The sequence below is a fragment of the Sphingobium psychrophilum genome (genome assembly GCF_012927105.1).
Classification (GTDB): Bacteria; Pseudomonadota; Alphaproteobacteria; order Sphingomonadales; family Sphingomonadaceae; genus Sphingobium; species Sphingobium psychrophilum.
In genome coordinates, this window is record NZ_JABBFV010000003.1 from 1 (window position 1) to 56,761 (window position 56,761).

General features: G+C 65.2%; 49 protein-coding genes and 2 tRNA genes (1 of these 51 cut by a window edge). 25 read left to right on the forward strand and 26 right to left on the reverse strand.

Annotated features, from left to right (window positions below):
• Positions 1-91: 91 nt before the first annotated feature.
• Positions 92-622 (reverse strand): hypothetical protein, encoded by a 531-nt coding sequence (locus HHL08_RS05040; protein ID WP_235954960.1) that lies wholly within the window; start codon positions 620-622, stop codon positions 92-94.
• A 220-nt stretch (positions 623-842) separates the two neighbouring features.
• On the opposite strand from HHL08_RS05040, the gene HHL08_RS05045 reads away from it, so the two are divergent.
• Entirely contained in the window at positions 843-1,811 is a 969-nt protein-coding gene (locus tag HHL08_RS05045) for a magnesium and cobalt transport protein CorA (RefSeq protein ID WP_169571403.1), read from the forward strand.
• Here HHL08_RS05045 and HHL08_RS05050 read toward each other — a convergent pair.
• Positions 1,789-2,844 (reverse strand): LacI family DNA-binding transcriptional regulator, encoded by a 1,056-nt coding sequence (locus tag HHL08_RS05050; protein ID WP_169571404.1) that lies wholly within the window; start codon positions 2,842-2,844, stop codon positions 1,789-1,791. The genes HHL08_RS05045 and HHL08_RS05050 overlap by 23 nt on opposite strands.
• A 260-nt stretch (positions 2,845-3,104) precedes the next feature.
• Between HHL08_RS05050 and HHL08_RS05055 the strand changes: the two genes are divergently transcribed.
• From HHL08_RS05055 to HHL08_RS05080, 6 genes are all read left to right on the forward strand, one after another.
• Positions 3,105-5,483 carry a TonB-dependent receptor gene (locus HHL08_RS05055; protein WP_169571405.1) on the forward strand — a complete coding sequence of 793 codons (2,379 nt, stop codon included), beginning with the start codon at positions 3,105-3,107 and terminating at the stop codon, positions 5,481-5,483.
• 138 nt (positions 5,484-5,621) lie between these two features.
• The gene (locus tag HHL08_RS05060) at positions 5,622-7,256 is read left to right on the forward strand and encodes a glycoside hydrolase family 3 protein (protein ID WP_235954942.1); all 1,635 of its coding nucleotides are present in this window, start codon (positions 5,622-5,624) and stop codon (positions 7,254-7,256) included.
• Positions 7,250-9,184 (forward strand): glycoside hydrolase family 3 protein, encoded by a 1,935-nt coding sequence (locus tag HHL08_RS05065; protein ID WP_169571407.1) that lies wholly within the window; start codon positions 7,250-7,252, stop codon positions 9,182-9,184. The genes HHL08_RS05060 and HHL08_RS05065 overlap by 7 nt, the downstream gene beginning before the upstream one ends.
• 4 nt (positions 9,185-9,188) lie before the next feature.
• Positions 9,189-10,121, forward strand: a complete 933-nt coding sequence (locus HHL08_RS05070) for a formylglycine-generating enzyme family protein (protein ID WP_169571408.1) — start codon at positions 9,189-9,191, stop codon at positions 10,119-10,121.
• Entirely contained in the window at positions 10,118-11,761 is a 1,644-nt protein-coding gene (locus HHL08_RS05075; RefSeq protein ID WP_169571409.1) for a sulfatase family protein, read from the forward strand. The genes HHL08_RS05070 and HHL08_RS05075 overlap by 4 nt, the downstream gene beginning before the upstream one ends.
• 35 nt (positions 11,762-11,796) lie before the next feature.
• Positions 11,797-13,071 (forward strand): MFS transporter, encoded by a 1,275-nt coding sequence (locus HHL08_RS05080; protein ID WP_169571410.1) that lies wholly within the window; start codon positions 11,797-11,799, stop codon positions 13,069-13,071.
• A 9-nt stretch (positions 13,072-13,080) separates the two neighbouring features.
• Here the strand turns inward: HHL08_RS05080 and HHL08_RS05085 are convergent.
• From HHL08_RS05085 to HHL08_RS05105, 5 genes are all read right to left on the reverse strand, one after another.
• Positions 13,081-13,157, reverse strand: a tRNA-Arg gene (locus HHL08_RS05085).
• Positions 13,158-13,218: 61 nt separating this feature from the next.
• Positions 13,219-13,704, reverse strand: coding sequence for a DUF1178 family protein (locus HHL08_RS05090; RefSeq protein WP_169571411.1), 486 nt, complete (start codon positions 13,702-13,704; stop codon positions 13,219-13,221).
• Positions 13,701-14,531: a carbon-nitrogen hydrolase family protein gene (locus HHL08_RS05095; protein ID WP_169571684.1), complete on the reverse strand. Its 831-nt coding sequence runs from the start codon at positions 14,529-14,531 to the stop codon at positions 13,701-13,703. The genes HHL08_RS05090 and HHL08_RS05095 overlap by 4 nt, the downstream gene beginning before the upstream one ends.
• A gap of 8 nt (positions 14,532-14,539) precedes the next feature.
• Complete coding sequence (grxC, locus tag HHL08_RS05100) at positions 14,540-14,797, reverse strand: glutaredoxin 3 (RefSeq protein WP_169571412.1); 258 nt, start codon at positions 14,795-14,797, stop codon at positions 14,540-14,542.
• A 116-nt stretch (positions 14,798-14,913) separates the two neighbouring features.
• Positions 14,914-15,654 carry a ComF family protein gene (locus tag HHL08_RS05105; protein WP_169571413.1) on the reverse strand — a complete coding sequence of 247 codons (741 nt, stop codon included), beginning with the start codon at positions 15,652-15,654 and terminating at the stop codon, positions 14,914-14,916.
• A gap of 41 nt (positions 15,655-15,695) precedes the next feature.
• Here HHL08_RS05105 and HHL08_RS05110 point away from each other — a divergent pair, with 41 nt between their 5' ends.
• On the forward strand, positions 15,696-16,547 hold the full coding sequence (locus tag HHL08_RS05110; protein ID WP_169571414.1) for a class I SAM-dependent methyltransferase: 852 nt from the start codon (positions 15,696-15,698) through the stop codon (positions 16,545-16,547).
• A 19-nt stretch (positions 16,548-16,566) separates the two neighbouring features.
• On the opposite strand, the gene HHL08_RS05115 is transcribed toward HHL08_RS05110, so the two are convergent.
• Complete coding sequence (locus HHL08_RS05115; RefSeq protein WP_169571415.1) at positions 16,567-17,631, reverse strand: SDR family oxidoreductase; 1,065 nt, start codon at positions 17,629-17,631, stop codon at positions 16,567-16,569.
• 70 nt (positions 17,632-17,701) lie between these two features.
• Positions 17,702-18,577 (reverse strand): metallophosphoesterase family protein, encoded by an 876-nt coding sequence (locus HHL08_RS05120; RefSeq protein WP_169571416.1) that lies wholly within the window; start codon positions 18,575-18,577, stop codon positions 17,702-17,704.
• 81 nt (positions 18,578-18,658) lie between these two features.
• On the opposite strand from HHL08_RS05120, the gene HHL08_RS05125 reads away from it, so the two are divergent.
• Positions 18,659-19,555, forward strand: coding sequence for a diacylglycerol/lipid kinase family protein (locus tag HHL08_RS05125; protein ID WP_169571417.1), 897 nt, complete (start codon positions 18,659-18,661; stop codon positions 19,553-19,555).
• Between the two features lie 77 nt (positions 19,556-19,632).
• On the opposite strand, the gene rpsI is transcribed toward HHL08_RS05125, so the two are convergent.
• From rpsI to HHL08_RS05145, 4 genes are all read right to left on the reverse strand, one after another.
• Entirely contained in the window at positions 19,633-20,205 is a 573-nt protein-coding gene (gene rpsI, locus HHL08_RS05130) for a 30S ribosomal protein S9 (protein ID WP_169571418.1), read from the reverse strand.
• Complete coding sequence (gene rplM / locus HHL08_RS05135) at positions 20,205-20,684, reverse strand: 50S ribosomal protein L13 (RefSeq protein ID WP_169571419.1); 480 nt, start codon at positions 20,682-20,684, stop codon at positions 20,205-20,207. Before rplM ends, rpsI begins: the two co-directional genes overlap by 1 nt.
• A gap of 133 nt (positions 20,685-20,817) precedes the next feature.
• Positions 20,818-21,606: a hypothetical protein gene (locus HHL08_RS05140; RefSeq protein ID WP_169571420.1), complete on the reverse strand. Its 789-nt coding sequence runs from the start codon at positions 21,604-21,606 to the stop codon at positions 20,818-20,820.
• On the reverse strand, positions 21,603-22,661 hold the full coding sequence (locus tag HHL08_RS05145; protein WP_169571421.1) for a COX15/CtaA family protein: 1,059 nt from the start codon (positions 22,659-22,661) through the stop codon (positions 21,603-21,605). Before HHL08_RS05145 ends, HHL08_RS05140 begins: the two co-directional genes overlap by 4 nt.
• A 149-nt stretch (positions 22,662-22,810) precedes the next feature.
• Between HHL08_RS05145 and HHL08_RS05150 the strand changes: the two genes are divergently transcribed.
• Positions 22,811-24,853, forward strand: a complete 2,043-nt coding sequence (locus HHL08_RS05150) for a hybrid sensor histidine kinase/response regulator (protein ID WP_169571422.1) — start codon at positions 22,811-22,813, stop codon at positions 24,851-24,853.
• An 84-nt stretch (positions 24,854-24,937) separates the two neighbouring features.
• On the opposite strand, the gene HHL08_RS05155 is transcribed toward HHL08_RS05150, so the two are convergent.
• Positions 24,938-25,570: a 2-dehydro-3-deoxy-6-phosphogalactonate aldolase gene (locus HHL08_RS05155; RefSeq protein WP_169571423.1), complete on the reverse strand. Its 633-nt coding sequence runs from the start codon at positions 25,568-25,570 to the stop codon at positions 24,938-24,940.
• Positions 25,571-25,574: 4 nt separating this feature from the next.
• The gene (locus tag HHL08_RS05160) at positions 25,575-26,471 is read right to left on the reverse strand and encodes a 2-dehydro-3-deoxygalactonokinase (protein WP_169571424.1); all 897 of its coding nucleotides are present in this window, start codon (positions 26,469-26,471) and stop codon (positions 25,575-25,577) included.
• Positions 26,472-26,625: 154 nt separating this feature from the next.
• Here HHL08_RS05160 and HHL08_RS05165 point away from each other — a divergent pair, with 154 nt between their 5' ends.
• The 4 genes from HHL08_RS05165 (at position 26,626) to HHL08_RS05180 (ending at position 31,823) form a co-directional block, all read left to right on the forward strand.
• Complete coding sequence (locus HHL08_RS05165; protein WP_169571425.1) at positions 26,626-28,428, forward strand: IlvD/Edd family dehydratase; 1,803 nt, start codon at positions 26,626-26,628, stop codon at positions 28,426-28,428.
• A 143-nt stretch (positions 28,429-28,571) separates the two neighbouring features.
• Positions 28,572-30,149 carry an aldehyde dehydrogenase (NADP(+)) gene (locus tag HHL08_RS05170; protein ID WP_169571426.1) on the forward strand — a complete coding sequence of 526 codons (1,578 nt, stop codon included), beginning with the start codon at positions 28,572-28,574 and terminating at the stop codon, positions 30,147-30,149.
• Positions 30,146-31,069 carry a Gfo/Idh/MocA family protein gene (locus HHL08_RS05175; RefSeq protein WP_169571427.1) on the forward strand — a complete coding sequence of 308 codons (924 nt, stop codon included), beginning with the start codon at positions 30,146-30,148 and terminating at the stop codon, positions 31,067-31,069. The genes HHL08_RS05170 and HHL08_RS05175 overlap by 4 nt, the downstream gene beginning before the upstream one ends.
• A 19-nt stretch (positions 31,070-31,088) precedes the next feature.
• Positions 31,089-31,823: a FadR/GntR family transcriptional regulator gene (locus tag HHL08_RS05180; protein ID WP_169571428.1), complete on the forward strand. Its 735-nt coding sequence runs from the start codon at positions 31,089-31,091 to the stop codon at positions 31,821-31,823.
• 122 nt (positions 31,824-31,945) lie between these two features.
• On the opposite strand, the gene HHL08_RS05185 is transcribed toward HHL08_RS05180, so the two are convergent.
• Genes HHL08_RS05185 through HHL08_RS05200 form a run of 4 tightly spaced genes read right to left on the reverse strand, consistent with a single transcriptional unit; the run spans position 31,946 to position 33,778 of the window.
• On the reverse strand, positions 31,946-32,635 hold the full coding sequence (locus HHL08_RS05185) for an aspartate/glutamate racemase family protein (RefSeq protein WP_169571429.1): 690 nt from the start codon (positions 32,633-32,635) through the stop codon (positions 31,946-31,948).
• A gap of 36 nt (positions 32,636-32,671) precedes the next feature.
• Positions 32,672-33,325 carry an NAD(P)(+) transhydrogenase (Re/Si-specific) subunit beta gene (locus HHL08_RS05190; protein ID WP_169571430.1) on the reverse strand — a complete coding sequence of 218 codons (654 nt, stop codon included), beginning with the start codon at positions 33,323-33,325 and terminating at the stop codon, positions 32,672-32,674.
• Complete coding sequence (locus HHL08_RS05195; RefSeq protein WP_169571431.1) at positions 33,322-33,618, reverse strand: hypothetical protein; 297 nt, start codon at positions 33,616-33,618, stop codon at positions 33,322-33,324. The genes HHL08_RS05190 and HHL08_RS05195 overlap by 4 nt, the downstream gene beginning before the upstream one ends.
• 37 nt (positions 33,619-33,655) lie before the next feature.
• The gene (locus HHL08_RS05200) at positions 33,656-33,778 is read right to left on the reverse strand and encodes an aa3-type cytochrome c oxidase subunit IV (protein WP_169571432.1); all 123 of its coding nucleotides are present in this window, start codon (positions 33,776-33,778) and stop codon (positions 33,656-33,658) included.
• A gap of 153 nt (positions 33,779-33,931) precedes the next feature.
• Between HHL08_RS05200 and HHL08_RS05205 the strand changes: the two genes are divergently transcribed.
• Together HHL08_RS05205 and HHL08_RS05210 are read left to right on the forward strand one after the other, a co-directional pair.
• The gene (locus tag HHL08_RS05205; protein ID WP_066605617.1) at positions 33,932-35,374 is read left to right on the forward strand and encodes a sigma-54-dependent transcriptional regulator; all 1,443 of its coding nucleotides are present in this window, start codon (positions 33,932-33,934) and stop codon (positions 35,372-35,374) included.
• 79 nt (positions 35,375-35,453) lie between these two features.
• Complete coding sequence (locus HHL08_RS05210; protein ID WP_169571433.1) at positions 35,454-36,077, forward strand: hypothetical protein; 624 nt, start codon at positions 35,454-35,456, stop codon at positions 36,075-36,077.
• Between the two features lie 67 nt (positions 36,078-36,144).
• On the opposite strand, the gene folP is transcribed toward HHL08_RS05210, so the two are convergent.
• Positions 36,145-37,269 (reverse strand): dihydropteroate synthase, encoded by a 1,125-nt coding sequence (gene folP, locus HHL08_RS05215; RefSeq protein WP_169571434.1) that lies wholly within the window; start codon positions 37,267-37,269, stop codon positions 36,145-36,147.
• Between the two features lie 125 nt (positions 37,270-37,394).
• Positions 37,395-38,537, reverse strand: coding sequence for a site-specific DNA-methyltransferase (locus HHL08_RS05220; protein ID WP_169571435.1), 1,143 nt, complete (start codon positions 38,535-38,537; stop codon positions 37,395-37,397).
• 294 nt (positions 38,538-38,831) lie between these two features.
• On the opposite strand from HHL08_RS05220, the gene HHL08_RS05225 reads away from it, so the two are divergent.
• Positions 38,832-39,167: an ArsR/SmtB family transcription factor gene (locus tag HHL08_RS05225; protein WP_408021758.1), complete on the forward strand. Its 336-nt coding sequence runs from the start codon at positions 38,832-38,834 to the stop codon at positions 39,165-39,167.
• A gap of 267 nt (positions 39,168-39,434) precedes the next feature.
• Here the strand turns inward: HHL08_RS05225 and HHL08_RS05230 are convergent, their stop codons facing one another.
• On the reverse strand, positions 39,435-39,890 hold the full coding sequence (locus HHL08_RS05230) for a hypothetical protein (RefSeq protein ID WP_408021759.1): 456 nt from the start codon (positions 39,888-39,890) through the stop codon (positions 39,435-39,437).
• A 149-nt stretch (positions 39,891-40,039) separates the two neighbouring features.
• On the opposite strand from HHL08_RS05230, the gene betI reads away from it, so the two are divergent.
• The 3 genes from betI to ahpF all read left to right on the forward strand — a co-directional run bounded on the left by betI (position 40,040) and on the right by ahpF (position 43,155).
• Positions 40,040-40,657, forward strand: a complete 618-nt coding sequence (betI, locus tag HHL08_RS05235) for a transcriptional regulator BetI (RefSeq protein WP_169571685.1) — start codon at positions 40,040-40,042, stop codon at positions 40,655-40,657.
• 142 nt (positions 40,658-40,799) lie between these two features.
• Positions 40,800-41,363 (forward strand): alkyl hydroperoxide reductase subunit C, encoded by a 564-nt coding sequence (gene ahpC, locus HHL08_RS05240; RefSeq protein ID WP_169571438.1) that lies wholly within the window; start codon positions 40,800-40,802, stop codon positions 41,361-41,363.
• A 211-nt stretch (positions 41,364-41,574) separates the two neighbouring features.
• Positions 41,575-43,155 carry an alkyl hydroperoxide reductase subunit F gene (gene ahpF / locus HHL08_RS05245; RefSeq protein ID WP_169571439.1) on the forward strand — a complete coding sequence of 527 codons (1,581 nt, stop codon included), beginning with the start codon at positions 41,575-41,577 and terminating at the stop codon, positions 43,153-43,155.
• 20 nt (positions 43,156-43,175) lie between these two features.
• Here ahpF and HHL08_RS05250 read toward each other — a convergent pair whose 3' ends face one another.
• Positions 43,176-44,486: an MFS transporter gene (locus HHL08_RS05250; protein ID WP_169571440.1), complete on the reverse strand. Its 1,311-nt coding sequence runs from the start codon at positions 44,484-44,486 to the stop codon at positions 43,176-43,178.
• 457 nt (positions 44,487-44,943) lie between these two features.
• The gene (locus HHL08_RS05255) at positions 44,944-45,624 is read right to left on the reverse strand and encodes a L,D-transpeptidase family protein (RefSeq protein ID WP_268932677.1); all 681 of its coding nucleotides are present in this window, start codon (positions 45,622-45,624) and stop codon (positions 44,944-44,946) included.
• Positions 45,625-45,880: 256 nt separating this feature from the next.
• On the opposite strand from HHL08_RS05255, the gene ilvD reads away from it, so the two are divergent.
• Entirely contained in the window at positions 45,881-47,731 is a 1,851-nt protein-coding gene (gene ilvD / locus HHL08_RS05260; RefSeq protein ID WP_169571441.1) for a dihydroxy-acid dehydratase, read from the forward strand.
• 85 nt (positions 47,732-47,816) lie between these two features.
• On the opposite strand, the gene HHL08_RS05265 is transcribed toward ilvD, so the two are convergent.
• Positions 47,817-47,892 (reverse strand) — tRNA-Thr (locus HHL08_RS05265).
• A gap of 191 nt (positions 47,893-48,083) precedes the next feature.
• Between HHL08_RS05265 and HHL08_RS05270 the strand changes: the two genes are divergently transcribed.
• Positions 48,084-49,394 (forward strand): PAS domain-containing protein, encoded by a 1,311-nt coding sequence (locus HHL08_RS05270; RefSeq protein ID WP_169571442.1) that lies wholly within the window; start codon positions 48,084-48,086, stop codon positions 49,392-49,394.
• A 312-nt stretch (positions 49,395-49,706) separates the two neighbouring features.
• Entirely contained in the window at positions 49,707-54,371 is a 4,665-nt protein-coding gene (locus HHL08_RS05275) for an NAD-glutamate dehydrogenase (protein ID WP_169571443.1), read from the forward strand.
• 156 nt (positions 54,372-54,527) lie between these two features.
• On the opposite strand, the gene HHL08_RS05280 is transcribed toward HHL08_RS05275, so the two are convergent.
• Positions 54,528-55,505 (reverse strand): MlaA family lipoprotein, encoded by a 978-nt coding sequence (locus HHL08_RS05280; RefSeq protein WP_169571444.1) that lies wholly within the window; start codon positions 55,503-55,505, stop codon positions 54,528-54,530.
• Between the two features lie 286 nt (positions 55,506-55,791).
• Between HHL08_RS05280 and HHL08_RS05285 the strand changes: the two genes are divergently transcribed.
• On the forward strand, positions 55,792-56,436 hold the full coding sequence (locus tag HHL08_RS05285; RefSeq protein ID WP_169571445.1) for a PepSY-associated TM helix domain-containing protein: 645 nt from the start codon (positions 55,792-55,794) through the stop codon (positions 56,434-56,436).
• Between the two features lie 13 nt (positions 56,437-56,449).
• A protein-coding gene (locus HHL08_RS05290) for a DUF2271 domain-containing protein (protein ID WP_169571446.1) crosses the window boundary here: on the forward strand, positions 56,450-56,761 show its 5' portion. It continues 222 nt past the right edge of the window; only the first 312 of its 534 coding nucleotides appear in the window; its start codon is at positions 56,450-56,452; the stop codon falls past the right edge of the window.

Consider the following 56,761-nt stretch of genomic DNA (forward strand, 5'->3'; position numbering starts at 1 on the left):
TCGATCAATTCTTTCCGCGTTGCCATGCTCATCTTCCTCATCGTTCCCTCCCGACCGTTGCCGGGAGCATTCTAGATGAGGCAACGGCCTGTCACTCAGGAGCAAAAAGGGTGAGGCAATGCGGCGTGGGCGACAGGGTCGCAACGCCGCGCATATGTGCGATCAACGCCGACAGCCACAGCGCATCCCCGGCCGCGTGATGGCGCGTCGCCCCCTGCCCGTCGGCAAAGGCCATGGCGGCGGCGACCCGCCGCGCATCCGCACCCTGCTCATCGAACAGGGTCACGACATGCTGGATTTTGAAGGGCGTCGGTGCCCCGGCCGCGGCGGCCAGCGTATCGAGCCAATATTGATCGATCAGGCTGTCGGCGACCACCCGGCACCCCTGCGTCGCGGCGGCCAGTTCAGCGAGCACGACCGCCGCGGGCTGCCCCTCGCGCACGATCCGGTCGCGGGTCAGGCCATGCAGCGCCTCAGCCTCCGCGGTCCAGTCCCAGCCGGACCAGTCGTCATGCGGCCGGATCAGCCAGCTGCGCGACCTGTCGCCATCGGCTATGCCCACTTCGATCGGGAAGGACCGGCCATGGCGCGGCAGACAGGACGCCTCGAAATCGATCGTCATGATGTGCAAGGCACAACTCCAAAATTTCGCGCGGCCTGCCCCCTCCAAGCCGGTGCCGCGCGTTCTTCCATGCGCCCCTTTCGGCCCCAACTATGTCATGCCAAAGTCAATCGCCACCCCCTTTGGCAAAAATCATATGCGGTGAAGCACGCGCGCGTCGAAACGCGGGACGTGCGCATTATCTTCTGCTAGGCGGCGGAAACCAAAGGGAAACACGCGCATGACCGTTGTCGCCGCCTATCTCTATCGCAACGGCCAGCGGGTGCGCCCTGTGGCGATCGACGAGCGGGTCGATTGCGCGCCCGACAAGTCGGAATTTATCTGGATCGGCGTTGCCGAGCCGACCGAGGCGGAGATGGGGACGCTGGCCCGCACCCACGGCTTGCATCCGCTGGCGGTGGAGGATGCGATCAAGGCGAATCAGCTGCCCAAGGTCGATATCTATGGCGACCAGCTGTTCGTCGTCGCGCGCACCGCCCATGTCGAGGGTGACGCCATCTGCTACGGCGAAACCGCCCTTTTCGTCGGCCCCAGCCATCTCATCAGCGTCCGCCACGGGTCGGCGCGCGCCCATCTGGCGCTGCGCGAAGAGTTGGAGGCGGTGCCGTCCCGCCTGGCCCAGGGGGTGGATTATGTGCTGCACGCCATCCTCGACTTCATCGTCGACGGCTATCTGCCGATCATCGAGGGGATCGAGGAGGAAGTGCTGGAAATGGAGCAGCAGATGATCGACCATTTCCTGCGCCGCGAGGATATCACCCGCATTTTCAGCCTGCGCCGCCAGCTCATCCGCTTCCAGCGCATCCTGCTGCCCATGCAGGAGGTCGCGACCAAATTCGTGAAGATGGACCTGCCCAGCATCGATCCCGAAGCCCGCCCCTATTTCAGCGACGTGCGCGACCATGTCCGCCGGGTGCAGACGATGGTCGACGATCTGCGCGAAATCCTGAACAGCGTGTTCGAATCGAGCAACCTATTGGAGCAGCAGCGCACCGGCGAGATTACCCGCCAGCTTGCCGCCTGGGCCGCAATCCTGGCCGTGCCGACCGCGATCGCGGGGATTTACGGCATGAATTTCGAATATATGCCCGAACTCAAGACGCGCTACGGCTATTTCGTGGTGCTGGGTGTGATCGGCGTGGTCTGTTCGCTGCTCTATGCGCGGTTCAAGAAGCTGAAGTGGCTGTAACCGCTGCCACCGATTCGCGGATCACCAGTTCATGCGCCAGATAGTCGTTCACGCGTGCGGTGGCGTCCCCGCCCCGCGCCAGAGCGACGGCCAGGGTGGCGGCCTGCGCTGAAATCTGCTTGCCCGGATGCTTGACGGTCGTCAGCGACGGCCAGATTTTTACCGCGATCGGCGTGTCGTCAAACCCCGCCACGGACAGGTCGCGCGGCACATCCAGCCCGCGCCGATGCGCCAGTGAGACGATTGCGGCGGCCATGTCGTCATTGCTGGCAAAGATGGCAGTCGGTCGGTCGGACAGGTCCAGCAGCATCGCGCCAGCCGCCAGCCCCGATTCGAAACTCATGTCGCCGCTGACGATCAGGTCGGGCCGGATGGGCAGCCCCGCATCGCGCAGCGCCGCCTGATAGCCCTCGCACCGGGTCCGGTGGATAAGGTGGCCGGTGCCGCCGCGGATGAATCCGATGTCCCGATGCCCCAAGCCGATCAGATAGGCGGTCATGTCCCGCGCCGCGCCAAAATCGTCGATCCGCACGCAATGATCGCCCGGCAGGTCGTCGCCTGGCGACATCGCCACGACCGGCACCGGGAAATCGGTGGTCAGGCCATGGCGGTTGGCGACTTCGCAATAGGGCGGGACGATCAAGATCGCATGCGCGCCATTTTCCACCAGCCCCTGCATCTGCTGCGCGATTTCTTTCGGGTCGCCGCTTTCCAGCGGGCGCAGCAATAATTGCGCGCCCAGCCGACTGGTCGCGTCCAGCGCCCCCACCAGGATAGAGCTGAGAAAGGCGTTTTCGATATTGCGATAGAGCAGCCCGATCCGCGTCGCGCTGGCGCTGGCGAGCGAGCGTGCCGCCATATTGGGGACGTAGTTGAGGGCGCGCACGGCCGTCATAACCGCCTCGCGCGTGCTGTCACGCACCCGCGGACTGTTGTTGAGGACATTCGACACGGTCATGGCCGATACGCCGGCCCGCTCCGCCACGGTCTGGATAGTGATGGCCTGGCTGGCGCGGCGACCCGAACGGGCCATGCGAAAACTCCTTGCGAACGGACGGACACGGTTGCGCCGCAGCCGCATGTTTAACGCTATATTCCGGGCGGTTGCAAATGCCTCTACGATGCCCTGTGACACAAAATCCGCATCAGCGCCAAAAAATGTAGCGCTAAAATTTCTATATTGACTTCGCCGCCGCCGAGGAAGATTTAACGCTACAACCGAGCGGCCAACCGCTGGTGAGATTAACTTTGTACGACCGCGCGCCGATACAGGTGCCGGACAGGGGAGGATATATGCGCTTTTCCAAGACCATGATGATGCGCCGCGCCGCGGTGTCTGCTTTCAGCCTGGGCGTCGCCCTGGTCCCTGCCGCCGCGATGGCGCAGGACGCCGCGCCGCAATCGCCGCCGATGGACGGCTCCGACATCGTGGTGACCGCGCAAAAGCGCGCCGAGCGTTTGCAGGACGTGCCGCTGGCCGTGACCGCCGTGGGCGCCGACACGCTGGCCAATCGCCAGATCAACGACAGCAACTCGCTGGTCCAGGCCGTGCCGTCGCTGACCTTCCAGCAGGGCGCCACCCCGACCAACAGCAGCTTCCGCATCCGCGGCATCGGCACCGCCCTGTTCGGCCAGGGTGTCGAATCCTCCGTTTCGACCGTGGTCGACGGCGTCGTCGCCGTCCGCCAGACCCAGGGCTTCACCGACCTGGCCGACATCGAGCGGGTCGAAGTGCTGCGCGGGCCGCAGGGTACATTGTTCGGCAAGAATGCGACCGCCGGCGTCATCAGCGTCACCACCGCCCGCCCGTCGCGCGATTTCGAAGGCCGCGCCGAAGCGACGATCGCCGAAAATGGCGAATATCGCGCCCGCGGCACCGTGTCCGGCCCGATCAGCGACACGCTGCGCGCCCGCGTCACCGGCTTTTACAACGATGTGCGCGGCGTCGCCCGCAACATCGCCACCGACAGCTGGGACAATGGCTCCAAAAGCTGGGGCGTGCGCGGCAAGCTGGAATGGGATGCGACCGAGAATCTGAACCTGCTGTTCGCGGCGGAATATCGCAAGACCGATGCGGATTGCTGCGCATCGACCTGGATCGCGATCACCAACCCCAATCTGCAAACGCTCGTCGGCCCGATCGACGCCACCCGGAACAACCGGACGCTGAATGACGAGACGGTCACCCGGTCCAACAGCGATCAGCAAACCTATTCCTTGCAGGCCGACTGGGATCTGGGCGCTGCGACCATCACGTCCATTTCCGCTTATCAGAAATATCATCTGGACGTGAACCAGCCGATCGAGCGCATCAACAGCGATGTGCCTTTGTTCGTCGGCGCGGGCGCCACTTACGCCTATTTCAGCCAGAACCATGGCATTGTGGACCTGTCCGCCTTCAGCCAGGAACTGCGCATCGCCAACAACGGCAATAGCGATCTGAATTATGTCGCCGGCGTCTTCTACATGCATTCGGACATCGAACGGCCGTTCGATCGCCGCCGCGCCCGCTGCACCGCCGGCACCTTCGGCGAAGCCTGCGCGCCCGCCAACATCGTGTGGCAGTCGGCCAGCAGCGACGTCCGCCTGAAGCAGGAGAGCATCGCCGCCTTCGGCCAATTCGACTATCGCATTACCGGCGGCCTGAAGCTGATCGGCGGTCTGCGCGTCCAGCATGAAAAGGGCACCAACAGCGGCACTCGCACCGCGCCTATCGTGGTGGGCGATGTGATCTTCCCCGGCAATGCATCGACCAGCGGTTCGATCAGCGCCAGCGACACCGCCGTCACTGGCAAGGCGGGCCTGCAATATGAATTCAGCCGCAATGCGCAACTTTATGGCAGCTATACCCGCGGCTATAAGGGGTTGGGCTATGACATGGAAATCTCCACCAACCTGGCCGATCAGACCGTGCTGGAGCCTGAACATGTCAACGCCTATGAAATCGGCTTCAAGGGTCGCACCGCCGATGGCGTATTGAGCTTCAGCACCGCGCTCTTCCTGGCCGATTATACCAATTTGCAGGTGCAGGCTAACCGGTCCGACCTTTCGTCGGGCGTGGTCCAGTTCGTGTCCACCAATGCCGGCAAGTCGCGCACCAAGGGCTTCGAGGTCGAGGCGACCGTGCGTCCCGACGATCATTTCAGCCTGACTGGCGCGGTCACCTATTCGGATGCGACGATCGACATCGACGGCCTGAACTGCCCACAGCAGATCGCCGCCACCGCGCCGATCATGTCGGGTACGCCGATCAATGTCTGCTACCGCACGGCGGCGGGCGTCACCCCGACGCAGAATCTGCGCGGCGCCACCCTGCCGGTCAGCCCGAAATGGAAGATCAGCATCGCCCCCCGCTATGAGGCGCAGATCCCGGGCACCGACTATGCCGGTTTCGCGCAGGTGGGCGTCAACTTCCAGAGCGCGATGAATTTCTCGGTCGAGCAGGACCCGCTGCTGGAACAACCCGCCTACACGCTGGTCGACGCCAGTATCGGCGTGAAGCAGATTGACGGCCGTTACAGCCTGACCCTGTTCGTCAAGAATCTGTTCGACGAAAATTATCTGACCAGCATCGGCCACACGTCCTTCCTGGGCGGCAATTACGATCTGGTCGGCACTTTCAACAAGGATGCGGATCGCTATTTCGGCGCTACGCTGGGCGTGAAGTTCTGATCCTTTCGGGCGCGGCGGTTCTGGTCGCCGCGTCTGCTACGACGACGCCTTCAGCGATCCGAAATGAGCAACGTCATTCCTAATCCGACTTCTCCGCTTTCACCCAGCGCCGGTCCTCCCGCCCTCTCCCGCGAGGACATGGCCTGGGTGGAAAACACCCGCGACGCGATGAGCGTCGAGGCGCAGATCGCGCAACTGTTCGTCCTGTCAGCGCGCCATGACAGCGCAGAAGAGAATGAAGGGCTGCTGGCCCATGCGCCTGGCGGCATCCATCGTTTCCCGACTCATGATCTGGACGCGGCTTGGGCTGCGACCCGTCATGCGATCGAACGGTCAGACGTCCCGCTGATCCTGTCCGGCGATATCGAGGGCGGCACCGTCAGCTATCCCTTCACCACCGCCATCCCCAACCAGATGGGCATCGCGGCGTGCGACGACCTGGACCTGAGCGCCGATCTGGCGGCCATCGTCGGGCGCGAAAGCCGGGCGCTGGGCTATAACTGGTCCTTCACCCCCGTCGTCGATATCAATCGCGCCTTTCGCAATGCGGTGGTCGGCACCCGCTCCTATGGGTCCGACCCCGACCGCATCCTGGCCCAGGCGCGCGCCTATGTCCGCGCGTTGCAGGCGCAGGGCGTGGCCGCTTGCGCCAAGCATTGGCCGGGCGACGGGATGGACGATCGCGACCAGCATCTCGTCACCAGCGTCAACGACATGGACATGGCCGAGTGGCGGGCGACCTTTGGCCGCATCTTCGGCACATTGGTCGATGATGGCGTGATGACGATCATGTCGGCGCATATTGCGCTTCCCGCCTATATCCGCGAAAAACTGCCGCAGTCCGGTGCGCAGGCATTCGCGCCCGCCTCCGTCTCCCGCCTGCTCAACGAAGAGTTGCTACGCGGCGAGCTGGGCTTTCAGGGGCTGATCGTGTCCGACGCCACCGTCATGGGCGGCCTCACCAGTTGGATGGACCGCGCCGAGGCGGTGCCAGCGGTGATCGAAAATGGCTGCGACGTCTTCCTGTTCAGCCGCGACCCGGCCGAAGATATGGCGTTGATGCTTAAAGGCCTGCGCGAAGGCCGGCTGTCCGAGCGCCGCCTGAACGAAGCCGTCACCCGTTTCCTGTCGCTGAAGGCGAAGCTGGGGTTGCACCGCATGACACTGGACGAGCGCATCGCCCCGCTGGACCGGGTGCGCGACGGGTTGCGCCAGCCCGACCATCTTGAAACCGCAACACGCGCCGCCGCGGGCAGCCTGACCCTGGTCAAGGATCGCGCCGCCCTGCTGCCGATCGATCCGCAACAGCATCGCCGCGTCGTCGTCATCTCGGACGAGGGCACGAGTTTCTTTTCCGGCGCGCCCGACCGCGACTTCACGCCATTGCGCAGCGCACTGGAGGGCCGGGGTTTCCACGTCCGCAGCTTCGATGCCGACGCCATGCCGACGCCGGACGACACCGACCTCATCCTCTATCTGATCGGGCAGGAAGCGACGCCTTCGCTCAGCCATATCTTCCTCGATTTCACCAAGCTGCATGCCGGGCCGCGCAACGCGATGATCCAGTTCAACAGGGAAATCCCGACCCTGCTCGTCTCCTTCGGCCAGCCCTATTATCTGTATGACGCGCCGAATTTCGCGACCTATATCAACGCCTATGCCTCCCTGCCCGCCGTGCAGGCGGCACTGGTGGAGCGGCTGGTCGGCGATGCGCCCTTTACCGGGGTCAGCCCGGTCGACGCCTTTTGCGGGAAGGAGCAATTGACATGGTAAGCCCGCGCAGGATCGCAGCGGCGTCGCTTTTCGTGCTGGCGCTGGGGGGCGCGGCGGCACCGCACAAGGACTGGCGCGACCTCAATCATAATGGCCGGCTCGACCGCTATGAAGATGTGCGTGCGCCGATCGACACGCGGGTCGAGGATCTGCTGGGTCAGATGACGCTGGCGGAAAAGGCCGGGATGCTGCTGCATGGCACCCTACCCACGCCCGGTTCCTCGATCGGCTTCGCCGGTAAAGTTTATGATGCGGATGCGACGGCAAAGCTGCTGAACGAGCGCCATATCAGCAGCTTCATCACCCGCCTCGTCGTGTCCCCTTCAGAACTGGCCGCGCAGAATAACGCCGTGCAGAAGCTGGCGGAGGCGAGCCGTCTGGGTATTCCCGCCACGATCAGCACCGATCCGCGCCATCATTTTCAGGCGACCTTGGGTGCCAGCACCACCGGCGGCGGCTTCTCGCTCTGGCCCGATACGCTGGGCTTTGCCGCCTTGGGCGATGCCGACACGGTCCGCCGCTTTGGCGACATCGCACGGCAGGAATATCGCGCGGTCGGCATCCATATGGCGCTCTCACCGCAGGCCGACCTTGCCACCGAACCACGCTGGCCGCGCTTCGCCGCCACCTTCGGGTCCGATCCGGCCGAGGTGTCGCGTTTGGCCGGCGCTTATGTCGAGGGGTTCCAGCATGGCCGCACCGGCGTCCGCCCTGATGGCGTCGCCACGGTGGTCAAACATTGGGTTGGATACGGGGCGGAACCGGAAGGCTTTGACGGCCATAATTATTACGGCCGCAACGCCAAGCTGAGCGACGCCGCCTTCGCCCAACATGTCCGCGCCTTCGACGACAGCCTGGCCGTCCGCAGCGCCGGGGTCATGCCGACCTATGTCATCGTCCACGGTCCGAAGATTGCAGGCAAGCCGATCGAACCGGTGGCCGCTGGTTTCAACAAACAGTTGCTTACCGGCCTGCTGCGCGGCGAGAAAGCCTATAGCGGTCTGATCGTCTCCGACTGGTCGATCACCCGCGATTGCCCGCAGGCCTGCGTCGCGCCCGACGCCGCCAACCCACAGACGCCCGCGTCGATCGGCACGCCCTGGGGCATGGAAACGGCCGACAAGACGGCTCGCTTCGCGAAGGGTATTGAGGCCGGGATCGACCAGTTTGGTGGCGCGGACGATCCTGCGCCGATACTGGACGCCGTCGCCAGGGGGTTGGTCAGCGAGACGCGGATAGACGAATCCGTCCGCCGCGTGCTGCGCCTGAAATTCGAACAGGGCCTGTTCGACAATCCCTATGTCAATGAAGCCGCCGCGGCGCGGATCGTCGGCAATCCGCAGGCGCAGCAGCAAGCCGACGCCGTTCAGCGCGCCAGCCAGGTGTTGTTGCGCAACGATCGCGCCACGCTGCCGGTCGCTCCGGGCAAGCGTATCTGGCTGCACAATGTCGATGCCGCCGCCGCGCGGGCGGCGGGTTTCGTGGTAGTGGACGATCCGGCGCAGGCCGACATCGCGCTGGTCCGCACCGCCACCCCGTTCGAAACGCTGCATCCGCATCATTTCTTTGGCGCGCGCCAGCATGAAGGGCGGCTGGATTTCCGCGCCGACGACAAGAATGTGCAGGCGATTGCCCGCGCCTCCGCCCATGTCCCCACGATCGTCGCGGTAGAGATGGACCGCCCTGCGATCCTGACCGCGATCGAGCCGATGGTCCGCGCCCTTATCGTCACCTTCGGCGCCAGCGACGCGGCGGTGCTGGATGTCGTGACCGGCCGCGCCGTGGCGAAGGGCCGCCTGCCCTTCTCGCTCCCCCGATCCATGGCCGATGTCGAGGCGCAAAGCCCCGACCTGCCCGATGACGGCCCGCCGCCCGCCTATCCGCGCGGCGCGGGCCTATTGCTCAAGGCGGCTGCCAGCCGTGAATGACGGCATGATCCACTTGCCCGGCGGCGCTTTCCTGATGGGGTCGGATCGATTCTATCCCGAAGAAGCGCCAGCGCGCCGCGTGCAGGTGGACGGCTTCCGGATCGACGAAACACCGGTCACCAACCGCGACTTCGCCCGCTTCGTGGAGGCAACCGGCCATGTCACGCTGGCCGAGATCGCGCCCGACCCCAAAGACTATCCGGGCATGGACCCGGCGATGGCGCAGGCGGGATCGCTCCTCTTCCAGCGCACTGGTGGGCCGGTGTCGCTCGACGACTATAGCCAGTGGTGGCAGTTCAGCGTCGGCACGGACTGGCGCCATCCCCATGGCCCGGACAGCCGGATCGATGGGCTGGAGGATCATCCGGTCGTCCATGTCGCCTATCAAGATGCGGAGGCCTATGCCCGATGGGCGGGCAAGGCGCTGCCGACCGAGGCGGAATGGGAATATGCCGCGCGCGGCGGCCTGGACGATGCGGACTATGCCTGGGGCGATGAACTGGCGCCCGGTGGGGCGATGTTGGCCAATTACTGGCAGGGCGCCTTCCCCTATGGCAACACGCTGGCGGACGGATATGAGCGCACGTCGCCGGTGCGCACCTATCCCGCCAACGGCCATGGCCTGTTCGACATGATCGGCAATGTCTGGGAATGGACGACCGACTGGTTCGCCCAGCCCCGGATCGAACGCAAGGCCAAAGGCAGCTGCTGCGTCCCCGCCAATCCGCGCGGCGGCACGAAGCGTGAGAGCCTGGACCCGGCCACGCCCGACATCCCCATCCCGCGCAAAGTCTTGAAAGGCGGGTCGCATCTATGCGCCGCCAATTATTGCCAGCGCTACCGCCCCGCCGCCCGCCATGCGCAGGCGGTGGACAGTGCGACCAGCCATATCGGCTTTCGCTGCATCATTCGGGACAAGAAGGGAACCCGTCCATGAAAAACGCCCGCCGCGCGCTGAACGCCGCCATGATCGCCGCCTGCACCTTGTTGGGTCCAGCCGCGCTGGCCAAGCCGGCGAACGCGCCTCAGCCAAAGCCGACCAACATGATCTTCGTGCTGGTGGACGATCTGCGTTATGATGCGATGGGTTTCCTGACGCCCGGCCTTCAGACGCCCAATATCGACCGGCTCGCCAAGGATGGCGTCTATTTCCCCAATGCCGTCGTCACCTCCTCGCTCTGCTCGCCCAGCCGCGCCACCATCCTGACCGGCCAGACCGCGCGCAATCATGGCGTCGTGGATAATAATAACAGCTCGGAGGAAGGGCTGACCTTCTTCCCCAAATATCTGCAACAGGCGGGTTACCAGACCGGCTTCTTCGGCAAATGGCATATGGGTTTCGATACTGACGCCCCCCGTCCCGGCTTCGACAAATGGGTCAGCTTCAAAGGGCAAGGCGCCTATTTCCCGACCGAACAGCTATCGCCCGAAAAGATCGCCGCCGGTGATCGCCAGATGCTCAACGTCGATGGCGCGGCGGTTAAACGCACCGGCTATATCACCGACGAACTGACCGATTATGCGATGAACTGGCTGGAGAAAGGGCGTGACAAGTCCAAGCCCTTCTTCCTCTATTTGAGCCACAAGGCGGTCCATAGCGACCCGCTGCCGCCGGACCGGTTTAAGACGCAATATAGCGACCTGCCCATCAAGCTGCCCGCCAGCATGGCGAACACGCCGGAAAACAACGCGGGCAAGCCGATGTGGGTACGCAACCAGCGCAACAGCTGGCATGGTGCGGACTTCCCCTATCACACCAACAATCCCATGACGCAGCAGGTCCGCGACTATTATCGCACCCTGTCGCCCGTGGATGAGAGCCTGGGTCGCATCCTGGCTTATCTCAAGACGAACCATCTCGACAAGAATACGATGGTCGTCTTCTATTCCGACAATGGCTTCATGATCGGCGAACATGGGCTGATCGACAAGCGCAACGCCTATGAACCGTCCGTGCGCGTGCCGATGATCGTATGGGCGCCAGGCATGGTGCCCAAGGGCGTGACCAACCCGGCCGTCGTGCGCAATCTCGACCTCGCGCCGACCTTCCTCGACATCGCCCATGTCGCCAAACCGGCACAGATGGAGGGCAAGAGTTTCCTGCCTGTGGCCGAGGGCAAGATCGATGAAAAGGCGTGGAATCCAGGCGATTTCGTCTATGAATATTATTGGGAATGGAGCTTCCCCCAGACCCCCACCACCTTCGCGATCGAGCGCGACCGGGTGAAATATATCCAATATCATGGCGTCTGGGATCTGGAGGAACTGTACGACCTCAAGAGTGATCCCGATGAGATGCACAATCTGATCGAAGATCCAAAATGGCTGGATACCAAGATCACCTTGCGCAAGGCGCTGTTCGACCAGTTGGGCAACAGCAAGGGCGCGCATGTCGTTCCCTATACCCGCAAGACCAGTTCGGGTCTGGTGAACCGCAATATCGATGGTCCCCACGCTGCCGACTTCCCGGCCGACTGGTATGTGCAACCCAACCTGCCGACCAAGATGAACGACCTGTTCGCCGACAGCCCCGCGAAGGCGAAGGCCGAGGCCGAAGGTAAGACCTACCACCCCTGATACTGGCCCGCCGGCCCTTCTGAAAGTTCGCGTCGATGACAGCATCCCCTTTGCCAGAAGCCACCCGCCCCACCGTGTCGATTGGCTTTATCGCCATCTATGTGCTGGCACAGTTCGGCATCTGGGTCGCGCTGCTGACGCCGGTGGTGATGACGCTGGCGCTGCGCGTCGGCGACATTGCGAGCGAGGCGGAAAAGGGCCGCTGGCTGGGCATCATCCTGGCGATCGGCGGTTTTGTCGCGCTGGTCGCCACGCCCGTTTGTGGCGCGTTGTCCGACCGGACGCGCAGCCGCTTCGGGCGTCGGCGGCCATGGCTGGTGGGCGGACTGGTGGTCGCGGGCGCTGGCCTGTTGCTGCTGGGTCTTGCCCCCAATCTGCTACTGCTGGGCTTGGGCTGGATCATTTGTCAGGCCGGCTTCAACGCGATGCAGGCGGGCTGCCTGCCGATACTGCCGGACGTCATACCGGTGCGCTGGCAGGGTCGGGTCGCAGGCATGTTGGGCATGACATCGACCATGGGGACGTTCGCGGGCAGCTGGATCACCCAATATACGCAGGGATCGTCCCTGCTGATGTTCCTCGCCCCCTTCGCCATCACCGTCGCCGCGATCGGCGCATTGTGCCTGATCCTGCCCGATCGCCCGGCCCAAATCCGTTTGGAAGATGGGGGCGACGATCACCGCCGCCTTGGCCCGCTCGCCCTGCTCCGCGCGATCGGCGCGCCGTTTCGCGACTGGGACTTCAGCTGGGCCTTTACCAGCCGCTTCCTCATCATGATGGCCTGGTCGTTCCTGCTGACCTACCAGCTCTTCTTCCTGACCGACCAGTTGTCGCTCCCCCGCGGGGAAGCCATGCGGGTCATGGTCAAGTCGATGGCGATCATTGCGACGGCGACCATCGCGATCTCGCTGATCGGCGGTTTCATCACCGACTGGACCGGCCGGCGCAAGCCGCTGGTCTTCCTCGCCGCGACGCTGGAGGCAGCGGGCTTCCTGACGATCGCCTTTGCCCCCTCCGTGCCGCAATTCCTGGTCGGCGTCGCAATGGCCGGGATTGGCAAAGGCCTCTATTTCGCGGTCGACCTCGCTCTGCTCGCCGCCATCCTGCCCCGGCCGGAGGACAGCGCCAAGGATATGGGCGTGTTCCAGATCGCCAACAGCCTGCCCCAGTCGCTCGCCCCCGCCATCGCGCCGATCATCCTGGCGATCGGCAGCGCAAGCGGCGACGATTATGCGGTGCTTTACGTGGTCGGATGCGGCTTTGCGCTGCTGGGCGCGATCACCATCTGCCCGGTGCGGCGTTCGCGATAAGGGGGAAGGTGGTGCACCCGACGGGATTCGAACCCATGGCCCTTAGATTAGGAATCTAATGCTCTATCCTGCTGAGCTACGGGTGCCCGGCGATGGCTCTATTGCGCGCGAAGAGCCCGGTCAATTCTCGGCCGTCAATTTAATGGCTCAATTCTTGGACTGCGGCGGGATAACAGGGAAGGGCAGCGGCGCCACCTCCACTCCTTCCGCGATCAGCGCCTTGGCTTCGGCGGGGGCGACCTCGCCATGGATGCTGATGCGGTCCTTTTCGCCATAATGCATCGCGCGGGCCTGCTCGGCGAAACCGCGGCCGACCCAGGTGCTGTCCTCCAGCGCCTTGCTTTGGGCGGTGGCCAGCGCCTCGACCAGCGCCTTCATCTTCGCCTGATCCGCGCCGCTCATCGCTGGCGCCGCGGGTTCCTCGCGCCCAGCTTTCTCGCGAATCGCGACCGCGCGGCTATTGCCCTTCGCGCCCACTGCCGGGGCCATCACAGCCTTGGTCACATCGCCGTCGCCACATAGCGGGCAGGCGAGCAGGCCGCGCGCCTTTTGATCCTCATAATCGGCGCTGGACCCGAACCAGGCTTCGAACACATGGCCCTGGCCTGCGCATTTGAGGTCGAACACGATCACGAAACAGTCACATCCTTCGGCATCACACGGCGGTTAGCGATCGCCGGCACGCGCCCGCGCACATCCCCTATGCGCGTCAGGTCAAGGTCCGCAAGCCCCAGCCCGGCCGTTTCGCCCATATCGAGCAACACCTCGCCCCAGGGATCGATCACTACGCTATGACCATAGGTGATCCGGCCATCGGCATGTGTCCCCACCTGCGCCGTCGCAATGACGTAGCAACCCGCCTCGATCGCGCGCGCGCGCAGCAGCACATGCCAATGTGCCTGCCCCGTCGGCACAGTGAAAGCGGCGGGCGCCAGCAGGATCGTCGCGCCAGCATTGGTCAACGCGCGATAGAGATCGGGGAAGCGCATGTCGTAGCAGATCGAAAAGCCCATCCGGCCCCAAGGCGTATCGGCCGCCACCACCTGCTCGCCCGGCCCATAGACCGACGATTCCCGCCAGCTTTCGCCGGTAGCCAGATCGACGTCGAACAGATGGATCTTGTCGTAGCGCGCCCGGATGGCGCCACTGTCGTCGATCAGGAAACTGCGATTGGCCCAGCGCCCGTCCGCCCGCTCATCCTTTAGCGGCAGCGAGCCGATATGCACCCACAACCCCTCGCGCGCTGCGGCCTCGCGCACGGCGGCCAGCACCACATCATCCGCCTCGCTCCGCAGCGTATCCGCGGCGCGCTTGCGGTCGCGGTCCAGATATCCGGCCATTTCAGGCGTGAACAACATGTCCGCGCCCTCACCCTTGGCCCGCTTCACCATGTCCACGATGGCGGCGGCGTTGGCGGCGGGATCGATCCCGCTGGTCATCTGGAACAGGGCGGCGCGCATATTGTCGCTCACAGGCCCAGCAATGCGTCCAGCTTGCCGTCACGGTTCAGCGCGCCAAGATCGTCGCTGCCGCCGATATGCTGGCTGTCGATGAAGATTTGCGGCACGGTAGATCGGCCGGGCGCGCGCTCCAGCATCTCGTCGCGCTTGGGGCCGCCCATCGTAATGTCATATTCCTCGAACGCGACGCCCTTGTCGGTCAGCAGCGCCTTTGCGCGGGCGCAATAGCCGCACCAGGCCTTCGTATAGATTTCGACTTTCGCCATGATAGCTCCTCAGAGCGATTTCGAGGCGGATGGCACATCCGCCGGCCCGGAAATCGCGACACACATAAGATCGCCCTGAAATTGGGGGAACGCGCGGCTTTGTCAATCGCCGTGCCTCATTCTACATCCGCGTCCGGCAGCACGCGCGCCCAACAGAGCAGCCGCACCTCACCTGCGCCGCCGCGCTTGAGCGCCCGCGTGCAGGCCGCCGCCGTCGCCCCGCTGGTATGGACATCGTCGATCAGTAGCACGCGCCGCCCCCTGATCGCAGGCGCTTCCGCCAGCGCAAACGCACCGCGCACCGCCTTCGCCCGCTGCGCCGGATTCATCCCCCGCAGTGGCGCGGTCCGTTTCACCCGGCGCAGGGCATGCTTCTCCACCGGCCAGCCGGTCAGCCGCCCCAGATGGTCCGCGATCAACGCCGACTGATTGAAGCCCCGATGCCACAGCCGCCAGCGATGCAAGGGCACCGGCACGATCAGCGCCTCCTCGCGCCCGACATGGCGCAGCATCTGCCGCGCGATCAACCGCGCCAAGCCGATGCGCCGCCCATATTTCAGCCGCAACGCCACCGTCTTCGCCACATCGCCATAGGCCAGCACCGCCCGCGCGCTATCCCAGGGCGGCGGGTCGGCCATGCACGCGCCGCACTCCGCCCCCGCGCCCATGTCATGCGGGAAAGGTGCGCCGCATCGGGCGCAGCAAGGGTCGCCCAGCAGTTCCATCCCGCTCCAGCAGGACAGGCAGAAGGCGAAATCCTCGCCTACGATGGCACCGCAACCGGGGCAGCGCGGCGGCAGCGCATAATCGACCGCGGGCTGCAAAACGCCCTTGAGAAGCGGGAGAAGCGACATCATCTGCCTTGTCCGCACTTCGCGCCCGATGCACAAGGCCCGCCATGGAATCCCGTCCCGACATTTTCGACCGAGCCCGCCGCGCGCGCCAGCGCGACCGGATGCTGCCTGCTTTCGCCGATCACGACTTTCTCTATCGCGCGATGCTGGACGAACTGCTCGATCGCCTGACAGACGTGCAGCGCGATTTGCCCGAAGCGCTGGTGATCGGTTGCCCGGACGGCAGCGCGAAGGCGGCGCTGGAAGCGATGGGCAAGCGCGTCGCCTGCACCGATCCCGGCTTCCTGGCGGCCAAAGCCACGGGCGGCGTGCAGGCGGATGAGGACGCCCTGCCCTTCGCCGACGACAGTTTCGATCTGGTGATCGCCTGCGGCACGCTGGACAGCGTCAACGACTTGCCCGGCGCGCTGATCCTGATGCGGCGGGTGCTGCGCCCCGACGGATTGATGCTCGCGGCCTTTGCCGGCGCAGGCAGCCTGACGCGCCTCAAATCCGCGCTGCTCGCGGCCGAGGGCGACCGGCCCGGCCAGCATGTTCATCCACAGGTCGATGTGCGATCGGCCGGCGACCTTTTGAGCCGCGCGGGCTTCGCCATGCCGGTAGCGGACGGCGAGATGCTGGCCATCCGTTATGGCGATGTGGTGCGGCTGATGCACGACCTGCGCTTCATGGGCGCGGGCAATGCGCTGGCGACCCGATCACCGACGCTGACGCGCGACATCTTGATGCGCGCGGCGGGGCATTTCGCCGACGCCGCCGACCCGGACGGGCGCACCGCGGAACAGATGGCGCTGGTCTATCTGTCAGGCTGGAAACCCGATCCGAGCCAGGCGGGACCGGCCCGACGCGGCAGCGCAACCATGTCGCTGGCGGCGGCGCTGAAAGGGAAGGCGTGACCCTTCCCTTCGCACGCGCTCAAGGAATGAGGCGGTCGGCACGGAGGCGTTCGAACAGGGCGAAGAACGCATCATCTGTGGGCTGATAGGTTGTGAAACCCATTCGGCGGCTTTTCGACATGTCGGTCACCACTTCGATCGGACGACCCAGATCGGCGTCGGTATGCCAGGGGGACGCCAGGCGGGTGATGTCGGTTTCGACCAGACCGTCGCGTTCGGCGATCCGGCGCCATATCGCCGCGTCGTGTGCCATCTGCCGTTCCAGCGGCAGGACTTCGCCATCGAACGGCGCGGCCTCCAGCCCAAACCACGTGGCGATGCGGCCCCACAGCCATTGCCAACGAAACACGTCGCCATTGACGATGTTGAAGGCTTCATTGCGCGCCGACGCCGTTTGCGTGGCCCATAGCAGATGCTTCGCCAGCACAATGGCGTCGGTCATGTCGGTCAACCCATGCCACTGCGCCGCAGAGCCGGGAAAGCGGAAGGGACGCCCCGTTTCGCGGCACAGGGTCGCATAGACGGCCAGCGTCGTGCCCATGTTCATCGCATTGCCGACCGCCTTGCCGATGACCGTATGTGGACGATGCACGCTCCAGCCGAAGCCGTCGCGTTCGGCGGCGGCAAACAGTTCGTCCTCCTGAGCATAATAGAAATTCTCGACATCCAGCCGCCCTTGTTCTTCGCGAAACGGGGTCTGCGGCAGCACGCCTTTTCCATAGGCTTCGAAAGGACCGAGATAATGTTTGAGGCCCGTCACCAGCGCGACATGGCGCGTGCTGCCGCCGGGGCGAAGGCCGTCGAGCAGGTTGCGCACCATGGCGGCATTCACCCGGATGTTTTCCGCCTCGCTATCCTGCCGCAGCCAGGTGGTGATGAACACCGCATCAGGGCGGATATCAGCGAGCGCGGTCGCCGTCGCCTCGGCATCCTGAAGGTCGGCGACAACAGGCAGGACGCCCGCCTGGCTTGTCGGTCGCCGCGACAGACCATGCACCGTCCATCCTTCGGCGGCCAAAAGCGCAGCGGTAGCACCGCCCACGATCCCGCTTGCGCCGACGACGAGGGCTATTTTTTCCGTCATGATATTCCGATCAGTATGTTGGATTTGAGATGTCAGACCGTTGCAGTCGCATATAGTCCGTTGGCGGGCATCAGGTCGCAGAACCCAGCGCCAGTTCGCCGATCACCGGTGCTTCATCGACAGCGCGCGATGTCCATTCTTCATCCTGACGACGATATTCCACATGGCTCGCACGCCGGAATGCCGCGCCGTCCCACACGATTACCTGCAACTCCATCTCGTTGTTGCGCCGCACATGCAGCCAGTTGAAGCTTTGCGGTTCGGCATTGCGTAGCCGGGTCGATGTCGCGGTGCCGGCCTGGATCACCAGCGCGCCGCCGCTATTTTCCACCATCTTGCGCGCCGCCTGTGCATAGGTGCGATGGAAATGGCCGGCCAGCGCCAGATGCACGCCGGCCTCACACGCGGCCTTGACCGCATCATCATGCTGGCCGACCGCTTCGCTCAACTCTCCGCCCCGACCGATCGGCATGGAAAAGAGCGGATGATGGGTGACGAGGATACGGGTCTTGTCGGGCGCGACCTTGGCGAAGCGGTCGCGCAGCATGTCCATCTGCGCGTGGTTGATCCGTCCGTCCTTGATCGTCAGCGACCGGGCGGTGTTGAGGCCCAGCATCGCCACCTCCGCATCCTCGTAAAAGGGGCACAGGTCGTTGCTGATATAGCGTTTGTAGCGCGCGAGCGGCCGGGTGAAGCGACGCACCACATCGTAAAGCGGCACGTCATGATTGCCCGGAATGACCAGCGTCTTCAGCCCCGCGGCCTTTAGCCGCCCCAACCAGGCTGCGGCCTGTTTGAACTGGTCGACCCGCGCGCGCTGGGTGAAGTCCCCGCTGATGACCACAAGGTCGGGGCGGCGTTCCTCCAGCCAGGCGGTCGCCGCATCTACGATCTTGGGATCGTTGGCGCCGAAATGAATGTCGGAGAGATGTGCGATGCGAGCCATGTCAGGGTAACGAATCCATGGCCTATGGTTTCCCTAAGCATTTCGATGCACCCGAAATCGATTTGGCGGAGTTATTGCGGCATGGAAACGAAACCACTCCCCAAGGACGCCATATTGGTCGTCAACGCCCATAGCCGCCGCGGGCAGGATAATTTTGCGCAGGCGAAAGAGAAGCTGGAGGCCGCGGGCGTCCGCCTGATCGCCGCCCATGCGGTCGAAGAACCGGAAAAGATGGCGCAGATGGTGCGAGAGGCGGTGGCAAGTGGCGCACCGATGGTGATCGTGGGCGGCGGCGATGGCTCGATGTCCGGCACGGTGGACGAACTAGTGGGCAAGGATTGCGTGTTCGGCGTGCTGCCATTGGGCACCGCAAACAGCTTCGCCCGCACGCTGGGCCTGCCACTCGACCTGGAGGGCGCGGTACAGGCGATCGCAACGGGCCAGCGCCGCCGCGTCGACCTGGGCATGATCGAGCGCGATTATTTCGTCAACGCGGCCGCACTCGGCCTATCGCCGCAGATCGGCCAAACGGTGCCGCACAAGCTCAAACGCTATCTCGGGCGGATCGGTTATCTGATGTGGGCGGTCAAATGCTCCGTCGGATTCCGCGCCTTCCGCCTGACCATTGATGACGGCGAAAATCAGCGCCGCATGTGGTCGACCGAGGTGCGCATCCTTAACGGTCCCTATCATGGCGGGGTCGAACTGTCCGACCATGCCGATGTCGATACCGGCGAAATCGTGATCCAGGCGGTGGTCGGGCGCAGCAAGCCGCGCCTTGCCTGGGACTGGTACGCTAAATTCTTCAAGCTGCGCGATCGCAACGCCCATACCGAGGAATTTCATGGGAAATCGTTCAGGATCGAAACCCATCCGCGCCAGCGCATATCGATCGACGGCGAAGTGCTGGCGAAAACGCCGGTGACCGTGAAGATCGCGCCGGGCGCGGTCGAGGTGGCGGTGCCGCGCGCGGAATAGCCCGCCCCTTTGTCATCCGAGCAACAAAAAAGGGACCGTAAACCGGTCCCTTTCCTGTTTTCGGCTGTTCGAAAAGCTTAGCGCTTCGAGAACTGGAAGCTCTTGCGCGCCTTCGCCTTGCCGTACTTCTTACGCTCGACGACGCGGCTGTCGCGGGTCAGGAAGCCTTCGGCCTTGACGGCGCTGCGCAGCGCCGGTTCGTACTTGGTCAGCGCCTGGGCGATGCCATGCTTGACCGCGCCGGCCTGGCCCGACAGACCGCCGCCCTTGACGGTGGCGATGACGTCATACTGACCGCTACGGTCGGTCACGCCGAACGGCTGGTTGATCACCAGACGCAGGGTGGGACGCGCGAAGTAGATTTCCTGATCGCGGCCATTGACCGTGATCTTGCCGGTGCCGGGCTTCACCCACACGCGGGCGACGGCATCCTTACGACGCCCGGTCGCATAGGCGCGACCGAGATTGTCGATTTCCTGTTCGCGCAGCGGCATGGTCGAAACCGGCGGCGCGATCGGCGCAGCAACGACGTCTTCACCTTCGGCGGCGGCGGGCGCTGCCGCAGCAGCGGCAGGTGCGGCGACCGGCGCGGCAGCGGCGTCGGCCGCGATCTGCGCGAGGTCGGACAGGGACTGGCGGTTATCGGACATTATGCACCCACCTTGTTCTTGCGGTTGCGCGATGCGAAATCGAGCACTTCAGGGTTCTGGGCTTCGTGGGGATGCTCGGTGCCGGCGAAAACGCGCAGGTTGCGCATCTGCTGGCGGCCCAGCGGACCACGGGGGATCATGCGCTCGATAGCCTTTTCAAGCACGCGCTCTGGGAAACGGCCTTCCAAAATCTTGGCAGGCGTGGTTTCCTTGATGCCGCCGGCATAGCCGGTGTGCTTGTAATAGATCTTGTCCGTCAGCTTCTTGCCGGTGAACTTGACCTTGCCCGCGTTGATGATGATGACATTGTCACCGCAATCGACGTGGGGCGTGAAGCTGGTCTTGTGCTTGCCACGCAGGATATTCGCGACGGTCGAAGCGAGACGGCCCACAACGGCGCCTTCGGCGTCGATCAGGATCCACTTCTTTTCGACCGTTGCCGGGGTCGCCGGCTTGGTGGTCTTCATCAGCGCCTTCATGGTGCCAATACTCCAGAATAAAATGAAACCGGGTGCCGTCACCGACACCCGGAAGTGGGGCGCTAATGACGGGTGAGGCCCGACAAGTCAAGAGATTCGGCCGCTTTGCTGACGGGTAAAATAATACCGTCTCTCATTTGGCCGGGGTCAGCGTCCGGCTTTCGGTCAGGGCGAGCGATCCCACGGCCAGGCTGCGCTGCTGCGTTTCCACCAGCCCGCTGGTGCGCGACAGGCGATAATGGATGCCGACTTGCACGCCCTCCCCGGCCAGCTTCTCCTCCAGGTCCAGCGCATCGGCCGGTTGCCCGACGACTCGCAGCGTGCCTTCGACCGGCACCGGCCGGCCCAGCGGCGATCCCGCCACGGTGCGCAGCCCGCGCCCCTCGCCACCCTCTACGCTACTGCCTGCGAACAGGAAGAGCGGCTGGACTTCGCCCGCCAGCAGCGCGAGCCGGCCCTCGGGCGACAAGCTGGCGAACAGCGCCTTTACATTCGCAGCCGCCTTGTGCCGAGGGCTATCGGGCGCGAACTTGGCCAGCATCGCGTCGATCCCGGCCTGCACCGCGCTCCAGACTGCATCGATATCGTCGACGCCAACAATCCGCCCCTGCCCGTCCAGCCGGAAGCGCAGCTCGACGCCGACCAGCGGGGTCAGCGCGGCGCGATAGGGTTCGGCCCCGGCGGCCGGCGCATCGCTGTCGATGTCCCGCAACGTCGCTTGCAAGATATAGCCTTCGCCTGCCCGTTCGAACCGCAGGTCGCGGATGGCGCTGAACCGGCGGGTGGTGCCTTCCACCGGCCGATGCTGCTCGATCCGATAGACCAGCGCGCTGTCCGTCGGCGGCGCGAAGGGGATGGCGATGCCCTGCGCCGCTACAGGCTGGCTGAAGGCGATAAGCGCGACGGCAAGCAGCCCCCTCAACGGCGCGCACCCACGGCATGGGCGCCCCAGGCGGCGGCGGCCACGAGCAGCGCGCCGACCGCCTGATGCAGCACGGCGATCGGCAGCGCGATGCCGCTGATAACCGTGGCGATGCCCAGCAGGATCTGCGTGCCCAGCGCCGCATTGATCGCGATCGACGCGCCCCGCTGCCCGGCCTGCTTCGCCCGCCGCGCCAGCAGGATCAGCGCCACCGCGGCGACCCACGCCCACCAGCGATGGAGGAAATGGACGAGATAGGGATCGCTCGACACCGTGGCCCAGAGCGAGCCCAGCCACTGGATGCCTTCGGGCACGACATGGTCGTTCATCAGCGGCCAGGTGTTCGACACATAGCCCGCGTCCAGCCCCGCGGTGAAGGCGCCCAGCATCAACTGGACCAGCAGCACCAGCAGCACGACCAGAGCGAAGGGGCGCAGCGCGGCTGGCTGCGCGCGCGGCGACCGCGCAAGCGCGCGCAGATCAAGCGCGGTCCATACCAGCCCGCCGATGATGAAGAGCGCCGTCAACAGGTGCACCGCCAGCCGGTAATGGCTGACGTCGGTGCGCACCGACAGGCCAGACTTCACCATCCACCAGCCGATCGCCCCCTGCAACCCGCCCAGCGCCAGCAAGGCGACCAGCCTTGCGCCGTAGCCCTTCGGAATGGCCCGCCGCGCCGCGAACCAGACCAGCGGCAGGGCGAAGGCGACGCCGATCAGGCGACCGAGCAGCCGGTGCGCCCATTCCCAGAAAAAGATGAACTGAAAATCGGACAGGGTCATGCCCCGGTTGATCTGCTGATATTCGGGAATTTGTTGATATAGGCGAAACGCCTCGATCCACTGGTCATGGGTCAGCGGCGGAATGGCGCCGGTGATCGGCTTCCACTGGGTAATCGAAAGGCCGGATTCGGTCAGCCGGGTGATGCCGCCCACCACCACCATGCAGAAGACCAGCAGCGCCACGACCAGCAACCAGTGAGCGATCGCGGCAGGACGGGGCGCGGCCGGGCGCGGGACGGGGGGCGCGGAACGGCTGAAAGGAAACAAGGTCATGGCCGGTCCATGCGCTTATGTCCTGCCCTTTTCAAGCTGTTGCCGGGTGCATAAGGGGTGGACAAAACAGCCCAGCCGCTGGCGGTTGACGGGAAACAAAACGCCCCGCAGGCGTATCATCCCAACTTCAATTCATGCAGGGGCTTTTGATGATCGCCGCATCGACGGGAACAGCCGCGATGATCGCCGCACAGGGACCGATGGGCGCCCTTACCGCCGCGTTGGGCGCATCCTCACCGCTTGGCCTTGTGGACGCATGGTCACCCACACTCGTCTCGACGGTACGGCTGATGCTGTCTTCCAAGGCGGAGATCGTCCTGTTCTGGGGACCGGACTTCTGCGCGCTCTATAATGAAAGCTACGCGCCCACGATCGGCGACAAGCATCCGCAGGCGCTGGGCCGCCCGGCGCGCGAAGGCTGGGGCGAATTGTGGGACGATCTGGGTCCGCTGCTGCAATCGGTGCTCGACACCGGCGAAACCATCCATGCCAAGGACCGGCCCTTCTATATCGAGCGCGACGGCGGGCGCGGCGAGGATGTCTATTTCGACATCAGCTACTCGCCCGTGTTCGAAGGCGACGGGTCGATCGGCGGCGTGTTGTGCATCGTCAGCGAGACGACCAAGCGCGTGCTGGCGGAACGGGCGATGCTGGCCGACCGCAACCGGCTCTGGGCGCTGGCGCGCGACCCGTTCCTGATCGCCGACACGACCGGCGTCTGGCTGGCGGCCAGCCCGGCCTGGACCGAGATATTGGGCTGGAGCGAGGCGGAATTGATCGGCCGCACCGCCGAATGGATGGAGCATCCCGACGACATCCAGCCGACCCGCGATCAGATTGACGGCCTGGCGCATGGCCAGCCGGTGCTGCGCTTCGACAATCGTTTCCGCGCCCGCGACGGCGATTATCGCACCTTTAGCTGGACCGCCGTGTCGGAAGGCGGCACCGTCTATGCCGTGGCCCGCGACGTCACCGAACAGCGCGCCCATGCCCGCGCGCTGGCCGATACGGAGGCGGCGCTCCGCCAGGCGCAAAAGATGGAGACGCTGGGCCAGTTGACCGGCGGCGTGGCGCACGACTTCAATAACCTGCTCCAGATCGTCACCGGCAACCTGGAACTGCTGCAACGCGCTTTGCCCGCCGACGACGCCCGGCTCCAGCGGATGGTCGGGCGCGCCGCAGCGGGCGCAGACCGCGCGGCTGTGCTGACGCAGCGGCTGCTCGCCTTCTCCCGCCGCCAGCCGCTCGATCCCCGGCCGACCGATCCCAACCGGCTGGTCGCGGGCATGTCCGATATGCTGCATCGGACGTTGGGCGAAACCATCGCCGTGAAGACGATGGAGGCACCCGAACCCTGGCCGATCGCTGTCGATGTCAACCAGATGGAAAATGCGCTGCTCAATCTGGCGGTCAACGCGCGCGACGCCATGCCCGATGGCGGCAAGCTGACGATCGAAGTGTCCAACAGCTATATCGAGGCGGAACAGGCCGCGCGCGAAGACGGGTTGAAGCCCGGCGAATATGTGATGATCGGCGTGTCGGACACGGGCGAAGGGATGGGCGCGGCGACGCTGGCGCAAGCGATCGAACCCTTTTTCACCACGAAGGATGTGGGGCGCGGCACCGGCCTTGGCCTGTCGATGGTCTATGGCTTCATCAAGCAATCGGGCGGCCATATGCGCGTCTATTCGGAGCCGGGTGACGGCACCAGCGTCATGCTCTACCTGCCGCGCCATCACGGTTGCGCGGCGGTGGAAGATGCGCCGGAAACGTCGATGCAGGCGCCCAGAGGCGGGCACGAGACGATATTGCTGTGCGAGGACGACGATAATGTCCGCGCTTATTCGCATGAAGTGCTGCGCGACCTTGGCTATCATGTCGTGTCGGCCGCCGATGGCGCGGCCGCTCTTGCAGCGCTGGAAGCGGCGGATGCGCCGGTCGACCTGCTCTTCACCGATGTCGTGCTGCCCGGCGGGATGACCGGCGCCGACCTGGCGGCCGCGGCCAAGACGCGCTGGCCCGGCCTCAAGATCCTGTTCACCACCGGCTACGCCCGCAACGCCATCGTCCATCATGGCCGGCTGGATGAGGGCGTCGACCTGCTGACCAAGCCTTTCAGCTATGGCGATCTCGCCGCCAAGGTCCGCGAGGTGCTGGACCGCGCCGAGGAGATGGCGCAGCCCGTTGGATGACAATCAAGGTCCGTTCGCTTCGAGCGAAGTCGACAAGCCTTGCACGACGTTTCTCGACTTCGCTCGAAACGAACGGAAAAATGGTTATCCCAGCGTCGCCTGCCACGCCGCGACCAGATCGCGCCCGCGCTGTCCTACGGTCGCCGCGTCATCGCCCGGCTTGTAGAGCGCGCCGCCCACGCCAATGCCTTCGCAGCCGCCCGCCAGCCATTCGCCGATCGTGTCCGCGCCGGTGCCGCCCACGGCCCAGACGCCGATGTCGCGCGGCAGCACGTCCTTGACCGCCTTCACATAGGCCGCGCCCAGACGGGCCGCCGGGAACAGCTTGATCCGCTTCGCCCCCGCCGCGATGGCCGCAAAAGCCTCGCTCGGCGTCATGAAGCCGGGCAACAGGTCCAGGCCCAGTTCCGCGCCGCGTGCGATCACCGCCGGATTGGTATTGGGCGTGACCATGATGCGCCCGCCAGCGGCGTGCAGCGCCTCGACCGCCTCGACACTCAGCACCGTCCCCGCGCCGATCAGCGCGCGGCCGCCGAATTCCGCCTGCATCGCTGCGATGCTGGCAAGCGGATCGGGCGAATTGAACGGCACTTCGAGGATGCGGATACCCGCATCCACCAAAGCGGCGCTGACATCGATCGCTTCGTCGGGCCTTATGCCGCGCAGGATCGCGCAGATGGGCGGCGCGCCATCGGCCAGCAGGTCGTCCAGGGTCATGCTATCAAATCTCCGTCAGGCCAAGGCCGGCGAGCGCGCAGGCGTCACCGTCCAGCATGTGCGTGGCCACGCCCTGCCTGTCCAGTGCCTGCGCATAGCGGGCGGACAGGCGTGCGTCGCCGATCAGGATGATGCTGTCCGTCGTGCCCACCATGCCGCGCATCTCCGCGATCTCGCAGCCGATCAACAGGCCGGACAAATAGCCCAGCGCCCAGTCGGGCGAGCGCCCCTGGCGCAGCCGCATGGCGCGCGCCGCGAACAACGACTGCAACAGCTTCCCGTCATGCGCGCGGTCGAGCCCCTCGGCAAAGCCTGTGGCTTCCTCCACCGGGTTGGTGGCATCGACCTTCGGACCCAGGGTCGATTGATCGCGCAACAACGCGAACAATTCGCCGGTGGGCATGGTGCGGAAGGCGGTGATGCGGCCATCCTCAACCAGCGACCATTTATTGTGGGTGCCGGGCAGGACGATCATGTGCCGCCCCGTACCCAGCGCCAGGTCGCGGGCAATCGCGCCGAACATCTGGGTTTCCTCGCCCCGCATGACATCGGGGATGCCATCCGCGCCCTCGCAGGCCAGGCCCGCCATGATGGCCACCGGAATCCCGCGCCAGTCGAAGCGCATCGCCGCCTGCCGCCAGGCCTCCGCATCGGCGGGGCAATCGGCATAGGGTGCCTCGACCCAGCCGTCGCGCGCGCCTGCCATGCCGCATAGGGTGATCGATTCGGGCAGGCCGTCGGCCAGCCAAGGCGCGATCGCGTCGGCAAAGGCCGCCTCCGCCGCGCCGCCCACCGCGCCGATCCCAGGCCCGTCGCACCGCGCCGCCAAGACACCATTTTCGACCCGGAACAGCCGCAGACGGCTCGTTCCCCAATCGCCGACAACGGCATAGCCCTTCATCGACACGCAATCGGCCCCTTGTAGATGGTAGCGCTCACATCTTCTCATTTCGGGTGCTTGAATTTCTATTTGTCTGAGTATATCAGGAGGCGGAGCGCGTCAACGCGCCATGCCCAATTTCTGCGTCAGCCATTTCTTGAATCAGGATGCCCCGATGAGCGATTCGCCCAAGACTTTCCCGAAGCTGCGCAGCCGCGCCTGGTTCGACAACCCGGACAATATCGACATGACGTCGCTCTATCTGGAGCGTTACCTGAACTTCGGCCTGAGCCTGGACGAACTGCGCAGCGGCAAGCCGATCATCGGCATCGCCCAGACCGGCAGCGACCTGTCGCCCTGCAACCGCCACCATATCGTGCTGGCCGAACGGATGCGCGACGGTATTCGCGAAATGGGCGGCATCGCGCTAGAATTTCCGGTTCATCCGATTCAGGAAACCGGCAAGCGCCCGACCGCGGGCCTTGACCGCAACCTCGCCTATCTGGGCCTGGTCGAAGCCATGTACGGCTATCCGCTGGACGGCGTGATCCTGACCACCGGTTGCGACAAGACCACGCCCGCGCTGCTGATGGCGGCCGCCACCGTCAACATCCCCGCGATCGCCCTGTCGGTCGGCCCGATGCTGAACGGCTGGTTCAAGGGCGAACGCACCGGATCGGGCACGATCGTCTGGAAGGGTCGCGAGTTGCTGGCCGCCGGCAAGATCGATGACGAAGGCTTCATCAAGCTCGTCGCCTCTTCGGCACCATCGACCGGCTATTGCAACACCATGGGCACGGCATCGACCATGAACAGCCTGGCCGAAGCATTGGGCATGATGCTGCCGGGTTCCGCGGCGATCCCTGCCCCCTATCGCGATCGCCAGGAAGTCGCCTACCTCACCGGCAAGCGCATCGTCGAAATGGTCGCCGAGGATCTCAAGCCGTCGGAAATCATGACGCTGGACGCCTTCCACAACGCCATCGTCGTCAATTCGGCGATCGGCGGATCGACCAACGCGCCGATCCATCTGTCCGCCATCGCCCGCCACATGGGCGTGGAATTGCCGCTGAAGGACTGGGAGACGGTCGGTCATAAGGTGCCGCTGCTCGTCAACCTCCAGCCCGCCGGCGAATATCTGGGCGAGGATTATTATCGCGCCGGCGGCGTCCCCGCCGTCGTCAGCCAGTTGATCGACCAGGGCCTGATCCGCGAAGGTGCGATGACCGTCAATGGCAAGACCATGGGCGAAAATTGCAAGGGCGTGGAGATTGAGGACGAAAAGGTCATCCGTCCGTTCGACCAGCCGCTGGTCGAGGAAGCCGGCTTCCTGGTCCTGTCGGGCAATCTGTTCGATGCCGCTATCATGAAGACCAGCGTCATCAGCGCCGAGTTCCGCGATCGTTACCTGTCCAACCCCGACGATCCCGAAGCCTTTGAAGGCCCGGCGATCGTATTCGACGGGCCGGAGGATTATCATCACCGAATCGACGATCCAGCCACCGGCATCACCGCCAATTCGCTGATGTTCATGCGCGGCGCGGGGCCGATCGGCTATCCCGGCGCAGCGGAAGTCGTGAACATGCGGCCGCCTGCTTACCTCATCACCGAAGGCGTCAGCGCCCTGCCCTGCATCGGCGATGGTCGCCAATCGGGGACTAGCGGAAGCCCCTCGATCCTCAACGCATCGCCCGAAGCGGCGGCGATGGGCGGGCTGGCGCTGCTGGAAACCGGCGACCGGGTTCGCATGGACCTGAAAGCCGGGGTGGTGAACGTCCTGATTTCCGACGAGGAACTGGCCGATCGCCGGGCGAAGCTGGAGGCCGCAGGCGGCTTCCAATATCCCGCCTCGCAGACCCCCTGGCAGGAAATCCAGCGCTCGGTCGTCGGCCAGTTGAACACCGGCGCCATATTGGAAGGCGCGGAAAAATATCAGCGCATCGCCCAGACCATGGGCCTGCCGCGCGACAATCATTGACCCATTGAAGGCAGGGGCGTCCGTCGCCATCTGCGGCGCCCCCGCCTTCCCCCCCTTTTGCATCACCTGCGCTGGAAATCGATCAGCGCTTCCCGGCGCGATCGTCTAGCCAGACCCATTGCCCCCATTTCAGGAGAACGACCATGTTCAACGGAGCCATCCTTATCGGCGCGAGCGAGCGCACCGGCGGCGCACCTTTCCACGCCATCGACCCGTCGACCGGCGCGAAGGGCGAGATCGCCTTTTCCAACGCATCGACCGCCGATGTCGCTGATGCGACCGCGCTGGCCGATGCCGCGTTCGAAACCTTCTCGACCCTGACGCCGGACGCGCGCGCCATTTTTCTGGAAACCGTCGCCGACCAGATCGTCGCCATCGGCGACCTGCTCATCACCACCGCGATGAGTGAATCCGGTCTGCCGCGCGGTCGCCTGGAGGGCGAACGTGGCCGCACCGTCGGCCAGTTGCGCCTGTTCGCCAGCTATGTCCGCCAGGGCGACTGGCTCGACGCCACCATCGATAAGGCGCTGCCCGACCGCGCGCCCCTGCCCCGCAGCGACCTGCGCCGCGTCAACCAGGCGCTTGGCCCGGTCGCCGTGTTCGGCGCGTCCAACTTCCCGCTCGCCTTCTCGGTCGCGGGCGGTGACACCGCATCCGCCTTCGCGGCCGGTTGCCCGGTGGTGGTGAAGGGCCACCCCGCCCATCCCGGCACCGGCGAACTTGTCGCCCGCGCGATCATCGCGGCGGTCGCGGCGTGCGGCCTGCCCGAAGGCGTCTTCTCCTACCTGCCCGGCACCACCAATGATCTGGGCGGCGCGCTGGTCGCCGATCCTCGCATCAAGGCGGTGGGCTTCACCGGATCGCGCGGCGGCGGTATTGCGCTGATGCAGATTGCGGCCAAGCGCGCCGAGCCGATCCCGGTCTATTCGGAAATGTCGAGCATCAACCCGGTCGTCCTGCTGCCCGGCGCGCTCGCGGCGCGGGCCGAAGCATTGGGCACGGCATTCGTCGGCTCCATGTCGCTGTTCGCGGGCCAGTTCTGCACCAACCCCGGCATGGTGATCGCGCTCGACAGCCCCGATCTCGATACGTTCGTCGCTTCGGCCGCCAACGCCCTGTCGGCCAACGCAGCGCAGGTCATGCTGACGCCTGGCATCCACGCCGCCTATGAAAAGGGCGTCGATGCACTGGCGAGCGCGGATGGCGTGACCACCATCGCCCGCGGCACGGAAGCGGACGGCGCCAACCGTGGCCAGTCGGCCTTCTTCGCCACCGCGTCCGACCAGTTCCGCGCCAACCCGGCGCTGGCGCATGAAGTGTTCGGTGCATCCTCGATCCTGGTGAAATGCGCCACGATCGAAGACGTCATCGCCACCATCGCCGATCTGGAAGGCCAGTTGACCGCCACGCTCCAGATGGAAACCAGCGATGCGGACGATGCCGCCAAGCTGCTGCCCACGCTGTCGCGTAAAGTGGGCCGCGTGCTTGCGAATGGCTGGCCCACCGGCGTTGAAGTGACTCATGCCATGGTCCATGGCGGTCCCTTCCCGTCCACGTCCGACGGCCGTTCGACCTCGGTCGGGACGCTGGCGATGATGCGCTTCCTGCGTCCGGTCTGCTATCAGGATCTGAGCGACGCGCTGCTGCCGCCGGCGTTGCAGGCCGCCAACCCCTGGGGTCTGACGCGCCGTAACGAAGGCAAGCTGGAAGTGGCCGCATGACGATCCGGGCAGGTCTGGTAGGGCTGGGTAAAATCGCGCGCGATCAGCACCTGCCCGCAATTGCAAAAATCGACGGGATAGAGCTGGTCGCCGTCGCCAGCCGCAACGCGCAAGGGGAAGGGGTGAATAATTACCCTGACCTTGGCGCGATGCTGGCGGGCGAAAGCGACCTAGACGCCGTGATCCTCTGCCAGCCGCCACAGGTCCGCTATCATGCGGCCCGGCAAGCGTTGCTGGCGGGGAAACATGTGTTTCTGGAAAAGCCGCCGGGCGCGACCGTGTCCGAAGTGGAGGCGCTGACGGCCCTCGCCAAGGCGCAGGGCGTCACCCTCTACGCCAGCTGGCACAGCCGCTACGCCGCCGCCGTGGCGCAGGCGAAGGCCTGGATTGCAGAGCGCAAGGTGGAGCGGATCGACATTCAGTGGCGCGAGGATGTCCGTCACTGGCATCCGGGCCAGCCCTGGATCTGGGAAGCGGGCGGTTTCGGCGTATTCGATCCGGGCATCAACGCCCTGTCGATCCTGACCGAAATCGTGGCCGAGCCGATCACGGTGCTATCGGCCGAACTGGAAGTCCCGTCCAACAAGCAGGCGCCGATCGGCGCGACGCTCCAGATGGCGACGGCGTCAGGCGCGGCGATCGATACCGTGTTCGACTGGCGCCAGACTGGGCCGCAGACCTGGGACATCGCGGTCGAGACGGACAAGGGCAGCCTGCTTCTGTCCGAAGGCGGCAACACGCTGCGGCTGGACGGCGAAGTGCAGATGAAGGCCCCGGACGAGGAATATCCGGTCATGTACCGCCGTTTCGTGCGCCTGGTGGCCGACAAGGCGATCGATGCAGACACCGCGCCGCTGCGGCTGGTGGCGGATGCCTTCCTTTGCGGACGGCATTGCCCTACGGCAGCATTTGAGGACTGACATATAGGGGAGCGGGGATTTGGGTAGCGGGCGCAAGATCGGATCGGAGGAAGGCGTGCTGCGCATCCATCAGACGATCGCCCGCGACCTGGGCACCGCGATCCTGACGGGCAAGCACCGTCCAGGCGAATTGTTCGAAGGCGAGATAGAGGCGTCGGAGCGCCTGGGCGTATCCCGCACCGCCTATCGCGAGGCGGTGCGCATCCTGATCGCCAAGGGGATGCTGGAAAGCCGTCCCAAGGCGGGCACCCGCGTCCTGCCACGCAGCCGCTGGAACGTGCTGGACCCCGAAATGCTGGCGTGGATGTTCGCAGGCGAACCGGACGCCAGCTTCATCCGCGACCTGTTCGAACTGCGCGGCGTGATCGAACCGGCCGCCGCCGAATTCGCCGCCCGCCGCCGCACCGACGACCAGATCGCGACGATGGAGACGGCGCTGGCGGAAATGGGCCGCTTTGGCCTGTCGACGCCCGACGGCCGCGCCGCGGACCAGCGTTTCCACCACGCCATCCTGGCCGCTACCCATAATGACGCGCTGGAGGCGCTGGCCAGTTCGGTCGGCGCTGCGGTCAGCTGGACCACGACCTTCAAGCATCGCAAGAAGCTGCTTCCCCGCGACCCCCTGCCCGACCATCGCGCCGTATTCCAGGCGATCGCCGCCCGCGACACGGCAGCGGCGCGCACGACCATGGCGGAATTGCTACGCTTGGCGCTGGCCGACATGGATATCGCGCTGGCGGAGCCTGGCGAGTAAGGGGCGCTTCCCTCCGTTCGGGCTGAGCGAAGCCGAAGCCCATCACTGAGCGAAGGCGAAGTGACCTCCCTACGGTCGGTCGACCCCTTCGACTTCGCTCAGGGCGAACGGAGTGTAAGCGCTCACCCCAGAATGAAATCCACCCCCGCCCGCGCATGAATGCTGGTGCAATCATAGATCGGCAGGACATTGGCCTTCACGTCGACGATCAGCTCCAACTCGGTACAGGCCAGCACCACGGCCTGCACATCCTCCTTGGCGATGTCGGTCAGTTCCGACTTCATATAGCGTTCGGATTCCTTGCTGACCTTCCCCACGGTCAACTCGTCATAGACGATCCTGTCGATCCGCTCGGCCAGTTCCATGTCGGCGGGCAACAGCGAAATGCCGTGGCCGACCAAGCGCTGACGATAGAATTTCTCGGTCATGACGTTGCGCGTGCCGATCAGCGCGGCTCGTTCAATGCCGTCCGCCTTCATCGTCTTGCCCACGATGTCGGCGATATGCAGGATGGGAATGCCGACCGCCGCCTGCACCCGATCGTAAACGCGATGCATCGAATTGGCGCAGATCAATAGCGCACCTGCGCCGCCCTGCTCCAGCCGTTGGGCCGCGCCGATCAACTGGGCCGACGCGCAGTCCCAGTCATTTTCCGTGGCGCAACGCGCCACTTCGGCAAAATCCAGGCTCTCGATCAGCAGCGGCGCGCTATGCTGCCCACCCAGCGCGCGGTGGACCGCCTGGTTGATGATCGCATAATAGCGCGCGGTGGAGGTCCAGCTAAGACCGCCGATCAGGCCAAGTTTGTGCATGCAAGTCTCCGCTGCGGGAATGATTTGCCGATAGCGTTAGGGTAAGCCCGCCCCGCTGGGCAAGGCTCTTGATGCGATCCGCCGCGCGCGCCATGCCAGGCGCAGCCCAACGGCGCCCGCCATGCCGCCGCCCATCACCATCGCGCTGTTGCCGATCGCAAAGCCCAGCGCAGCCGCCGCAAAGCCTGCGCCGCTGCCCAGCAAGGCAAGCTCGCCCAGCCTGCGACGGAACGCCAGGGCAAGCGCGCCTGTCAGGGTCGTCGCGCCCAGACCGAACCCGACCGCCAGCAGCGCACCATCATGGGCGGTCAGGCCGAAGGCGCTAGGATTGCGCCACAGGGTCGCGGCCATGGCCATCGCCGCCACGCCCAGCAGGCCGTGGCCCGCGACCATCAACCAGGGCAAGGCCGCTACCGCGCTGCGCCGCGCCAATAGCAGCCCGATGCTGCCGCCAATCACGACCGCGCTGACCATTTCCGGCAGGTTGACGACATCATGGCTGTAGACCGCCGCCGCCGACGCGGTCACGATGCCCGCCATCGCCCAACGGTTGCCATGGCGGCCGGTACGAAACCACAATCCCAGGAACAGCAATAGGCCGGAGAGGAGATAAGCGCCCGCGACCACGGGCGACGGATCGATGCCGTCCAGTTGCGCGCCCAGCCAAGCCGCGCCGACAGGGGGAATCATGCGTCCATCCCGTCATCGCCCTCACCATCCGGCAACACGCGGCGTTCCGGCACGCCCAAAAGCAGGACGCTCGCGACGCTGGCGCATAGCAACGCGATCAGGGCGATGTAGCGCGCCCTCGCGCTGCCCGCTTCGGCCGCGGCGATCAGCGCGCCGACGAGCAGGATGGCGGCCATGCCACCGACGCCCGACTGCCAAGCCGAACGATCGGAGTCAGCCCGCGGCCGAGCAACCACATAGCCGCCCGCACAAGCGGCCAGGAACAGGGGTAGCAACGCCAGCGCGCCCGTCATGCGCGCGCGCCTGTCGCCACGCCCTGCGGCAAGCGGCTCAGGAAATCAGCAGCACCACCAGCGCAGCGACCGCGACGCTGACGATCGTGCCCCATTTGACGAAGCCGACGAAGCTTCCGTAAGTTTCGGTCGCGGCCTTCATATTGCTGTCCGACGCCATATCCTGTCCCCTTGTCCTGACGATGTTGGCCCACCTCTTATCGTCTGGGGGCCGCGCCCTCAACCCGCCGCTTGCAAGAAAATTCGTCGCGGTTAAGCCGCCCTTTACCCCCTGCGCTTACCATCGCCTCCGGGTTGCATATGAGGGGTTTTGATGGCGCGCGATGGCGTACCGATGCTGATGCTGATCGACGACGAACCGGCGCAGCGACGCCTGGTGTCGGCGCTGGGGGCCCGTGCGGGTTGGCGCACCATCTTCGCCGCCGACGGTGAAACCGCCATTGCGACGCTGGGCACGCAGGACGGGATGCAGCTTGATGCCATCATACTCGACCAATGGAGCCCCGATTATGAACCGTCGGGCCTGATCCGGGAGATTCGCAGCCGTCGCCCTGCGCTGCCGATCCTGATCCTGACCGCGCATAATAATGTCGCCATCGCCGTGGAGGCGATGCGCGCGGGCGCTACCGATTATCTGTCCAAGCCGATCGCCCCCGAACGGCTGCTGGCCGCCTTGAACGCGACGCTGGCCGAAGGCGCGGCCGCGGGCGAATTGCGCCCGCTCACCGAAAAGATCACCGCCCCCCTCTCCTTCGAGGATGTGGTCGGCTCCGCCCCGCAATTCCGCGCCGCGCTGGCCATCGCGGCCAAGGCGGCCCGCGCCCGCGTCCCCGTGCTGATCGAGGGCGAAAGCGGCGTCGGCAAGGATGTCATCGCCCGCGCCATCCATGCCGCTTCCCCGCGCCACAAACAGGCGATGGTCACGGTCAATTGCGGTGCCATCCCCGCCAACCTCGTCGAATCCGAGCTGTTCGGCCATGAACGCGGTGCCTTCACCGGCGCGTTCGACCGTCATGTCGGCAAATTCGCCAGCGCCGACATGGGCACGCTCTTTCTGGACGAAGTCAGCGAAATGCCATTGGACGCGCAGGTCAAGCTGCTGCGCGTATTACAGGATGGCGAAGTCCAGCCGATCGGCGCGCGCCGGCCGGTCCATGTCGACGTGCGCGTCATCGCCGCGACCAACAAGCGGCTGATCGAAGAGGTGGAGGCCGGCAATTTCCGCGAGGATCTCTACTACCGCCTCAACGTCGTCCAGCTGACCGTGCCCCCCTTGCGCGAACGCATGGGCGACATCCCCGCGCTGTGCCGCCACCTGCTCGCCCGCATCGCTACCCAGCCGGGGCTGCGCGGCCTGGGCGTGACCGACGATGCGCTGGCGCTGCTGATGCAACATGGCTGGCCGGGCAATGTCCGCCAGCTTCAAAACGCCCTTTTCCGCGCCGCCGTGCTGTGCGAGGGCGACGCCCTGACGCCGCAGGATTTCCCGCAGATCGCCTCCCAAATCCAGGCCGGGGCCAGCATATTGTCGCTGCGCCCGCGCGCCGCCAGCCAGCCGCATCGCGACGGCGCGGGCATCACCCTGTTCGAAGGCGACGGCCATGTGCGGCAACTGGCGGAGATCGAAGCCGACGTCATCCGCCTCGCCATCGGCCATTATCGCGGGCGCATGACGGAAGTCGCCCGGCGGCTGGGCATCGGCCGCTCGACGCTCTACCGCAAGCTGGCCGAACTGGGCATCGACAGCGCGGCCTGAACCGCCACGATAAACGGATGATCGATACGATCGGCCTGCCCCGTTGAATTATTAGCGCGCCTATGCTTTGGATCGTTCCATGAAACATGCTGCGCTCGTTGCTTGCCTTCCCGTCCTCCTGCTCGCCGCCTGCGGCCGGTCCGAACCGGTCGCCGACATGCCGACGCAGGAGGAACTCGCCGCCGCCGCCAACGCCGCGGCGGCCACGGCGCTCGCCAATGCCGCGGCGGAGGACACGGACAGCCGCAATTATGTGAACCAGGCGCGCGGCTTTTCCATCACCTTCCCCGAAGGCTGGACCATCGACAAGGCGGCCAGCACCGCCGACGGCGCGGTCTATCAGGACCCTGGCGCCGGTGCGGACGTGCGCGTTTTCTGGCAGAAGAACGACAATGACCAGACGCTCCAGCAGATCGTGGAATCGGTCAACGACAGCGCCGAAGGCGTGGACGGCGATTTCGTCGGCGAGAATGAATATCGCGGCACCGCCAATGACGGCGAAGGCAATAATGTCGCCATCCGCCTGCTCAAGCAACCCGACGGCGGAACCGTGACCGCCACCTTCGTCTATCCCGAAATGCTGAGCGAACAATATCAGGGCATCGCCGAACAGACGCTGGCCAGCCTGCGCAGCTTCGCGCCCAAGGGCGCGGCGACGCCCGCGCCTGCGGCTGTGCCCGCACCGGCGGCCAACGCCAACTGACAATATGGGTGTGGAATAGCGGCTCGTTCATCCCCTCCCGCCAGCGGGAGGGGATGAACGAGCCGGCCTAAACCGCGCTCAACCCCGCATCCGCCAGCCCGCGCCACAGGTGCAGCGCCTGCACGCTTTCGCGGACATCATGCACCCGCACCATCTGCGCGCCGAGCTGCGCCGCGCGGAAGGCCAGCGCGACCGATCCGCCGAGCCGATCCGCCGCCGGTGCCTCGTTCGATAGCGCGCCGATCAGCCGCTTGCGGCTTCCCGCGAACAGTAGCGGCACGCCCAGCGCCTGGAAGGTCGCCAGGCCGTTCACCAGCGCCAGATTGTCGGCCAGGCTCTTGCCAAAGCCCAGCCCCGGATCGACCATGATGTTCGCGCGCGCGATCCCGGCCGCCTCGCACGCGACGATCCGCGCCTCCAGATGGTCGAACACATCGGCGACCACATCGCCATAGCCTGTAGGATTGTCGTGCGGATCATCCCCGGCCGATGGCGCATGCATCAGGATCACCGGGCATCCCGCGCGCGCCACCACCTCTAGGCTGCGCAGATCATGCGCCAGCGCGCTGACGTCGTTGACGATTCGCGCGCCCGCCGCCAGCGCCGCTTCCATCACCCCCGCCTTGCGCGTGTCGACCGACACCGACACGCCAGCCGCAGCCAGCCGCTCGATCACCGGGGCGATGCGGGCGATTTCGTCGCCTTCCCACACCTTCGCCGCATGCGGCCGGGTCGATTCCCCGCCCACGTCGATCAGCGCCGCGCCCGCCGCCGCCATAGCGAATCCGGCATCAGCCGCCGCCTGCGGATCGCCGACATGCTTGCCGCCGTCGGAGAAACTATCGGGCGTGACGTTCAGGATCGCCATCACCTGCGGCGCGTCGAAGCGGATAGTGCGGTCGCCCAGCGCCAGCGGCGCGCGGATCGCCGAGATACGCGCCGCCAGCCTTTGCGCCCGTTCCGCCAGCGCATCGGGCAGTCCCGCGATCGCAGCATCGAACCCGGCCACCGGCACCACGACCCGCGCGATCCGCCGCGCGCCGTCGAAGGCGCTCAGCTCATAGCCCTGGAACCAAATCAGCCCATTGCCCATCCGCGCCGCCGACCCGTCCGGCAACCCGATCGGCGTCGGCACGAACCAAGTGGGCTTCAGGTAGAGGCGGGCGTGGGGGGGGATGTTGGGCAATGACATATCAACTCCGTTCGCCATGAGCCTGTCGAAGCTTGTCCTGAGCTTCGCCGAAGGGGGCTGTTCTTTCTTGCAGAAAAGAAAAGGGCTTCGATAGGCTCAGCCCAAACGGAATTGGGTGGTGGGTTTCAAGGCTCATTGGCCAGCAAATAGGTCTGCCGCAGCGTGTCGATCGGTTGGAGCTTGCCCTCCACCTCGACATGCCAGAAGGTCCAGCCGTTGCAGCTCGGCGCATTTTGCAGCGTCGCGCCCATCTTGTGGATCGACCCCGTGTCGGTCCCGACAAGCAGCGATCCGTCCGCGCGCACCTCCGCCTGCCAGCGGCGCTTGGCATCGCGCAATAGCACGCCGGGCGTCAGATAACCCGTCTCGACCAAGGTGCCGAACGCCACCTTGGGCTGCTGACGCGCGGTCTGCATGATGGTCAGCGCGCTTTCGTCCAGCGGCAGCGCCGCCTCGATCCGCTCCAGCGCGACCTCGATATAATCGTCTTCGCGCTCGATGCCGATCCACTTGCGGCCCAGCCGCTTGGCGACCGCGCCGGTGGTGCCGGTGCCGAAAAAGGGGTCGAGCACGACATCGCCCGGCTTGGTGCAGGCCAGCATCACGCGATAGAGCAGCGCCTCGGGCTTCTGCGTCGGATGCGCCTTCGTGCCGTTGCGCTTCAACCGCTCCTGCCCGCCACAGATCGGCAACACCCAGTCGGAGCGCATCTGCAATTCGTCGTTCAGCGTCTTCATCGCCTTGTAGTTGAACGTATATTTGGCGTCTTCGCCCTGGCTCGCCCAGATCAGCGTCTCATGCGCGTTCGTAAAGCGCGTGCCCTTGAAATTGGGCATGGGGTTGGATTTGCGCCAGATGATGTCGTTGAGAATCCAGAAGCCCTCGTCCTGCAACGCGGTGCCGACGCGGAAGATATTATGATAGCTGCCAATCACCCAGATCGAGCCGTTTGGCTTCAATATGCGGCGCGCTTCGCGCAGCCAGGACTTGGTGAAGCGGTCATAGCTGCCCAGCGTGTCGAACTTGTCCCAATCATTGTCGACCGCATCGACGCGCCCGCCTTCGGGCCGGAACAGGTCGCCGCCCAATTGCAGGTTGTAGGGCGGATCGGCGAAAATCATGTCGATGCAATTGTCGGGCAGCTTGGCCATTTCCGAAATGCAGTCGCCCCGCAACAGGGTGTCGGTGGCGATGTGGGCCGCCTCGACCACGATCGGCCGTGCCGCTTTCTTCCGCCGCGGCGCCGCGACGCGCTCCATCACACCCATATGCCAATGCCCCCGAATTCGTTCTGAGGCCCAGCGATGAGTCCTCGGGAGTCCGCCGTCAAGATCAGCAGCTTATCTCAGGGCCTTCAGGAAATGGTTAACGCGACCGAGAACGAAGCGTGACCCACAAGATATAGAGTCATGCGACTCGTGCCAGACTCCATATCGGGCGGTGTGACTCAAAAGACTCTATCCCCCACCCCGCCGAACTTTTTTTGGTTAACGCCGGTTCAGGGTGGATTCGCGGGCAGAAACTTGACCAATACATAACCCTATGATTATGGGTTAACCATGATGACTGATTCACGAAGCGCAGAGCGCGACGACGCGACCGATGCCTTGTTCAAGGCGCTGTCCGACGGCACCCGCCGCGCCCTGCTGGAAGCGCTGGTGCGCGATGGCGAACAGAATGTGCAGGCGCTGACCCAGCAATCGGGCGTATCGCAACCGATGGTGTCGCGCCATATGGCCAAGCTCAAACGTGCCGGCCTCGTGACCGCCCGCCGGACGGGGCGCGAAACCTGGTATGCCGCGCGCGTGAAGGGGCTGGCCCCAGTGATCGGATGGATGGCCGTCCACGGCGCGCTCTGGTCGCAGCGCTTTTCGGCGCTGGAGGGGTTGGGTGAGTGATGGCGGGGATGGTGACTAACGGACAGTGCGGACGCTCAGAAGATGGTTTGCATAATCGGCAAGCTGATGCCCACTAGCGTCACCCCAGCGAAAGGCCGGGGTCTCAGGCAACGATGCGATGCGGCTTGGTTAGTGCCAAGCCTAACCGCCGCGTGTTCCCGCACAAGACCCCAGCCTACGCTGGGGTGACGGATTTTTTGGGCCGCGCCGCCCTTCAAGTCAGAGGGATGACGAGCACAAGAATTGATAGATGTGCCGTATCCCTCACTATCGGCAATACCCCTCCTGCCCCGCGATCACGATCAGGCAGTCCTGCTTGCCCGCCAGATATTTGAACCCCGTCTCATCGCCACTGCCCGGCCGGATCGCCAGATCCTTGCCGTCGCGCACGAAGCGGATCGTCGTGCCTTCGGCGATGCCGCTATAATCGCCCTGCCGGTCGAGATTATCCTTGTTGGTCAGCGCATAATGGCCGGGCTTCCCGTCGGGCGAGGGCTGGATGTCGAGGAACAGCCCCTCTGGCCCCGTCCAGCGTCCGACCCAATCATCGGTCGGCAGGCGCGCATCGGCCGCCTGGGCATTGGCCGGCACCGTGTCCATATCCTCGATCGTCTCGACCGCAGCGACATTGGCGCCATTATTTGCGACCGCGACATTGTCGTCGCTTTTGGCGCAGCCGGCCAGCAGCAGGGGCAGTAGCAGCAGGGGGGAAAGGGCGCGCATCATCCGTCAGTCTCCTTCATGTCCCAGGAAGAACCAACCGGGCCGCCGGTTCGATCCCTCTCCCAAGACGCCATCTTGCCAGCCGCACCGTCAGCGCGCAAAGGATGGGGCGGGGGGGAATAGACGTGAACGACAAGAGGGACAATGGGATGGGCAAGGCGCGACCCAGGGCGCGATTTGTTCGGGAAACGGCGGATGTGCGGCGCCAGGCGCTGATCGAGGCGACGGCCCGCTGCCTCGCCGAAAAGGGCGTGGGCGGCACATCGGTCCGCGCGATCTGCGCCCATGCCGGCGTATCGTCCGGCCTGCTCACCCATTATTTCGACGGCGTCGATGCGCTGGTTCTGGCCACCTATGCCGAAGTCGGCGCGAAAGTCTCCGCCGCGCTCGACGCCGCGATGGAGGCTGCAGGGGATGATCCGCGCGACCGGCTGCGCGCCTGCCTCCAGGCCAATTTCCTCTCGCCCGTGCTCGATCCCGATCTGCTCGCCACCTGGATCGCCTTTTGGAGCCTGGTCAAGTCCGACCCGAAGATCGCGACGGTCCATGCGGAGGTCTATGGCGGCGCACGCGCGCAGCTTGAAACGCTGCTGCGCGCCGCCGCCCCGGCGATGAGCGACGCGCGGATACGGGTCGCCGCGATCAGCCTGACCGCGCTGGTCGATGGCCTCTGGCTCGAACTCTGCCTCGACCGATCGACCTTCTCGCCCGAAGAGGCGCAGGCCATGGTCGAGGAAGCAATGCGGCAGGTGCTGGCAGGTAGCTGAGGGCGAAGCGATCGATCAGTCCGACGGGCTGTGATCGTTTTTCTCACTTAGGCCATCTCAGAAAACCAATTTCCCCCGAATCGACCGCGTCCCTACATGGGTGTTCGCAACTGCAACATCATATTGAGGATTTGGACAGCCTATGGCTCTCATCAACACCACCATCAAGCCGTTCTCCGCGACCGCCTACAAGCAGGGCAAGTTCGTCGATGTGACCGACGCTGACGTGACGGGTAAGTGGGCGGTCTTCTTCTTCTACCCGGCCGACTTCACCTTCGTCTGCCCGACCGAACTGGAAGATCTGGCAGACATCTATCCGACCCTGCAGAAGATGGGCGTGGAAGTCTATTCGGTGTCCACCGACACCCATTTCAGCCACAAGGCCTGGCACGACACGTCGCCGGCGATCGGCAAGATCAACTATTACATGCTGGGCGACCAGTCGGGCCAGATCACCAATAATTTCGACGTGATGCGTCCGGGCGTCGGCCTGGCCGACCGCGCGACCTTCCTGGTCGATCCCGAAGGCGTGATCCAGTTCATGGAAATCACCTCGGAAGGCGTCGGCCGCAACGCGACCGAACTGCTGCGCAAGGTCAAGGCCGCGCAATATGTCGCCGCCAACCCCGGTGAAGTCTGCCCCGCCAAGTGGGAAGAAGGCGAAGCTACCCTGGCACCGTCGCTCGACCTGGTCGGCAAGATCTAACCATACGCCTGGCCGCGTACAGGCCCGCCGGGTTCCGCCAAAAGGCGCGCAACCCGGCGGGTCAGGCCACCCCTATACAGACAAACCCTATGTCATCCGGGGCCATTGGGTCGCACCATCCCCGGCGGCGGGCCGTCTTGCGCCTTTCTTTTCCTCTCCCCTTGGACAGGGCAAGGCGGTCCCCCTCTCTTCACGCAACGGAGCCAGAACGATGTTGGACGCAAATCTCAAAGGACAGCTCAAGGGCTATCTGGCGAACATCACCCAGCCGATCGAGTTGGTGGCGTCGCTGGATGATGGCGCAAAGTCGCGCGAACTGGGCGAACTGTTAAATGACATTGCAGCCCTGTCGGACAAGGTGACGGTTGTCGCCGGCGTAGATCAGCGCACCCCCAGCTTCATGATCCGCCGCGTGGGCACCGACATCGGGGTGCGCTTCGCAGGCCTGCCGATGGGCCATGAATTTACCTCGCTGGTGCTTGCCCTGCTTCAGGTCGGCGGTCATCCGTCGAAGGCAGCGCAGGACCTGATCCAGCAGATCAAGGATATCGACGGCGATTTCGCGTTCGAAACCTATTTCTCGCTCTCGTGCCAGAACTGTCCCGACGTGGTGCAGGCGCTGAACCTGATGAGCGTCCTCAATCCCCGGATCAGCCATGTCGCCATCGACGGCGCGCTGTTCAAGGACGAGGTGGACAGCCGCAAGGTGATGGCCGTCCCCACCATCTTCCTGAACGGCGAACCCTTCGCCAGCGGCCGCATGGAACTGGAACAGATCGTCGCGAAGATCGACAGCGGCGCGGCCATCCGCGCGGCCGAGAAGATAAAGGCGCAGGCACCGTTCGAAGTGCTGATCGTCGGCGGTGGCCCAGCGGGCGCTGCGGCCGCCATCTATGCGGCGCGCAAGGGCATTCGCACCGGCGTCGCGGCCGAACGCTTTGGCGGTCAGGTGCTCGACACCATGGATATCGAGAATTTCATCTCGGTGTCGCGCACCGAGGGGCCGAAGCTCGCCTCTGCGCTGGAGGCGCACGTCAAGGATTATGACGTTGAGATCATGAACCTGCAAAAGGCGGCGAAGCTGATCCCCAGCAAACAAGAGGGCGGCTATCATGAAGTCGTGCTGGAAAATGGCGCATCGCTCAAGGGCCGCACCGTCATCCTCTCCACCGGCGCCCGCTGGCGGCAGATGGGCGTCCCCGGTGAGGACGAGTATCGCAACAAGGGCGTCGCCTATTGCCCGCATTGCGACGGTCCGCTCTACAAGGGCAAGCGCGTCGCGGTGATCGGCGGCGGCAATAGCGGCGTCGAAGCGGCCATCGACCTGGCCGGCATCGTCGCCCATGTGACGCTGATCGAATATGACAGCCAGTTGCGCGCAGACGCGGTGTTGCAGCGCAAACTCGCCAGCCTGCCCAACGTCAAGATCATCACCTCGGCGCTTACGACCAAGGTGGACGGCAATGGCGAACGGGTGACGGGCCTGAGCTACAAGGACCGCAACAGCGGCATCGAGCATGATGTCGAACTGGAGGGTATTTTCGTCCAGATCGGCCTGGTGCCCAACACCGAATGGCTTAAGGACGCGATCGCCCTCTCGCCCCGTGGCGAGATCGAGATCGACGCGCGCGGCGAAACCAGCCAGCCGGGCATCTTCGCGGCCGGCGATTGCACCACGGTTCCGTACAAGCAGATCGTGATCGCGATGGGCGCGGGATCGACGGCGGGCTTGTCCGCCTTCGATTACCTCATCCGCCTGCCCGCCAGCGAAGAGGCGGCGCAAGCCGCATAAGCATAACCCTGAGCGGGGTTTTACGCGAAAGGCCGATCCGGCAACGGGTCGGCCTTTTTGCGCATCAGCGGCGCAGTTTCGGGCAGCGTCACCAACACCGGCAGCACGCACATGGCCACCAGCGCAATCATCGCCCCTGGCGCAGGCGCCCAGCCGCTGCGTTCGATCAGCCAGTGCGCCAGCCACGGCGTCAACCCGCCGAACAGGGCCGTCGCGCTGGTCGCGCCGAAGGCCAGGCCGCTTAGCCGCCCCTCGCCCGGAAACTGCTCGGCCGTGGCGACAGCGCCGACCGCACTCACCGCCCCGCCCAGGCACGCCAGCACCACCGCGCCGGCCAGCGCCACGCCGAACCCGCCCTGCATCAGCAGGAACATCGCCATCGGCAACACCATTCCCGCCAGCGCCAGCGCCACCAGCACCGGCCGCCGCCCGACCCGGTCGGTCAGCACGCCGATCAGCGGCGTGACCAAAATCACCGCCAGCGCGGCGAGCGTGGACAGCCATAGCGCATCCGCCTCCCCCGTCGTCCCCATCGCCGCCAGGAAACTCGGCACATAGGTAATGCCGACATAATAGGTGATCGATCCCAGCGCCGAAATCGCAAAGCCCCGGCCGATCGCCGCTTTGTGGTGGCGCAGGCTGTGGGCAAGCGGATGGGTCGGCGTGGTCGCCTGCGCCTGTTGCCGCAGGAAATCGGGCGATTCCTCCATCGTGGACCGCGCCAGCAGGATCACGCCCGCCAGTGCCGCCCCGACCAGAAAGGGTATGCGCCAACCCCAGTCGGTCAGGCTCTGCGCATCCAGCGAAGCGACCGTGATCGCCGACACCCCCGCCGCCAGCAGCGCGCCGACCTCGCTCGCCGCCGACGCCAGCGACGTCACGAACCCGCGCCGCTCGGCCCGCGCACCCTCCAGCAAATAGGCGACCACGCCGGTATATTCCCCGCCGACAGAGAAGGCCATGACACAGCGCAAACCGATCATCAGCCACCCCGCCAACGGCCCCACCTGCGCATGGGTCGGCAGCATCGCGGTAGCCAGCATCGCGGCCGTCATCATCCCCATCGACAGCAGCATCGTCACCCGCCGCCCATAGCGATCGCCAATATGCCCAAACACGATCGCGCCCACCGGCCGCATCAGATAGGCCAGCGCAAAGCCCGCCAGCGCATCCCCCAACCCCACCGCTCCCCCACCGAAAAAGGTCCGCGACAACACCGTGGCAAAATAGAGATAGAGGGTGAAATCATACCATTCGACGATGGTGGACAGCGCCGCGACGACCAGCGATCGGTTGGGCAGCGGCCGTGCGGGCAAACGATCAACCTCCATCTGCGCGCCTTCCTTGCTGCCGAACGATCATAACTGCGCCCATCTTTCCCGCATGGGAAGAGGCACGCGGGCACCCCCATCATGGAACCACAACGCGCAGCCCGACATCCGTCCCTGTGGCGAGAACTGCGATGGCCGGGATGGGTGGGAAGTGGTCATTCCGCTTCGCGAGAGACTTCACGCGAAAGGCGCCGTAAAAATCCCGTCGCCCCAGCGAAGGCTGGGGTCTCAGGCGACGATGCAATGCGGTTGAGTAAGTGCCCAGCCCGAACCGCCGCGCGCCTCCGCACAAGACCCCAGCCTTCGCTGGGGTGACGGTAATGGGGCATCAGCTTGCCGTTTATGCAACCCGTCTGCTGAACGCCCCCTTCTGGTCGTTCCAAGATATTCCGCCGATCCACACCAAGCTAAAAGCCGGCACCCCGTTCGTCAGATAATCGGTGAGGAATAGCGCGTGCTACCGACGATCCCAACCCCCGAAAATCGCAGGGTCGATTTCCAGCCTCGGCACCCCATCCCCGCCTTCACGCGGCGCAGGCAACGCCATCCGCTCGCTCCGCCCCTCCCCGAACGTCACGACCTTGCTCCCCGGATCACCCAGCACCAGCGCGTCATATTGCAGCGCCGCGGTCAGGCGCGCCTGCGTCACCTCCACCAGCGTCCCCATCTTCGTCAGTGCGAACAGGTCGCGCGCAAAGGCGTAGGGCAAGCGGATGCAGCCATGGCTGGCCGGATAGCCCGGATTATGCCCGGCATGGAGCGCGATCCCGTCCCAGGTCAGCCGCTGCATATAGGGCATGGGCGCATTGCTGTAGAGGTTGGAGCGGTGCCATTGCCGCTTCTGGAGGATCGGAAAATCGCCGGTCGGGGTGCGATGCCCCTTCATCCCCGTCGATACGCTGGCCAGCCCGATCAGTTGGTCGCCGCTATAGACATGGATCATCTGCTTTTCGATGCTGATGACCATGTAGATCGGCCCGTCCCATGGCCCCTGCCCCAGCCAGCGATAGCCGCCCGGCGCCAGTTGCTGTACCCCGTTCACGGACTGAGCGGGCGCGGTAGCGGGCATGGCCAGCGCCCATGCGCCAGCCAGGATGAAGGGGCGCAGCATGGACAGGCGTAGGCGGACGGCAGGCATAAGCGTTTCTTAACCATGATCTTCGCCAACGCCAGCCTGCTGTTGCGCGGGCATGCACGGCGATCCCATGATGGGACAGGAACGGCGTCGAAGCATCGCGCTGCCACTCCGGCGCGGCGCTCGCAACAAAATGACCCGACACCCGCACCATGGCACGCCAAAAGCGCGACAAGGGGGCGCAAGAGGAATAATATGTTTCACACCCCCGCCCTCCGCGCTAGAGGGACCGCGACTATCTTCTGAAGGACTTGCGACAATGCCCGCCTACCGCTCCCGCACCACCACCCACGGCCGCAACATGGCGGGCGCGCGCGGCCTTTGGCGCGCGACGGGCATGAAGGACGAGGATTTCGGCAAGCCGATCATCGCCATCGCCAACAGCTTCACCCAGTTCGTGCCGGGCCATGTCCACCTAAAAGACCTCGGCCAACTGGTCGCGCGAGAGATCGAGGCGGCGGGCGGCGTCGCCAAGGAATTTAACACCATAGCGGTGGATGACGGCATCGCCATGGGCCATGGCGGGATGCTCTATTCGCTGCCCAGCCGCGATCTGATCGCCGACAGCGTCGAATATATGGTCAACGCCCATTGCGCTGACGCGATCGTGTGCATCTCCAACTGCGACAAGATCACGCCGGGCATGTTGATGGCCGCCATGCGCCTCAACATCCCCGTCGTCTTCGTGTCGGGCGGGCCGATGGAAGCGGGCAAGGTCGTACTGCGCGGCAAGAAGGTCGCGCTCGACCTGGTCGACGCCATGGTCGTGGCCGCCGACGAAAGCTATACCGACGAGGAAGTGGCGACGATCGAGCGCTCCGCCTGCCCCACCTGCGGCAGTTGTTCAGGTATGTTCACCGCCAATTCGATGAATTGCCTGACCGAAGCGCTGGGCCTGTCGCTGCCGGGTAATGGCTCCACGCTGGCGACCCATGCCGATCGCGAACGGCTGTTCCGTGAAGCGGGCCATGTCATCGTGGATATCACCAAGCGCTATTATGAGCAGGACGACACCAGCGTCCTGCCGCGCAACATCGCCAATTTCGCGGCGTTCGAAAATGCGATGAGCCTGGACATCGCCATGGGCGGTTCGTCCAACACGGTGCTGCACCTGCTCGCCGCCGCCTATGAAGGCGGGATCGACTTCACCATGGCCGACATCGACCGGCTGTCGCGCCGGGTGCCGTGCCTGTGCAAGGTCGCACCCGCCAAGAGCGACGTCCATATGGAGGATGTCCACCGCGCAGGTGGCATCATGGCGATCCTGGGCGAGTTGGAACGCGCAGGCCTGATCGATTCCAGCCTGCCGACCGTCCATGCGCCGACCATGGCCGCCGCGCTCGCGCGCTGGGACATTGGCCGCACCAATAGCGAGGAAGTGCGCAATTTCTATCGCGCAGCCCCCGGTGGCGTCCCTACCCAGACCGCGTTCAGCCAGTCGGAACGCTGGGAAGACCTCGATACCGACCGCGAACATGGCGTCATCCGGTCGGCCGAACATGCCTTTTCCAAGGATGGCGGCCTCGCCGTCCTGTTCGGCAATCTTGCGCCCGAAGGCTGCATCGTGAAGACAGCGGGCGTGGACGAGAGCATCCTGGTCTTCCACGGCACCGCGCGCGTCTATGAAAGCCAGGACGCGGCGGTCGCGGGCATATTGGGCAACGAGGTCAAGGAAAAGGACGTCGTCGTCATCCGCTATGAAGGGCCAAAGGGCGGTCCCGGCATGCAGGAAATGCTTTATCCGACCAGCTATCTGAAGTCGAAGGGACTGGGCAAGGCCTGCGCACTCATCACCGACGGGCGCTTTTCGGGCGGCACGTCGGGTCTGTCGATCGGCCATGTCTCGCCCGAAGCGGCCGAAGGCGGCCTGATCGCCCTCGTCCAGACCGGCGATCCGATCGTCATCGACATTCCCGCCCGCGTCATCAAGGTCGACCTGGACGACGCCCTGCTGGCCGAACGCCGCGCGGAAATGGAAGCGATGGGCGCGAAGGCGTGGAAGCCCTTCGGCCGCAAGCGCGAAGTGTCGCCTGCCCTGCGCGCCTATGCCGCGATGACCACCAACGCCGCCAAGGGTGCGGTGCGCGACGTCAGCCAGATCGAACGCTGATCCAAGTCGCCCGGTCCGTCGCTGCCCACAGGCATGACGGACCGAACCGTCATAAGCCGTTAAACGTGGCAAATATGAAGGAAAATGGTGCCGCTTACAGGACTCGAACCTGTGACCCCCGCATTACGAATGCGATGCTCTACCAACTGAGCTAAAGCGGCGTCCGGGCGGGCAGATAACAGCGGACGGGGCGAAGGACAAGCGGACATTTCCCGCCCCTGCCCCTTTTTTCGGGCCACGCCGCTTCCGCCTCCTCCCGCCCGATCACTACCGGCCTGTTTACAGGAAATTTACCATCCCATGCCACTGTCGAGTCTCGGAATAGTATTTTGACCTGAGGTAGGACGATCGGATGGACACTCTGCGGGGGCATGATGCCGCCAATGACGAGGACGATTTCGACTATGCCGGCGATGCGCTGATCGAAACGCCGCCTGCCGTCATTTCCGACGAGCGGCGCATGCAGGTGCGCGCCTATAATTATTGGGCGTCGCTGCTGGGCGATCGCGTCCTGCCCTCGATCGAGGATCTCAACCCCGACCAACTGGAGGATTTCGGCCCGCATGCGGTGCTGCTCGACTTTAGCGTCGGCATGGATAATCCCGCCATCGTCTATCTCGGCACCGCCCTGCGCGCGGAATGTGAGATCGAGGGGACCATCGACTATATCGATGACGTCCCCGCCCGCTCGCTGCTGTCCCGCCTGACGGACCATTATCTTCAGATCATCGCCAATGCCGCACCGATCGGCTTCGAAGCCGAATTCGTCAACCAGCGCGGCGCGGAGATCATGTATCGCGGCATATTGATGCCCTTCTCCTCCGATGACGAGACGATCGACTTCGTGTTCGGCGTCATCAACTGGAAGGAACTGGCCAGCCGCAGCCTGTCCGATGCGCTGGAACTGGAAGTCGACGAGGCGATGCGCAGCGTGCCCACCACACGCGACGCCGCGCCGATCTGGGCCGACGGCCCGGCCGCCGATCAGCAGAGCAACAGCCTGGCGTTCGAGATCGAAGAGGACGAGGACGACACGCTCGACCTGGCCGGGATGGAATGTCCGACGCAGGACGCCCCGCTCGCCGACTGGCTGGCGCTCGCCCGTGACGGTGCCGCGCGCGTGCGCATTAGCGAAGCGCGCAGCCACGCCGCCCTCTATCGCGCCGTCAGCCTGTCCTACGACTTTGCGCAAGTAGCCCAGATCCGTCCCGACGACTATGCCGAACTGCTGCACGATTATGGCATCAAGGCGCAGGCGCGCAGCCCCATGACCGCGGTCATCAAGCTGGTTTTTGGCGCCACTTACGACAAGACCCGCATCACCGAATATGCCACCGCGCTGGAACATGCGCTGGCCGCCCGGCTCAGCGTCGGATCGCTCGCCGCCTATCTGTCCGCCTATGCCGGCGGGTTGAAGGCGCTGGTAAGGGACGAACGCGCGCTGCGCCGGTCGGAAAAGCCGGCCAAGCCCGATCGTCGCCAGGTCGCGCGTGATGCGGTCAAGGCCGCCGTCGCGCTCGATCCGGTCGCGGTCGCCACTGATGCGGACGGCCTGGCCGTAGTCATCGCCCGGCGCGAAGCCGACGGCACGCTGGCGATCGTCGCTGCGCTGCCGGGGGATAGCGACCTTAACCAGCGGGTGATCAGCGCCGCCGCGCGTTGACACGGCATCTCCCGCCGCGCCGCCTCCAGCATCCATGGGAAAATGCTGAAAATCGCGCCGCATCGACGCTCGACATACGGTGCAGGCTGGTCGATAGTCGCCTCCGATGACAGGCCCCGCGCCCTCCGCGCGGGCCGTGATGCGTTTCGTCATTTAATTTCAAGAATCAGAAATTTTATTTCCCCCAAGGGTTGAGCCGACTCCCGGCCGGGGGCATATAGGCGCTCCTAAAGCCGAGGAGTCGCATGGCGGCGATCCAGCACCTCCTCCGTTAAGATCGAAGCGGTTAGAACCGCGTTGAGAGGTGAGCGAATGACGGCGCTGGCGGAAGCGAAGAACAAGGACGTTGACAACGGCATCCGTGAGGCACTCGAAGGTGCCCTCAGCCGGGGTGCCCTGCCGGGCGAAAGCGAGGGATTTGACGCGGCCGCACTGGCCGCCGCCGCCGCTTTCCTGGCGCGCACCGCCAATGGCCGCAAGGCGGGCCAGGCCGCGATCGTGGTCGAAACGCTGGGCGAAGGCGCCAATGGCCGTTTCATGCGCCTGGCCATCGTCAATGACGACATGCCGTTCCTGGTCGATTCCATCGCCAATGCGCTGGCGGCCGCCGACATCACCATCCACCGCCTGTTCCATCCCGTTCTGTCGGTGACGCGCGACGGGGACGGTGCGCTGTCCGCCATATTGGATGACGACACGCCCGGCGCGCGGCGCGAATCCATGATCTATGTCGAAACCGACCGTGCCGACGCAAAGGCGCGTCGCGCACTCGAAAAGGCGTTGCAGGAGACGCTGGCGGACGTCCGCGCCGCCGTGATGGACTGGCCCAAGATGCAGGCGGCGATGGCCGCCGATGCGGATGCCGTGCCGGACGAGGAAGGCGCGGCGCTGCTGCGCTGGTTCCTGGCCCGACATTTCACCCAGACCGGCCATGAGATGCTGCATCGCGACGGCAGCAGCAGCACGCCGCTCGGCATCTGCACCCGGCATGACAGGCCGCTGATCGCGCCTGCCTCGCTGGAGGCCGCCTTCACCTGGTTCGAGGAAGGCAAGCGCACCCCGCTCATCATCAAGTCCAGCCGCATTTCGCGTGTGCATCGCCTGGTGCTGCTGGATCTGGTCATCATTCCGGTTCGGGAGGGCAAGGAGGTCAAGGCGCTGTCGATCCATGCCGGCATGTGGACCAGCACGGGCCTGTCGGCGACCCCGGACAAGGTGCCGCTGCTCCGCTCGGCGCTCTCGACCCTCATGGACAAATTCGGCTTCGATCCGCTCGGCCATGCGGGCAAGACGCTGGCCCATGCGCTGACCGCCCTGCCGCACGACATCACCATTGGCTTCGACCGCGAAACGCTGGAGCGGCTGGCGCTGACCTTCATGTCGCTGACCGACCGGCCCCGGCCAAAGCTGGCGCTGGCCACCAGCGCGCTCGCCCGCCATCTCTACGCCTTCGTCTGGCTACCGCGCGACGAATTGTCGACCGCCCGCCGCGTGGCGGTGCAGGACATGCTGGCGCAGGCGGCGAACGGCCCGGTGCTCAGCTGGTCGATCGCGCTGGAAGAAGGCGGCCTGGCGCTGCTGCGCATCACGCTCGACCTGCGCGAGGGCGGCGTAGTGCCCGATGACGCCGCGCTCGACCGACAACTCAAGCAGATGGTGCGCGGCTGGGTGCCTGCCGTCGAGGAAGCGCTGGCCGAAACCGAGGAGGGCGGCCGCGCCGCCGCGCTGGCGCAGCGTTTCGCCCCCGGCTTCCCGCTCGCCTATCGCAACGGCGCGGGGCCTGAAGAAGCCGCCATCGACATCCGCCTGCTCCACGGCCTGTCGGGCGACGGCGACAAATCGATCCGCATCTACCGCAACGCCGAAGACAGCAGCGAACGCTTGCGGCTCAAACTCTATAGCAGCCATACCGTCGCCCTGTCCGAAGTGGTGCCGGTGTTCGAGAATTTCGGTTTCCGCGTGATCGAGGAAATGACCACCGCCATCGATGGCGGCGCGCTCGGCCATGTTCAGCGCTTCGTGCTGGAACTGCCCGCCGGCGGCGATGCGCAGCCTGTCATCGCCCGCGCCGACGTCGTGACCGAAGCGATCGCCCAAGTGCTCGAAGGACGCGCCGAAAACGACCGGTTCAACGAACTGATCGTCACCGCCAGCCTGTCGCCGCGCTCGGTCGTGCTGTTCCGCGCGCTCTACCGCTATCTGCGCCAGACCGGCGTCGCCTACGGCATGGCGACCTTCGCCGAAACGCTGCGCAAGGCGCAGGGCGTCGCCGCCAACCTCATCATCCTGTTCGAAGCGCTGCACGATCCGGCGGCACGGGATGGCGCGGACGACCGCATCGCCCAGGCCCAGGCGGAAATCGAAGCGGGCCTGGAGCAGGTCACCGCAATCGATGAGGACCGCGTGCTGCGCCTGCTGCGCGCCGTCATCACCGCCACCCTACGCACCAATTTCTATGCCCCAGCGGCGCAGGAAGCTTTGGCGTTCAAGCTCGACAGCGTGGCGGTGCCCGGCCTGCCCGCACCGCTTCCTTGGCGCGAAATCTGGGTCTATTCCCCCCGCGTGGAGGGCATCCATCTGCGCGCCGGTCCGGTGGCGCGCGGCGGCCTGCGCTGGTCCGACCGGCGCGACGATTTCCGCACCGAAGTCCTGGGCCTGATGAAGGCGCAGCGGGTCAAGAACGCCGTGATCGTGCCGACCGGCGCGAAGGGCGGCTTCTATCCCAAGCAATTGCCCAGTCCCCAGGTCGATCGCGACGCCTGGCTGGCGGAAGGCACCGAAAGCTATCGCATCTTCATCCGGTCTTTGCTGTCGATCACGGACAATATCGTCAAGAACAAGGTGAAGCACCCGGCGCAGGTCGTCATTCATGACGGCGACGATCCCTATTTCGTCGTCGCCGCCGACAAAGGCACGGCCACCTTCAGTGACATTGCCAACGCGATCGCGCTAGAGCGCGACTTCTGGCTGGGCGACGCCTTCGCCAGCGGCGGCTCCAACGGTTACGACCATAAGGCGATGGGCATCACCGCCAAGGGTGCCTGGATTTCGGTCCAGCGCCACTTCGCCGAAATGGGCGTCGATGTGCAGAGCGAGCCGGTCAGTGTCGTGGGTTGCGGCGACATGTCGGGCGATGTGTTCGGCAACGGCATGTTGCTGAGCAAGGCGATCAAGCTGGTCGCCGCCTTCGACCATCGCCACATCTTCTTCGACCCCACGCCCGATCCGGCGAAAAGCTGGGAAGAGCGTAACCGCATGTTCGCCCTGCCCCGCTCCAGCTGGGACGATTATGACAAGGCACTCATCTCCAAGGGCGGCGGCGTCTTCTCGCGCAGTCTCAAGCGCATAGCGCTGACGCCGGAAATGCAGGCTGTGCTCGACGTCACCGACGCGGAAATGGAACCGGCCGCGCTGATCTCCGCCATATTGAAGGCGCCGGCCGACCTGCTCTGGTTCGGCGGCATCGGCACCTATGTAAAGGCCGCGGCGCAAAGCCATGGCGACGTCGGCGATCCTGCGAACGACCGCCTGCGCGTCAACGCCGAACAGCTACGGGTCAAGGTGGTGGGCGAAGGCGCGAACCTGGGCACCACCCAGGCGGGGCGCATCGCCTTCTCGCTCCATGGCGGGCGGATCAACACCGACTTCATCGACAATAGCGCCGGCGTCGACTGTTCGGACAACGAAGTGAACATCAAGATCGCGCTGAACAAGGAGATGATCGAGGGCCGCCTGCCCTTCGAAAAGCGCAACGCGCTGCTCGAAAGCATGACCGACGCGGTCGGCGACATCGTGCTGGAGGATAACCGCCTCCAGGCGCTCGGCCTCTCCATCGCCGAAGCGGGCGGCGCAGCCGACCTTGCCTCCTATGTCCGCCTGATCGAGACGTTCGAGGAAACCGGCCGGCTCGACCGTCAGGTCGAAGGACTGGCCGCCAACGACCAGTTGCTGCGTCGTGGCCAGGACGGCCAGGGGCTGACCCGCCCCGAACTGGCCGTGCTGCTCTCCACCGCCAAGCTGGCGTTGCAGGACGCGATCGAACATGGCGACCTCGCCAGCGACGATAGCATGACCGGCGAACTGATGGCCGCCTTCCCCGCTGCCATGCAGAAGAAGGAAGCGGACGCCATCGCCGCCCATGCGCTGCGCAAGGAGATCATCGCCACCAAGGTCGCCAACCGCATCGTCAATCGCCTCGGCCTCATCCATCCGTTCGAACTGGCGGAGGAGGAAGGCTGTTCGATGGCCGACCTCGCCAGCGCCTTCCTGATCGCCGAACGGCTCTACGACATCCGCGCGCTCTGGGCGGATATCGATGCGGCGGACATGTCGGAAGGCGCCCGCCTCGCCCTGTTCAGCGACATCGCTGGCGGCATGCGGGCGCAGATCGCCGACATATTGCGCGCCCTGCCCGCCGGGACGCTGCCTAGCGAAGGGCATGATCGGCTGTCCAAGGGCGTCGGCACCCTGGCCGCCCAGGTCGATGACCTGCTGACCAGCGAGGCGCAGCGTCGCACCAACGCCGTCACCGACCGGCTGCTGGGCCTTGGCGCCCCCGAAACGCTGGCACTCCGCACGGCGGGCCTGTTCAAGCTCGACGGCGCGGTCGGCATCGCCGCCCTTGCCGCGCGCATGGGCGTGGAGGAAGTCGCGCTCACCCGCGCCTTCACCCATCTGGGCGAAGCGGTCGGTATCGACTGGGTCCAATCCGCCGCCGCGCGCATGGAGCCGACCGATCCGTGGGAACGGCTGCTCATTTCCGGCGTCGCCCGCGACATGCAGCAGGTAAGGCTCGATTTCCTGGCCCAGGGAAAGGGCAAGGATATCGCCAACCATGTCGAGGACTGGTTGCAGGCCAAGGGTGCCCGTGTCCGCCAGTTCCGCACCCTGGTCCAGCGCGCCAAGGCCGCCGCGACCCCCAATGTCGCAATGCTCGCCGAAATAGCGGGCCAGGCGCGCGGCCTGCTGGGACGGTAAAAAACGGGCGTGTTCCGGCGAAGGCCGGAACCCAGTCCCACCGTCTGATCTGGGCTCCCGCCTGCGTGGGAACACGGCATGCTTCAGCCACCAACAGAAAGGGCGTCATTCTCGCGAAGAGAATGACGCCCTTTCTGTGTCGCACTGACGCAACCTTTATTGCGGCGTATCGCTCGCCGGTTCGGCGGCATCATCGTCCGCATAGGGATCGGGCAACACGACCTTGGGCGCGTCCTTCTTGCCCGGCGTGCGAAGGGCGTCGCCATAGATGGGCACCACCGGCTCAGCCGACACGCGCCCGTGCAGCGCCTCGATCTCCGCCTTGCGCTGCTTCAGGTACAGCGTCTTGTAGACGGTATAGGGGTCGTCCTCGTTGCGGATCGCCGTGATCGTCTCATCGAACGCAGCGCGCTCGCCCAGCTGGTTCAGGATCGTGGCGGGAATGACATAGGCCGGCTTGAAGAACTTGCCCCCCAGGGCGAAGGGCAGGATCATCTTGTCCGCCGTATCGCCGATAATGTCGCGCAACGTCGTCGGCCCGACGACCGGCAGATACATATACGGCCCCGGCCCCACGCCATAGAAGCCCAGCGTATTGGCGACGCCATTGTCGCGATGGGGCAGGTTGAACGGCTTGCGCTTGGCGACGTCGAACAGGCCGACGAAGCCCAGCGTCGAATTGACGCCAAAACGTCCCGCCGTCTCGAACGCCTTGCCCGGCTTGAACTGCAACAGATAGGCCGCCGCCACGATCGGTTCGCCCAGGTTGGAGAAGAAGTTGCGCAACCCCTTGCGCACCGGGCGCGGCAGGCCCTTGTTATAGGCCTTCGCCACCGGCTCCACGACCGCCCTGTCGACCGACTGCACCGCCTCGAAACTCTTGGCGTTCAACTGCTCCAGCGGATCGCCCTTGGGCGCGCCCTTGTCACCGGTCACGACGATGTCCTGCGCCGCGTCGCCCTGCGGCGCGGGCGATGGAGCAGCGGGGGCCTGCGCCGGGGCGGCGGGCGGAACGGACGGCGCGGCATCTTGCACCGCGCCTGCAACCTCCGCGGCCACGGCCAGTTGCGGCGCGGCGGCTTCCGCCTGCGTCCCGATCATCATCATTCCCGCAGCTACGGCCGGCAATAGCATAGTCATGTCCTAGCAGCAGCCACACGCTCTCCCCCGCGCAGCCATCAAAATCCGTGACATACCGGACATGTTAATCCGTGTTACATCAGGCATACAGTGCGGCTAGAGGTGGTGGCCATGGCCGTCAATAGCAAGGGCGTGCGGGTGAGCGGCCGGATGGGGCCACTCATCGCAGCCAATCGGCGGGTCCATACATTTTGATACACTTTCCTGCTGCGACTCGTTTGCAACTGCGAGTCGTTCGCGTTATGCGAGGATCATCATAGCGCAGGACATATCCCACCCCATGCACGGAACCGCTCGCATCCAGCCGACCCGAAAGAAGAGCGCCAAGGCCTTCTGGATGAAGCAGCTCCATACCTGGCATTGGGTGAGTTCGGCTGTCAGCCTGATCGGCCTGCTGCTTTTCGCCTTTACCGGCATCACCCTCAATCACGCCGCCGATGTCGAAGCATCGCCCCAGACCATAGAAAAAAGCGCCACCCTGCCCGCCGCGCTGCTGAAACAGGTCGCGGCCGATGACGCGCCCGACGCGAAGAAGCCCCTGCCAGCGCCCGTCGCGACATGGGTCGAACAATCCGTGGGACAAGCAGGCGCCGGCAATGCCGAATGGTCGGCCGACGAAATCTACCTGGCCCTGCCCCGCCCTGGCGGCGACGGCTGGGTATCGATCGACCGGCATAGCGGCGCCGTCACCAGCGAAAGCACCAGCCGCGGCTGGATCAGCTATCTCAACGATCTGCACAAGGGCCGCAATGCGGGCGGCGTGTGGAAGTGGTTCATCGACATCTTCTCCATCGCCTGCTTCGTCTTCGCGCTGACCGGCCTGGTCCTGCTCCAGCTTCATGCCAAAAAACGGCCCAGCACCTGGCCGCTGGTCGCGATCGGCCTCGCCCTTCCCGCGCTTCTCGCCATCATCTTCATCCACTAAAGGGGACAAACCCATGCAGATCAGCCATCGCCTGGCTCTGACCGGCGTCGCAGCGCTCGGCGCGGCCGGAACCGCGGCCGCACCCGCCGCCGCGCAGACGCTTAATCTCAGTGTCGCCATTCCGCGCTTGTCGGTCGCCGAATATCACCGCCCCTATGTCGCCATCTGGATCGAGAAGGAGGGGGCCGCCCCCCGCACCCTGTCGGTCTGGTATGATGTCGACAAGGCAAAGGGCGAAGGCACGAAATGGCTGCGCGACGTGCGCCAGTGGTGGCGCGCTTCAGGCCGTGCGCTCAGCTTCCCGGCCAACGGTGTTTCTGGCGCA

What these genes read in the sequence shown, in the direction of transcription:
- ahpC (WP_169571438.1), top strand. Translation starts at nt 40,800, where the DNA reads ATGGCTCTCATCAACACCACCATCAAGCCGTTCTCCGCGACCGCCTAC.
- HHL08_RS05185 (WP_169571429.1), bottom strand. Translation starts at nt 32,635, where the DNA reads ATGCACAAACTTGGCCTGATCGGCGGTCTTAGCTGGACCTCCACCGCG.
- HHL08_RS05055 (WP_169571405.1), top strand. Translation starts at nt 3,105, where the DNA reads ATGCGCTTTTCCAAGACCATGATGATGCGCCGCGCCGCGGTGTCTGCT.
- HHL08_RS05120 (WP_169571416.1), bottom strand. Translation starts at nt 18,577, where the DNA reads ATGGCTCGCATCGCACATCTCTCCGACATTCATTTCGGCGCCAACGAT.
- HHL08_RS05230 (WP_408021759.1), bottom strand. Translation starts at nt 39,890, where the DNA reads ATGCGCGCCCTTTCCCCCCTGCTGCTACTGCCCCTGCTGCTGGCCGGC.
- HHL08_RS05205 (WP_066605617.1), top strand. Translation starts at nt 33,932, where the DNA reads ATGGCGCGCGATGGCGTACCGATGCTGATGCTGATCGACGACGAACCG.
- HHL08_RS05070 (WP_169571408.1), top strand. Translation starts at nt 9,189, where the DNA reads ATGATCCACTTGCCCGGCGGCGCTTTCCTGATGGGGTCGGATCGATTC.
- ahpF (WP_169571439.1), top strand. Translation starts at nt 41,575, where the DNA reads ATGTTGGACGCAAATCTCAAAGGACAGCTCAAGGGCTATCTGGCGAAC.
- HHL08_RS05225 (WP_408021758.1), top strand. Translation starts at nt 38,832, where the DNA reads ATGACTGATTCACGAAGCGCAGAGCGCGACGACGCGACCGATGCCTTG.
- betI (WP_169571685.1), top strand. Translation starts at nt 40,040, where the DNA reads ATGGGCAAGGCGCGACCCAGGGCGCGATTTGTTCGGGAAACGGCGGAT.
- ilvD (WP_169571441.1), top strand. Translation starts at nt 45,881, where the DNA reads ATGCCCGCCTACCGCTCCCGCACCACCACCCACGGCCGCAACATGGCG.
- HHL08_RS05190 (WP_169571430.1), bottom strand. Translation starts at nt 33,325, where the DNA reads ATGATTCCCCCTGTCGGCGCGGCTTGGCTGGGCGCGCAACTGGACGGC.
- HHL08_RS05115 (WP_169571415.1), bottom strand. Translation starts at nt 17,631, where the DNA reads ATGACGGAAAAAATAGCCCTCGTCGTCGGCGCAAGCGGGATCGTGGGC.
- rpsI (WP_169571418.1), bottom strand. Translation starts at nt 20,205, where the DNA reads ATGTCCGATAACCGCCAGTCCCTGTCCGACCTCGCGCAGATCGCGGCC.
- HHL08_RS05160 (WP_169571424.1), bottom strand. Translation starts at nt 26,471, where the DNA reads ATGAAGGGCTATGCCGTTGTCGGCGATTGGGGAACGAGCCGTCTGCGG.
- HHL08_RS05040 (WP_235954960.1), bottom strand. Translation starts at nt 622, where the DNA reads ATGACGATCGATTTCGAGGCGTCCTGTCTGCCGCGCCATGGCCGGTCC.
- HHL08_RS05280 (WP_169571444.1), bottom strand. Translation starts at nt 55,505, where the DNA reads ATGCTATTGCCGGCCGTAGCTGCGGGAATGATGATGATCGGGACGCAG.
- HHL08_RS05105 (WP_169571413.1), bottom strand. Translation starts at nt 15,654, where the DNA reads ATGATGTCGCTTCTCCCGCTTCTCAAGGGCGTTTTGCAGCCCGCGGTC.
- HHL08_RS05095 (WP_169571684.1), bottom strand. Translation starts at nt 14,531, where the DNA reads ATGCGCGCCGCCCTGTTCCAGATGACCAGCGGGATCGATCCCGCCGCC.
- HHL08_RS05080 (WP_169571410.1), top strand. Translation starts at nt 11,797, where the DNA reads ATGACAGCATCCCCTTTGCCAGAAGCCACCCGCCCCACCGTGTCGATT.
- HHL08_RS05045 (WP_169571403.1), top strand. Translation starts at nt 843, where the DNA reads ATGACCGTTGTCGCCGCCTATCTCTATCGCAACGGCCAGCGGGTGCGC.
- HHL08_RS05195 (WP_169571431.1), bottom strand. Translation starts at nt 33,618, where the DNA reads ATGACGGGCGCGCTGGCGTTGCTACCCCTGTTCCTGGCCGCTTGTGCG.
- HHL08_RS05285 (WP_169571445.1), top strand. Translation starts at nt 55,792, where the DNA reads ATGCACGGAACCGCTCGCATCCAGCCGACCCGAAAGAAGAGCGCCAAG.
- HHL08_RS05275 (WP_169571443.1), top strand. Translation starts at nt 49,707, where the DNA reads ATGACGGCGCTGGCGGAAGCGAAGAACAAGGACGTTGACAACGGCATC.
- HHL08_RS05060 (WP_235954942.1), top strand. Translation starts at nt 5,622, where the DNA reads ATGGCCTGGGTGGAAAACACCCGCGACGCGATGAGCGTCGAGGCGCAG.
- HHL08_RS05155 (WP_169571423.1), bottom strand. Translation starts at nt 25,570, where the DNA reads ATGACCCTGGACGACCTGCTGGCCGATGGCGCGCCGCCCATCTGCGCG.
- grxC (WP_169571412.1), bottom strand. Translation starts at nt 14,797, where the DNA reads ATGGCGAAAGTCGAAATCTATACGAAGGCCTGGTGCGGCTATTGCGCC.
- HHL08_RS05250 (WP_169571440.1), bottom strand. Translation starts at nt 44,486, where the DNA reads ATGGAGGTTGATCGTTTGCCCGCACGGCCGCTGCCCAACCGATCGCTG.
- HHL08_RS05145 (WP_169571421.1), bottom strand. Translation starts at nt 22,661, where the DNA reads ATGACCTTGTTTCCTTTCAGCCGTTCCGCGCCCCCCGTCCCGCGCCCG.
- HHL08_RS05220 (WP_169571435.1), bottom strand. Translation starts at nt 38,537, where the DNA reads ATGGGTGTGATGGAGCGCGTCGCGGCGCCGCGGCGGAAGAAAGCGGCA.
- folP (WP_169571434.1), bottom strand. Translation starts at nt 37,269, where the DNA reads ATGTCATTGCCCAACATCCCCCCCCACGCCCGCCTCTACCTGAAGCCC.
- HHL08_RS05200 (WP_169571432.1), bottom strand. Translation starts at nt 33,778, where the DNA reads ATGGCGTCGGACAGCAATATGAAGGCCGCGACCGAAACTTACGGAAGC.
- HHL08_RS05165 (WP_169571425.1), top strand. Translation starts at nt 26,626, where the DNA reads ATGAGCGATTCGCCCAAGACTTTCCCGAAGCTGCGCAGCCGCGCCTGG.
- HHL08_RS05110 (WP_169571414.1), top strand. Translation starts at nt 15,696, where the DNA reads ATGGAATCCCGTCCCGACATTTTCGACCGAGCCCGCCGCGCGCGCCAG.
- HHL08_RS05125 (WP_169571417.1), top strand. Translation starts at nt 18,659, where the DNA reads ATGGAAACGAAACCACTCCCCAAGGACGCCATATTGGTCGTCAACGCC.
- HHL08_RS05175 (WP_169571427.1), top strand. Translation starts at nt 30,146, where the DNA reads ATGACGATCCGGGCAGGTCTGGTAGGGCTGGGTAAAATCGCGCGCGAT.
- rplM (WP_169571419.1), bottom strand. Translation starts at nt 20,684, where the DNA reads ATGAAGGCGCTGATGAAGACCACCAAGCCGGCGACCCCGGCAACGGTC.
- HHL08_RS05050 (WP_169571404.1), bottom strand. Translation starts at nt 2,844, where the DNA reads ATGGCCCGTTCGGGTCGCCGCGCCAGCCAGGCCATCACTATCCAGACC.
- HHL08_RS05210 (WP_169571433.1), top strand. Translation starts at nt 35,454, where the DNA reads ATGAAACATGCTGCGCTCGTTGCTTGCCTTCCCGTCCTCCTGCTCGCC.
- HHL08_RS05270 (WP_169571442.1), top strand. Translation starts at nt 48,084, where the DNA reads ATGGACACTCTGCGGGGGCATGATGCCGCCAATGACGAGGACGATTTC.
- HHL08_RS05075 (WP_169571409.1), top strand. Translation starts at nt 10,118, where the DNA reads ATGAAAAACGCCCGCCGCGCGCTGAACGCCGCCATGATCGCCGCCTGC.
- HHL08_RS05255 (WP_268932677.1), bottom strand. Translation starts at nt 45,624, where the DNA reads ATGCCTGCCGTCCGCCTACGCCTGTCCATGCTGCGCCCCTTCATCCTG.
- HHL08_RS05170 (WP_169571426.1), top strand. Translation starts at nt 28,572, where the DNA reads ATGTTCAACGGAGCCATCCTTATCGGCGCGAGCGAGCGCACCGGCGGC.
- HHL08_RS05065 (WP_169571407.1), top strand. Translation starts at nt 7,250, where the DNA reads ATGGTAAGCCCGCGCAGGATCGCAGCGGCGTCGCTTTTCGTGCTGGCG.
- HHL08_RS05150 (WP_169571422.1), top strand. Translation starts at nt 22,811, where the DNA reads ATGATCGCCGCATCGACGGGAACAGCCGCGATGATCGCCGCACAGGGA.